The 41,286-nt window shown below is 64.8% G+C and carries 41 protein-coding genes (1 of these 41 running past the window's edge); 34 read left to right on the top strand and 7 right to left on the bottom strand.

From position 1 onward, the window contains the following. Nucleotides 1-57: 57 nt before the first annotated feature. The 4 genes from HMPREF1155_RS01620 to HMPREF1155_RS01605 form a co-directional block, all read right to left on the bottom strand. The gene (locus tag HMPREF1155_RS01620; protein WP_009075960.1) at nucleotides 58-2,223 is read right to left on the bottom strand and encodes a DEAD/DEAH box helicase; all 2,166 of its coding nucleotides are present in this window, start codon (nucleotides 2,221-2,223) and stop codon (nucleotides 58-60) included. Nucleotides 2,224-2,484: 261 nt separating this feature from the next. Further along, nucleotides 2,485-3,786 (bottom strand): DNA repair protein, encoded by a 1,302-nt coding sequence (locus tag HMPREF1155_RS01615; RefSeq protein WP_009076100.1) that lies wholly within the window; start codon nucleotides 3,784-3,786, stop codon nucleotides 2,485-2,487. Between the two features lie 284 nt (nucleotides 3,787-4,070). Next, nucleotides 4,071-4,865 carry a dimethylarginine dimethylaminohydrolase family protein gene (locus HMPREF1155_RS01610; RefSeq protein ID WP_009076467.1) on the bottom strand — a complete coding sequence of 265 codons (795 nt, stop codon included), beginning with the start codon at nucleotides 4,863-4,865 and terminating at the stop codon, nucleotides 4,071-4,073. 312 nt (nucleotides 4,866-5,177) lie between these two features. Then, nucleotides 5,178-5,549 (bottom strand): phage holin family protein, encoded by a 372-nt coding sequence (locus tag HMPREF1155_RS01605; protein WP_006363141.1) that lies wholly within the window; start codon nucleotides 5,547-5,549, stop codon nucleotides 5,178-5,180. Nucleotides 5,550-5,715: 166 nt separating this feature from the next. Here HMPREF1155_RS01605 and rlmD point away from each other — a divergent pair, with 166 nt between their 5' ends. The 3 genes from rlmD to recQ all read left to right on the top strand — a co-directional run bounded on the left by rlmD (nucleotide 5,716) and on the right by recQ (nucleotide 10,162). Continuing rightward, nucleotides 5,716-6,912, top strand: coding sequence for a 23S rRNA (uracil(1939)-C(5))-methyltransferase RlmD (gene rlmD / locus HMPREF1155_RS01600; protein ID WP_009076148.1), 1,197 nt, complete (start codon nucleotides 5,716-5,718; stop codon nucleotides 6,910-6,912). Nucleotides 6,913-7,156: 244 nt separating this feature from the next. Beyond that, a complete protein-coding gene (gene ychF / locus HMPREF1155_RS01595; protein WP_009076091.1) occupies nucleotides 7,157-8,221 on the top strand; it encodes a redox-regulated ATPase YchF in 1,065 nt (354 codons plus the stop codon). 3 nt (nucleotides 8,222-8,224) lie between these two features. Continuing rightward, complete coding sequence (gene recQ, locus HMPREF1155_RS01590) at nucleotides 8,225-10,162, top strand: DNA helicase RecQ (RefSeq protein WP_009075966.1); 1,938 nt, start codon at nucleotides 8,225-8,227, stop codon at nucleotides 10,160-10,162. Between the two features lie 33 nt (nucleotides 10,163-10,195). Here the strand turns inward: recQ and HMPREF1155_RS01585 are convergent, their stop codons facing one another. Beyond that, nucleotides 10,196-11,320 (bottom strand): hypothetical protein, encoded by a 1,125-nt coding sequence (locus HMPREF1155_RS01585; RefSeq protein WP_009076539.1) that lies wholly within the window; start codon nucleotides 11,318-11,320, stop codon nucleotides 10,196-10,198. Between the two features lie 119 nt (nucleotides 11,321-11,439). Here HMPREF1155_RS01585 and gatC point away from each other — a divergent pair, with 119 nt between their 5' ends. From gatC to rho, 6 genes are all read left to right on the top strand, one after another. Then, a complete protein-coding gene (gene gatC, locus HMPREF1155_RS01580; protein WP_009076079.1) occupies nucleotides 11,440-11,751 on the top strand; it encodes an Asp-tRNA(Asn)/Glu-tRNA(Gln) amidotransferase subunit GatC in 312 nt (103 codons plus the stop codon). Next, nucleotides 11,751-13,232 carry an Asp-tRNA(Asn)/Glu-tRNA(Gln) amidotransferase subunit GatA gene (gene gatA / locus HMPREF1155_RS01575; RefSeq protein WP_009076258.1) on the top strand — a complete coding sequence of 494 codons (1,482 nt, stop codon included), beginning with the start codon at nucleotides 11,751-11,753 and terminating at the stop codon, nucleotides 13,230-13,232. The genes gatC and gatA overlap by 1 nt, the downstream gene beginning before the upstream one ends. Before the next feature lies 1 nt (nucleotide 13,233). Continuing rightward, nucleotides 13,234-14,802 carry an Asp-tRNA(Asn)/Glu-tRNA(Gln) amidotransferase subunit GatB gene (gatB, locus tag HMPREF1155_RS01570; protein WP_009076158.1) on the top strand — a complete coding sequence of 523 codons (1,569 nt, stop codon included), beginning with the start codon at nucleotides 13,234-13,236 and terminating at the stop codon, nucleotides 14,800-14,802. Nucleotides 14,803-14,894: 92 nt separating this feature from the next. Then, nucleotides 14,895-15,320, top strand: a complete 426-nt coding sequence (locus HMPREF1155_RS01565) for a peptidylprolyl isomerase (protein WP_009076172.1) — start codon at nucleotides 14,895-14,897, stop codon at nucleotides 15,318-15,320. Between the two features lie 391 nt (nucleotides 15,321-15,711). Then, nucleotides 15,712-16,392 carry a fructose-6-phosphate aldolase gene (gene fsa / locus HMPREF1155_RS01560; protein ID WP_039993148.1) on the top strand — a complete coding sequence of 227 codons (681 nt, stop codon included), beginning with the start codon at nucleotides 15,712-15,714 and terminating at the stop codon, nucleotides 16,390-16,392. Then, complete coding sequence (rho, locus tag HMPREF1155_RS01555) at nucleotides 16,389-18,566, top strand: transcription termination factor Rho (RefSeq protein WP_081501506.1); 2,178 nt, start codon at nucleotides 16,389-16,391, stop codon at nucleotides 18,564-18,566. The genes fsa and rho overlap by 4 nt, the downstream gene beginning before the upstream one ends. Before the next feature lie 216 nt (nucleotides 18,567-18,782). On the opposite strand, the gene HMPREF1155_RS01550 is transcribed toward rho, so the two are convergent. Together HMPREF1155_RS01550 and HMPREF1155_RS01545 are read right to left on the bottom strand one after the other, a co-directional pair. Next, nucleotides 18,783-19,955: an NADP-dependent malic enzyme gene (locus HMPREF1155_RS01550; RefSeq protein WP_009076580.1), complete on the bottom strand. Its 1,173-nt coding sequence runs from the start codon at nucleotides 19,953-19,955 to the stop codon at nucleotides 18,783-18,785. Between the two features lie 36 nt (nucleotides 19,956-19,991). Then, the gene (locus HMPREF1155_RS01545) at nucleotides 19,992-20,213 is read right to left on the bottom strand and encodes an acyl carrier protein (RefSeq protein ID WP_006363127.1); all 222 of its coding nucleotides are present in this window, start codon (nucleotides 20,211-20,213) and stop codon (nucleotides 19,992-19,994) included. A 229-nt stretch (nucleotides 20,214-20,442) separates the two neighbouring features. Here HMPREF1155_RS01545 and HMPREF1155_RS01540 point away from each other — a divergent pair, with 229 nt between their 5' ends. The 25 genes from HMPREF1155_RS01540 to rplF form a co-directional block, all read left to right on the top strand. Next, entirely contained in the window at nucleotides 20,443-22,017 is a 1,575-nt protein-coding gene (locus HMPREF1155_RS01540; protein ID WP_009076366.1) for a S1C family serine protease, read from the top strand. A 120-nt stretch (nucleotides 22,018-22,137) separates the two neighbouring features. Next, complete coding sequence (gene pyrH / locus HMPREF1155_RS01535; protein WP_006363125.1) at nucleotides 22,138-22,854, top strand: UMP kinase; 717 nt, start codon at nucleotides 22,138-22,140, stop codon at nucleotides 22,852-22,854. An 11-nt stretch (nucleotides 22,855-22,865) separates the two neighbouring features. Next, nucleotides 22,866-23,426: a ribosome recycling factor gene (gene frr / locus HMPREF1155_RS01530; RefSeq protein WP_006363124.1), complete on the top strand. Its 561-nt coding sequence runs from the start codon at nucleotides 22,866-22,868 to the stop codon at nucleotides 23,424-23,426. Between the two features lie 43 nt (nucleotides 23,427-23,469). Further along, nucleotides 23,470-24,249: an isoprenyl transferase gene (locus tag HMPREF1155_RS01525; RefSeq protein ID WP_009076220.1), complete on the top strand. Its 780-nt coding sequence runs from the start codon at nucleotides 23,470-23,472 to the stop codon at nucleotides 24,247-24,249. Further along, the gene (locus HMPREF1155_RS01520; protein WP_006363122.1) at nucleotides 24,246-25,112 is read left to right on the top strand and encodes a phosphatidate cytidylyltransferase; all 867 of its coding nucleotides are present in this window, start codon (nucleotides 24,246-24,248) and stop codon (nucleotides 25,110-25,112) included. The genes HMPREF1155_RS01525 and HMPREF1155_RS01520 overlap by 4 nt, the downstream gene beginning before the upstream one ends. Next, nucleotides 25,102-26,295 (top strand): 1-deoxy-D-xylulose-5-phosphate reductoisomerase, encoded by a 1,194-nt coding sequence (dxr, locus tag HMPREF1155_RS01515; protein WP_009076617.1) that lies wholly within the window; start codon nucleotides 25,102-25,104, stop codon nucleotides 26,293-26,295. Before HMPREF1155_RS01520 ends, dxr begins: the two co-directional genes overlap by 11 nt. 18 nt (nucleotides 26,296-26,313) lie before the next feature. Then, nucleotides 26,314-27,384, top strand: a complete 1,071-nt coding sequence (locus HMPREF1155_RS01510; protein WP_009076536.1) for a site-2 protease family protein — start codon at nucleotides 26,314-26,316, stop codon at nucleotides 27,382-27,384. 61 nt (nucleotides 27,385-27,445) lie between these two features. Continuing rightward, a complete protein-coding gene (gene ispG, locus HMPREF1155_RS01505; protein ID WP_009076368.1) occupies nucleotides 27,446-28,522 on the top strand; it encodes a flavodoxin-dependent (E)-4-hydroxy-3-methylbut-2-enyl-diphosphate synthase in 1,077 nt (358 codons plus the stop codon). Nucleotides 28,523-28,658: 136 nt separating this feature from the next. Then, nucleotides 28,659-30,401: a proline--tRNA ligase gene (locus tag HMPREF1155_RS01500; RefSeq protein ID WP_009076089.1), complete on the top strand. Its 1,743-nt coding sequence runs from the start codon at nucleotides 28,659-28,661 to the stop codon at nucleotides 30,399-30,401. Between the two features lie 145 nt (nucleotides 30,402-30,546). Further along, complete coding sequence (locus HMPREF1155_RS01495) at nucleotides 30,547-31,962, top strand: U32 family peptidase (RefSeq protein ID WP_009076476.1); 1,416 nt, start codon at nucleotides 30,547-30,549, stop codon at nucleotides 31,960-31,962. Between the two features lie 126 nt (nucleotides 31,963-32,088). Further along, the gene (locus HMPREF1155_RS01490) at nucleotides 32,089-32,382 is read left to right on the top strand and encodes a hypothetical protein (RefSeq protein ID WP_006363116.1); all 294 of its coding nucleotides are present in this window, start codon (nucleotides 32,089-32,091) and stop codon (nucleotides 32,380-32,382) included. A gap of 221 nt (nucleotides 32,383-32,603) precedes the next feature. Further along, on the top strand, nucleotides 32,604-35,120 hold the full coding sequence (locus HMPREF1155_RS01485) for a DNA topoisomerase I (protein ID WP_039993093.1): 2,517 nt from the start codon (nucleotides 32,604-32,606) through the stop codon (nucleotides 35,118-35,120). Nucleotides 35,121-35,516: 396 nt separating this feature from the next. Beyond that, nucleotides 35,517-36,347, top strand: a complete 831-nt coding sequence (gene rplB / locus HMPREF1155_RS01480) for a 50S ribosomal protein L2 (protein ID WP_006363112.1) — start codon at nucleotides 35,517-35,519, stop codon at nucleotides 36,345-36,347. Between the two features lie 27 nt (nucleotides 36,348-36,374). Beyond that, the gene (gene rpsS, locus HMPREF1155_RS01475) at nucleotides 36,375-36,641 is read left to right on the top strand and encodes a 30S ribosomal protein S19 (protein ID WP_009076267.1); all 267 of its coding nucleotides are present in this window, start codon (nucleotides 36,375-36,377) and stop codon (nucleotides 36,639-36,641) included. A 15-nt stretch (nucleotides 36,642-36,656) separates the two neighbouring features. Next, nucleotides 36,657-36,998 carry a 50S ribosomal protein L22 gene (gene rplV / locus HMPREF1155_RS01470; RefSeq protein ID WP_006363110.1) on the top strand — a complete coding sequence of 114 codons (342 nt, stop codon included), beginning with the start codon at nucleotides 36,657-36,659 and terminating at the stop codon, nucleotides 36,996-36,998. Between the two features lie 4 nt (nucleotides 36,999-37,002). After that, nucleotides 37,003-37,716 carry a 30S ribosomal protein S3 gene (rpsC, locus tag HMPREF1155_RS01465; protein ID WP_006363109.1) on the top strand — a complete coding sequence of 238 codons (714 nt, stop codon included), beginning with the start codon at nucleotides 37,003-37,005 and terminating at the stop codon, nucleotides 37,714-37,716. Then, a complete protein-coding gene (rplP, locus tag HMPREF1155_RS01460) occupies nucleotides 37,716-38,138 on the top strand; it encodes a 50S ribosomal protein L16 (protein WP_006363108.1) in 423 nt (140 codons plus the stop codon). Before rpsC ends, rplP begins: the two co-directional genes overlap by 1 nt. Further along, nucleotides 38,138-38,347, top strand: a complete 210-nt coding sequence (rpmC, locus tag HMPREF1155_RS01455) for a 50S ribosomal protein L29 (RefSeq protein WP_006363107.1) — start codon at nucleotides 38,138-38,140, stop codon at nucleotides 38,345-38,347. Before rplP ends, rpmC begins: the two co-directional genes overlap by 1 nt. 15 nt (nucleotides 38,348-38,362) lie before the next feature. Further along, the gene (gene rpsQ, locus HMPREF1155_RS01450; RefSeq protein ID WP_006363106.1) at nucleotides 38,363-38,626 is read left to right on the top strand and encodes a 30S ribosomal protein S17; all 264 of its coding nucleotides are present in this window, start codon (nucleotides 38,363-38,365) and stop codon (nucleotides 38,624-38,626) included. A gap of 41 nt (nucleotides 38,627-38,667) precedes the next feature. Then, a complete protein-coding gene (gene rplN / locus HMPREF1155_RS01445; RefSeq protein WP_006363105.1) occupies nucleotides 38,668-39,036 on the top strand; it encodes a 50S ribosomal protein L14 in 369 nt (122 codons plus the stop codon). A gap of 25 nt (nucleotides 39,037-39,061) precedes the next feature. Beyond that, complete coding sequence (rplX, locus tag HMPREF1155_RS01440) at nucleotides 39,062-39,373, top strand: 50S ribosomal protein L24 (protein ID WP_174222067.1); 312 nt, start codon at nucleotides 39,062-39,064, stop codon at nucleotides 39,371-39,373. Between the two features lie 121 nt (nucleotides 39,374-39,494). Further along, nucleotides 39,495-40,040, top strand: a complete 546-nt coding sequence (gene rplE, locus HMPREF1155_RS01435; RefSeq protein WP_006363103.1) for a 50S ribosomal protein L5 — start codon at nucleotides 39,495-39,497, stop codon at nucleotides 40,038-40,040. A gap of 75 nt (nucleotides 40,041-40,115) precedes the next feature. Continuing rightward, complete coding sequence (locus HMPREF1155_RS01430; protein ID WP_006363102.1) at nucleotides 40,116-40,301, top strand: type Z 30S ribosomal protein S14; 186 nt, start codon at nucleotides 40,116-40,118, stop codon at nucleotides 40,299-40,301. Nucleotides 40,302-40,405: 104 nt separating this feature from the next. After that, nucleotides 40,406-40,804: a 30S ribosomal protein S8 gene (gene rpsH / locus HMPREF1155_RS01425; protein WP_009076490.1), complete on the top strand. Its 399-nt coding sequence runs from the start codon at nucleotides 40,406-40,408 to the stop codon at nucleotides 40,802-40,804. 20 nt (nucleotides 40,805-40,824) lie between these two features. Beyond that, on the top strand, nucleotides 40,825-41,286 hold the 5' portion of the coding sequence (gene rplF, locus HMPREF1155_RS01420; protein WP_009076110.1) for a 50S ribosomal protein L6. It continues 84 nt past the right edge of the window; only the first 462 of its 546 coding nucleotides appear in the window; it begins with the start codon at nucleotides 40,825-40,827; its stop codon lies beyond the right edge, outside the window.

Below are 41,286 nucleotides of genomic sequence, written 5' to 3'. Positions count from 1 at the left end.
GGCCGCCGTCCGTATCGTATGCATCGGGCATGCAGCTACAGGGATGCCCGATGGGAGCTACCGCGCGTTGGAACCTCGGCCTCGAGGGCCGCCGGCCGATCCGCCGCGCTTGGGACGTCCCGGCCTGCCGCCGTTCGGGCGGCTTCCCATCGAAGGCCTGCCGCTGCGCTTCCAAGCGCCTTGGCTATCGCGGTCCCGGCGGCCGAAGGAGCGGCCTTCGCCTTCGGAGCGGCGGGTGGAACCGAACCCGCGTCCTACCTTGCTTTCGAAGGGCTTGCGGTCGCGCGCATCGCCTCCGCGTTTCGCATCCCTGCCGAAACCGTTCGAACGTTTCGAATCCTTGCGGCCGAAGCGGTCGTCGGAGCGGTAGCGGTCGTTCTTGCCGCGATCGCTCGATGCGCCCTTGCCGAAGCCTTTGCGCCCGTCATGCTTTTTGAAGGAGGGACGCTCGTCGTCGAACCTGCTCGAGTCGCCGAATCGTTCCCCCTTGGGCGCCTTGGGCCTCTTCGGTTTGGAAAATGCCGCGTAATCGTAGGTATGATCGCCCTTGGGGCGGGGCGAACGTCCGCCGCCGAAGGAGTCGGCCGCCGCGTTCAGGGCTGCGCGATCGCGCTCGGATGCGCCTGCGCGCTTCTTTTTCTTGCCGTCTTTCCCGAACCCTTTGCCGTGGTGCTTCTTGTCGTCGTTCTTGCGGGAGCGCTTCTCATCGCGCCCTTCGGCGAATGCCGCATTCGACTTCTTGTTGAACTTGGCGTCGAAATCCGCGTCGAAGCGCTCGTCGCGATGCACGTCCACGTGCTCGAATCCTTCGGAACGACCATCCGCCTTCGATGCTTTGCGGCGGTCCTTCTTCGCCTTCTTGCCGCGGGCATCGTCGTCGTGCTTCCCGCGCTTGCCGTTGCGACCCCTCTTGCGGTCCTTGTCGCGACCGCGGTCGTCCTTGCCGCGTTTCTTGCCGCGTCCGCCGCGCGCGCCCTTTTCATCGTCCACGACGCCGGCGAGCGCATGGTCTTCGCCGACAGGCTCCATCGCATCGTCGCTCACGGCGAAATCGAGGACCTCGATGGTCTGATCGATGAATTTCTGGATGCTCTTCAGCAGATTGCGGGTATCGGGCGTGACGAAGGACACGGCGTATCCGCGCGCGCCGGCGCGGCCCGTGCGTCCGATGCGATGGACGTAGTCCTCGGGCATCATGGGCAGGTCGTAGTTGATGACGTAGTCGACTTCGGGCACGTCGATGCCGCGCGAAAGCACGTCGGTGGCGACGAGCACGTGCGTCTTGCCCTCGCGGAAGTTGTCGAGGGCGCGGGCCCGCTGGGCCTGCGAACGGTCCGCATGGATGGCCTCGGTGGCGATGCCGATCTTGCGCAGGCGTTTCGTGCAGTTGTCGGCGCCGCCCTTCGTGCGCGTGAACACGATGACGCGGAATCCGCCGCGTTCCCGGACGAACGAGTTGAGCAGGGCAGGCTTCAAACGGCGATCGGTCTTGATGACGTACTGGTCGATCAGGTCGGCCACATCGCCGCGATGGGCGATCTCGATGATCTCGGGATCCTTGAGCAGCGAGAACATAACCTTGTCCTGCGAACGGTCGATGGTGGCCGAGAACAGCAGCGTCTGGCGTTCGGCGGGGATGGCATCGACGATTTCGCTGACCTGAGGCCAAAAGCCCATGTCGAGCATGCGGTCGGCCTCGTCGAGGACGAGCTTCTCAACGTTGCCGAGCCTCGCCGCGCCCTGACGCATGAGGTCGAGCAGGCGCCCCGGCGTCGCGATGATGATGTCGGCGCCGGCCCTGAGCTTCTTGATCTGAGGGCCGTATCCGACGCCGCCGAGCAGCACGACGGTGCTGTGGTTCGTGCGGCGGGCGATGGGCGCGCAGGTATCGGCGATCTGCTGCGCAAGCTCGCGCGTCGGCGTCACGATGACCATGAGCGGACCTTCGTCGTCGGCTCGATACCTCAGCTGGTCCAGGGTGGGAAGGGAAAATGCGGCCGTCTTGCCGGTGCCGGTCTTGGCGGCTGCGATGAGGTCGCGCCCTTCGAGCACGACGGGGATGGCCTTCTCCTGAACCGGGGTCGGCTCGGAATACCCGAGGTCGACGACGGCAGAGAGAGCCTTCTCGGAAAGTCCGAGGTCATTGAAAGTAGCTATGATGTTCTCCTTGTTGCGAGTGCGTTCGGGTCGATTCCGCCCGATTGGATAGGGAGCGTGGGGCATCCCGTGAGACAGCACATTATGCCTGTCGCAGGCCGTGTGCGGGGCGTGTACACGCTATAAACATGAAATACCAGATAGGATGTATGAACCTACGCATCGTCCCACGGCGTTCCGCTCTCGGCCTTCCGGTAGGCCGCTTCCGTCTCGCGCTCCTTTTCGCGCAGGGCTTCCTGGAATCCCTTGAGGGGATCGAAGGGCATGAATATCTTCGCGCGCCGGGCCCTGTCCATGCGGGGGCGCGATGCGGCTCTTCGTTTCGGATCATGCACCGCTCCTATGGCCTCCTATCTGTCCGTTCCGCTCGCGTTGCGTTGCGCATTCCAGCAGGTCGATGCCTTTGAACAGGGAATTCTTCCCGTATTTCCGCTGGATGCCGACGACGGCTTCCTGACGTCGCCGCTCTTCTTGGACGTTGGCCGCGTGGAAGAGGCCGGGCTGCGTCCGGTCTTCGTCGGCTATGCCGTTGAACGTGATCATGAGGTAGCGGATCGAGCGCCTTGGGTCCACGCGGTGGCCGAAGACGTCCATGGCGGCATCTATCAAGGCCCGTCGCGAATTCGTGGGGAAGGAAAGCTTCGACGTTCCTCCGTCGTCGAGCATGAGGCCCCGCTCGTTTCTGTCGTACCGCACGCCGAGCGTCAGGGAATCCGCCGTAAGCCCCTGCGCCACCATGTCCGTCGCGCTCGCGTCGCACATCTCCTTGACGACGGTTCGGGCATCCTCGTACGCATAGGGGCGGCTGAGGACCTGGGCGTTCGTGAACGATTTCGAATGCGGCCGATAGGCCTTGATGTCGTCCATCGTGACCGGCTCGATGCCCCAGGCATGGTCGATGAGGATTTCCGCATCCACGCCGAAGATGTCGTAGAGCCTGTCCCGATCGGGGTAGAGCGCGAGCTGGCCCATAGTGTCTATCCCCAGGTCGTGCAGGCGTCGCGCGGTTCCGGCGCCCACGCGCCAGAAGTCGGTGATGGGGGTGTGGTTCCAGAGCGTCGCGCGATAGCGCCCTTCGTCGAGGACGCCGAAGAAATTGGGGCTGCGTTTCGCCGATATGTCGAGCGCGACCTTGGCGAGGAAGAGGTTGGGGCCGACGCCGCAGGTAGCCGGAATGCCTGTCTGCGCCACGATGTCTTCGCGGATGCGTTCTCCCAGCTCGATCGCATCGGTATGGTAATAGGGGAGATAGCTCGTCACGTCTATGAACGATTCGTCGATCGAGTAGACGTGGATGTCCTCCTTCGCGATGTAGCGCAGCAGGATGGCGTAGATGTTCGCGGAGTACTCGATGTAGAGCGCCATGCGCGGAGGCGCCATGAGGTAATCGAAGGCTTCGGGAATCTCGAATACCCGGCAACGGTTGCGCACGCCTTTCGCCTTGAGGGAGGGCGAGACGGCCAGGCATATGGTCTTGTCCGTTCGCTCGGGGTCGGCGACCACCAGATCGGTCGTCATGGGATCGAGACCGCGTTCGACGCATTCCACCGAGGCGTAGAACGATTTCAAGTCTATGCAGAGATACGAGCGTCCTTCGTCATGCGCGCCGCCTTCCCGGACACCGTCCATTCCCGCCCCCTTATACGTACAAATGTTCTATATGCATGATACCATGCTTCAGGAGGGAGAGAGGGAAAAAGAGGGAGCGCGGCATCGCCGGGCGCATCGCCTGCATCGTGCGCGAATCGGGCATCGCGAAATCCGCCCGTTTCGTCCGCCGCGGCCCTCGGTGAAACGAGGACCGCATGCGACGAAGGGCCGCGCGATCGCACAGCCCTTCGTCCGAGCTCAGGAATCCCCGGTGGTCGCCGGACGCGCCTGAGCATGCGCGCCCGCGGGTGGAGCATCGGCGGCTACTCGTCGACCAGATTCGGATTGAAGCGCAGGCTCAGGCAGGAAAGGCCCCCGTCGATCTTGCGGTACTCGGAGGTGTCCACCACGATCGTCTTATAGCCGAGGTCCTGGACCGCCTTGAGCACGGTCGGATAGCCCTCGGGTACGATGACGGTGCCGTTCATCCAGATGCAGTTCGCGCCGTAGGCTTCCTCTTCGGGCACGACAATGCGGTTGTATTGGGCGAATTCAGGCTTGTCGATGAATTCGCCGGAAACCAGCATGTTGTTGTCTTCAAGGTAGTTGACGCCGGTCTTCAGATGCAGCACGAGCTCCAGCGGCACCTCGACGCACGCAAGGCCCCAGCCTTCGAGGATCTCGGCGAATTGACGGATGCCCTCTTCGTTGGTACGGGCGGAGCGGCCCACATAGAACGTGTCGCCGACCATCATGACGTCGCCGCCTTCGAGCGTGCCGGGCGACACGATGCGCTTGATATGGTCGTCGTCGAAGAACTGGCGGATGGTGGGTTCCATCTCCTTGGCTTCGCCGTTGCGGCTGCCGGCGCCCGGATTGTCGATGATCGCGCCCTTGCGGGTGATGACCGCGGTGTCTTCGACGAAACAGGAATCGGGATATTCCTCCATCGCGGGAAGGATGGTGACTTCGACGCCGCACTGCTTCAGGGCTTCGATGTAGGCGTCGTGCTGGACGAGCGCCTTTTCATAGATGGGTTGGCCGAGCTCGGGCGCGCTGGTGATGCCGTCGCACAGCGATGCGCCGGGGCGGCGCACGATGACGTTGGTGAAGTTCATGTCCTATCCTCTCTCAATGGATGCGCTTGCAGCCTTCGGCACGTCTTCGCAAGCGCTTTGCACGCCCATGATTGTATACCCTCTAGATGAATAAAATACGGAATAATTCACGTAATTTTGCATAAAAAGACCGTTAAACCCAGGTTAAACCCGAATAAATATGCATGATGGCATACGAAAACCGCCATGGGCCGCGGGTTATGGCACCGCGTCGGCGCCATGGATGCGACGAAGCCGTGCGAACGGATTCGCGTTCGCTGCCGGCAATCCGTTCTTTACATCGCAGCCATCCTTCGCGTTGAGGGAGAGCCCCTACGATTCCGAGCCGGTGATGCCGTTCACGATGGAGCTCACGATGCTGATGATGATGCTCGCGAAGAACGCCGACCCGAAATTCGTGATCACGAAACCCACGTCGAACAGCCCGTTGGCGATGCCGGATGCAAGGTAGAGGACGACGGTGTTGATGACGAGGTAGAAGATGCCGAGCGTGAGGACGGAGAAGGGTAGGCTCACGATCTGCAGGATGGGCTTGACCGAGACGTTGAGCAGCGCGAGCATGAGCCCTACGATAGCGACGGCCACCCAGGTGCTCGTGGTGTTGTCCAGGCCGATGCCGGGGACGATCCACAGCGCCGCGGCGACGGCGATCGCGGTGGCGATCCAACGTCCGATGAAACCCATGGTTCTGCTCCTTCAGCGTGTTTCGGGGTCGAGCGCGCTCGACGTGCGTTTCCGGGATTATCGCACGTGCGCGGAAGCACGGGGCTGCTTTGGTCCAAGCGTTGCGCGACCGTGAACGAGCGCCGCGTCGCGGTCGGGTCACGTGCGCTGCGCTACAATGCACCGCATGACCGAAGCCCCTGCATATTCCTGTCCTATAGACCGCCGCTGCGGAGGATGCACCGAATTGCGGGTGCCCTACGCCCGGCAGCTCGCGCGCAAACGCGAAGCCGTCGCATGCCTGTTCGCCGAATTCGATGGGCTCGAGGTGGCGCCCGTGCTCGGCATGGATGTGCCGCTGCACTATCGGAACAAGGTCGTCTCGCCCTTCGTGGGCGTCTACGATCGCAAGGCGCGTCGCCGGCGCATCCTCTGCGGCATGTACGAGCGCGGCACGCATCGCGTCATCGATTCGAGCGAATGCCTGATAGAGAACCAGGTCGCCAAGGCGATCATCCAGTCCGTCCGCCAGCTTATGCCGAAGCTGCGCATCGAGCCGTACGACGAAGATGCCGATGCGGGCTTCCTGCGCCATGCCCAGGTGCGCGTCGGCCATGCGTCGGGCGAGGTCATGGTCACGCTTGTGACGCGGGACGAGGCATTTCCCGCAGGAAAGCGCCTCGCACGGGAACTCGTGCGCCGGCATCCGCAGATCACGACGGTGGTTCAGAACGTGAATACGCGGCGCACCAACGTCATCATGGGCGACAAGGAACGCACGATCTACGGTCCCGGCTTCATTCTGGACGAGCTGTGCGGGCTGAGCTTCCGCATTTCGTCGCGGTCGTTCTACCAGGTGAATTCAGAGCAGACCGAGGTGCTGTACCGAACCGCCGTCGAGATGGCGGGCCTGACGGGCGAGGAGACCATCCTTGATGCGTACTGCGGCACGGGCACGATCGGGCTTGTGGCGGCGAAAGGAATCGACGGGAAGCCCGGTGCCAAGCACTTGATCGGCGTCGAGGAACGAATGGATGCCGTGGCCGATGCGCGCGCTAACGCGCGGCACAACGGCATCGGGTCGGCCGAATTCTTCGCCGACGACGCGGGCGCGTTCATGCGACGGCTTGCTGCGGAAGGCGGGTCGGTCGACGCGGTGTTCATGGATCCTCCGCGCGCAGGGGCGACGCCCGATTTCCTGAAGGCGGCGTGCCTGCTCGCGCCGCGGCGCATCGTGTACGTATCCTGCAATCCTGCGACGCAGCTGCGCGATGCCCGATACCTATGCGATCACGGATATCGTCTGGATACGCTGCAGCCGGTCGATATGTTTCCCCATACCGAGCACGTGGAGACGATCGCCCGCTTCGTGCTCGAGGGCTGATGGTCGCCGTAGTGCGATCTGCAGGAGATTTGCCACCGGATGTAGTCGCTCCAAGCGTCGGGTGACCAGACTTTATTCATCGTCGATCAATACAGATATAGATTCTCATCAGTACGCACGGCTTCCTTGCATCGATTCATGCAAATTCGGTTGCACGCAATTCATATCCGAATCCTTCCTGCGCGCCATCCGCGCAATGGTAAGATGGGGCGCACGCGACCGCGTTTCTCCAAGGAGTGATTCCATGTCCTTATCCATCGGCATCGTCGGATTGCCCAACGTGGGCAAGTCCTCGCTGTTCACGGCCCTGACCAAAAAGGGAGGCCTCGCGGCCAACTATCCCTTCGCCACGATCGACCCGAACGTCGGCATCGTGGCCGTGCCCGATGCACGCCTGGACGCGCTCGCTGCGATCGACCATCCGGCCAAGATCGTGCCGGCGACGGTCGAATTCGTGGACATCGCAGGTCTTGTGGCCGGCGCCAGCCAAGGGGAGGGCCTGGGCAACAAGTTCCTCGCGAATATCCGCGAAACCGATGCCATCTGCGAGGTCGTGCGGTTCTTCTCCGACCCCAATGTGGAGCACGTCGCGCACAAGGTCGATCCGCGCAGCGACGTCGACACCATCAAGACCGAACTTATCCTGGCCGATCTCGGCACGCTCGAACGCGCCATTCCGCGCCTGGAGAAGGAAGCGCGCCGCGACAAGGCCGGCGCCTTCAAGCTCGAAGTCGCGAAGAAGGTTGCCGAAGGCCTGAACGAAGGCCATCGTGCCCGCACGCTCGGCCTGTCCGTCGAGGAAACCGCGGCCGTGAAGGATCTATGCCTGCTCACGATGAAGCCGATGATGTACATCGCGAACGTGGACGAAGGTTCCGTCAATGTCGAGCTCCCGGAGATCGACGGGCAGCGCCCCGTTCCCATTTCCGCCAAGATCGAAGCCGATCTTTCCGAGCTTGATGCGGAAGACGCGCAGATGTTCATGGAAGAGCTCGGCATCGAGGAAGGCGGGCTCGCGCGCCTCATTCGTGCAGCATACGGCCTGCTCGGACTTCAGAGCTACTTCACGAGCGGGGAAACCGAGACGCGCGCGTGGACCATTCCCGTCGGCGCGAAGGCGCCGCAGGCCGCCGGCGTCATCCATTCCGACTTCGAGCGCGGCTTCATTAAGGCCGAGACGGCCTCGTTCGACGACTACGTGAGCCTCGGCGGCGAGGCCGGTTGCCGCGCGGCGGGCCGCCTGCGCCAAGAGGGCAAGGACTACGTCGTGCAGGACGGCGACGTCATGCACTTCAAGTTCAACGTCTAGGGCATGCCATCCGTCGATGCGCGCGGCGCATCCGCCTCGTCGTCCCATTCCCGTCGCGCCTCCATGGACGACGCGAAGGCAGCGCTGCGCAAGTACTATGGGTACGATAGTTTCAGGCCTGGCCAAGAGGCATTGATTCGCGCCGTGCTCGAAGGGCGCGACGCGCTCGGCGTCATGCCGACGGGCGCGGGCAAGTCGCTCACGTACCAGATCCCCGGCATCGTCATGCCGGGGCTGGCGCTCGTCATCTCGCCGTTGGTGTCTCTCATGCACGATCAGGTGCGCGGGCTGGTCGACGCCGGCGTGCGCGGGTCGTATATCAACTCGAGCTTCTCGCCGGCCGTGCAGGCCGAGATCATGCGCCGCGCCCGCGACGGCGCGTACGACCTCATGTACGTCGCACCCGAGCGCCTGTCCGACCCGGCGTTCCGCAGCTTCGTCATGGGCATGGAGGTTCCCCTCATTGCGATCGACGAAGCGCATTGCGTGTCGCAGTGGGGTCAGGATTTCCGACCTTCCTACCTGGAGATCCTCGAATTCATCGACGCATACGGCATCGCCCGCGGGGCCCGCCCGCCCGTCATCGCGCTCACGGCCACGGCCACCGAAGAGGTGCGCGACGACATCGCGCGCCTTGCAGGGTTGACGGATCCCGAGGTCGTGGTCACGGGGTTCGACCGTCCGAACCTGCGCTTCTCCGTCGAGCAGATGAACCCGAAGGCCAAACGAATGCGCATAGCGTCGTTCGTCGCTGCGCATCGGCGCGAAAGCGGCATCGTGTACTGCGCGACGCGCCGCGAGGTGGAGGAAACGGCGGCGTTCCTGCAGGAGCATGGCTTCTCGGCGGCAGCGTACCACGCGGGGCTCTCGCCGGCCGAGCGCACCGAGAACCAGAAGCGGTTCATCGACGATGACGCGCTCGTCATGGTGGCGACCAACGCCTTCGGCATGGGGATCGACAAGTCGAACGTGCGCTATGTGATCCACAACAACATGCCCAAGAGCCTGGAAGCGTATTACCAGGAGGCCGGCCGCGCCGGTCGCGACGGGGATCCGTCGGAATGCCTGCTGCTCTGGTGCGACAAGGACATCTCCACGTGCCGCTACTTCATCGACACACCGACCGAGAACGGCAGTCTGACCGAAGAGCAGGCGCGGGCGGTGCATGCGGCGCAGGTCAAGCTTCTGAATGCGATGATCGCCTACTGCCGCACGACGGGATGCCTGCGCAGGTGCATGCTCGCCTACTTCGGCGACGACGTGCCGGCCGATCCGTGCGGGAACTGCTCGAACTGCCAGGGGGATTTCGCCTCGATCGATATGACGCAGGTCGCCCGCGCCTGCGTCGCATGCGTGCGCGAATTGGGGTATCCGTACGGCAAGACCGTCATCGCCGACGTGGTGCGCGGATCGAAGAGCCAGAAAGTGACGGACGGCGGATTCGATGCGCTGCCGAGCTACGGGAGCGTGCGTGCGACGGCATCGGCGGTGAAGGACGTGATCGAGCTGCTGGCGACCGAGGGCGTGCTGGACATCTCCGCGGGCCAATATCCGACGGTCGGGCTGGGAGCGCGCGCCGGGGCCGTGGATGCGGAGGATTTCTCGCTTTCCGTGAAGGTACCGCGTCGCACGCCCGATGCGCAGGCCGACCATCTGCGGAAGCCGGGATCGACCGGGTCGTTCGCTGCCGTGGGCGCAGGTGCGGGCGTCGGCTCGGACGCGCTGTTCGAGCGCCTGCGCGCGTTGCGCAAGAGCATCGCCGCCGCACGCGGGCTTGCGCCGTACATGGTGTTCACCGACCGCACGCTGCACGGCATGTGCGACAGGATGCCTTCGACCGAGATGGAGATGCTCGAGGTCAACGGCGTGGGCGCGCGCAAGATGCGTACCTACGGCGATGCCTTCCTCGCCGAGATAGCCGCCTGGCGTCAAGAGAGGTAGGGCAAGCGAGGATCCGAAGGCTCGGCAGCATCCTCACAGGTCGTTCAGGAGCGCGTCCAAAGTCGGCCACAAGGACGATTCCTCCGGCGCGTCGACCGCGTCCTCGTAGAAGTACCACCAGAAGTATCCTCCGACGTAACGGGGGCCTACCTGTGCGGCGATATCGTCGTGGAGCCCGTAGTAGTAGGTTGCCAGACGCTCTTTCTCGGGCATCGAGGGGTCCGATGCAAGTCCGTCGTCGACGCCTTGGGCCCCGATCTCTCCTATGCCCAGGCAGGCGTCAGGGTATATATCGCCGAGGCCGTTCAGCGCAGAGGCCAGCTCTTCGGCGCTCGGGTGCTGGGCGGGCGAGCACGCCGTTTCGTAGACCGAGAGGAAGACGCAGTCCACGTCGGGAACGCTTGCCGCCGCCTGCCGCGCATAGGGGAGGGTCGCCTCCCAGGGCTGATCGTAGCAGTCGTGGGAGGACCAATAGTTGAAGGTGACGGCGGTTCTGCCGCCGGCTGCGCGAACCACGTCGTAGGCGGCGCGCGCTTTGGCGTTGATCTGCGATGGGGAGCTTCCGGCCCAGCTGCCGTTCAGTTCGTTGCCGATTTCCCAGAGCGTGATGTCGTCGCCGAAGGCGTCCATCGCGTCCTGGGTGCGCTTCGCGATCCATGAGGCCGAGCGATCGGGGAGATCGGTGGAATCGATCACCTGGATCATGATGTCGGCGTGCGGTTTCAAGGCCGCGACCGCTCGCACGCAGTCTTCGAGCGGACGTTCGGAATCCATGACGAGGCGTACGGTCAGACGGTTCGCGCTCGATGAAAGGACGGCTGCCGTTTCTTCGATGTCGTCCAGGGAGTCGACGGTGACGCCGCGCAAGATGCGGGACGGCATCTCGGTGCCGCCGCGCGTGTGCGATGCGCAGGCGCTCGTCGCGACGGCGGCTGCGCCGGCAAGCGTTGCAGCGGCGGAGATCGTGAGAAATCTGCGGCGGCTGAGATCGGGAATCGCGGGCACCTTCCCTCGACTGGCAGGAGCGGGCTGACGGGCGCCTCGATTGTACGTGCCGGCAGCCAGGAGCGCAAACATCGAAGGTTCCTGCGCATCGCGTTCTTCGCGAGGCTTGCGTACGGGCATGGAGGCGACGGCAGCGGAAAGCCCTTCGGTCACGTCGTTCTGCCTCCATTTGCTATCATGTCAGGTTGCAACACGTGCGCCCGGGCGTTTTCGCCCGAAGCGCGGCCGCGGCCGTCCGGCAGCACCTACGAGGCGGCACGGAAGGATTCCATATGCCGAACTATCTGACCGAGGAAGACGTGCGCTCCATCGCCACGTACGCGCGCGTCGGCCTGGACGACGCCGAAGCCGCCCAGATGACGGTCGACCTCAACAGCATCATCGACACGCTTCAGCCCATTCGCGGGTTCGACCTCGACGGCGTCGAACCCACATTCCACCCGATCGGATCGCTGTCCAACGTGATGCGCGAAGACGTCGAATCCGGCGCGTCCTTCACGCAGGAAGAGGCCCTTGCGAACGCGCCCAAGCAGCAGGACGGCAGCTTCCTCATCCCCGCGATCCTGGGCGGAGGCGATCAGTGATGGCGTACCTGACCGATATGACCGCGGCCTGCATCCACGAGGGGCTCGCCTTTAAGGAATTCTCTGCGCGCGAGGTCGCGCAGGCGCATCTCGACCATATGGATGCCGCCGAGCCCAAGATCCACGCCTTCCTCGAGCGCACCGATGCGCTTGCGCTCGATGCCGCCGACCGCATCGATGCCGCCATCGCCGCAGGCACGTTCGCCGATCTGGGCCCGCTTGCCGGCGTCCCCGTCGCGTTCAAAGACAATATGAACCAGAAGGGCACGCATACCACCTGCGCGTCCCGCATGCTCGAGAGCTACGTCGCGCCCTATACCGCCACCTGCGTGCAGCGCATGCTCGATGCGGGCTGCCTGCCGCTCGGCAAGCTCAACATGGACGAGTTCGCCTTCGGCTCCTCGACCGAGAACTCCGCGTTCGGCGTCACGCGCAATCCGTGGGACCTCGCCCGCGTGCCCGGCGGGTCGTCGGGCGGTTCGGCCGCCGCGGTCGCCGCGGGCATGGCTCCGGTCACGTTAGGCTCCGACACGGGCGGCTCCATCCGCCAGCCGGCCGCCTTCTGCGGCGTCGTGGGCGTGAAGCCCACCTACGGCATGGTGTCGCGCTACGGCGTGGTGGCCTTCGGCAGCTCTCTTGACCAGGTGGGTCCGTTCGCCCGCACGGTGGCCGACGCCGCGTCGGCGCTCGATGCGCTCGTGGGCCGCGATCCGCTGGATTCCACGTCCCAGGAGGCGCCGGCCGGCTTCGCGCAGGCGGCCGCCCAGGATGTGCGCGGCATGCGCGTGGGCATCGTCCGCGCCTTCATGGAAGCTTCCGGCCTCACGTCCGAAGTCGCATCCCGCACGGCCGAGGCGGCGCGTGCCCTCGAAGCCGCCGGCGCGACCCTCGTCGATGTCGAACTCCCGCATTCCGAAGCCGCCATCAGCGCTTACTATGTGCTCGGTCCCTGCGAGGCGTTTTCGAACCTCGCGCGTTTCGATTCCGTGCGCTACGGCGCCTGCGAGCCCGGCCATGCCGATCTGGGCGCTCAGCAGGAAGCGAGCCGTGCCGCCGGCTTCGGCCCCGAGGCCAAGCGCCGCATCCTTCTGGGAAGCTACCTGCTCTCCGCCGGCGTCTACGATCGGTACTACTATCCGGCGCAGCAGGTGCGCACGCTCATCACGCAGGATTTCGCCCGCGCGTACGAATCGTGCGACGTCATCCTGATGCCGGCCAGCCCGCATGCCGCGTTCGAATTCGGTGCGCTGTCCGACCCGGCGCAGATGTATCTGTCCGATATCTTCACCGTGCCCATCAACATCGTGGGCAACGGCGGCATGAGCGTGCCGGTCGGCCTAGGTGCCGACACGGGTATGCCCATCGGCGTGCAGCTCGTGTCTCCGCAGTTCGAAGATCGGAATATGTTCCGTGCGGCCGCGGCTCTGGAACGCGCGTACGGCGCGGCCGGCGTCGCCCCCGCGTTCAAGGCAGGTGAGTAGCGTGAAGGCGCTCGAAGAAGTCCTCAAAGACTGGGAGGCCGTGATCGGCCTGGAGATCCATGCCGAGCTCACGACGCTCGATACGAAGATGTTCTGCGGCTGCAAGCTCGAGCACGGCGCCGCGCCCAACACGCATACGTGCCCCGTGTGCCTGGGCCTTCCCGGCGCGCTTCCGGTGCCCAACAAGGCGGCCATCGAATCCATCGTGCTCGCCGGCCTGGCGACGAACTGCGATATCGAGAAGCACTCGATGTTCTACCGTAAGAATTACATGTATCCCGACATGGCCAAGAACTTCCAGACGACGCAGGGCCCCATCGCCTTCTGCATGCGGGGGAGCCTGGATCTCGAGGTCGACGGCGCAGGCGTGGCCGAACGCATCGATGTGGACGGCCTTGGGCCGGGCGAGAGCCGCGGCAACGTCACGATGACCGACGACGGCTACGTCGCGCACGTGGGCATCACGCGCATCCATATGGAAGAGGATGCCGGCAAGATGGTGCATATCGGCGGCGACGAAGGACGTATCGCCGGGGCGACGCACAGTCTGGTCGACTACAACCGTGCAGGCATGCCGCTCATAGAACTCGTGACCGAACCCGACTTGCGCACGCCCGAGGAAGCACGCCTGTTCATGGAGAAGCTGCGCCAGATCTATCTGGCCATCGGCATCTCCGACTGCTCGATGGAGGAAGGATCCATGCGCTGCGACGGCAACGTGTCGCTTCGTCGGCGCGGAACGGCGCAGCTGGGCACGAAGACCGAGCTCAAGAACATGAACTCCTTCAAGAACCTGCACGACGGCCTGGCCTTTGAGATCCGCCGCCAGGCGGAGGTGCTCGAAGAGGGCGGCATCATCTACCAGGAGACCCGCCATTGGGATCCCACGGCCAAGCGCACGATCGTCATGCGCGTGAAGGAAACGGCCGACGATTACCGCCTGTTCCCCGAACCCGACCTGGCTCCCTTCGACCTGTCCGACGAATTCATCGAAGGCGTGCGCACGCGCCTGCCCGAGCTGCCCGACCAGAAGAAGCGCCGCTACCGGGACGCCTTCGGGCTGTCCGCCTACGATGCGCGCCACCTGATCGAGCATCGCGCGACCGCGGATTTCTTCGAGGCCGCGATGGCCTGCGCGAACGACGTCTCGCTCGCCAAGCCGCTCGCGAACCTGGTCATCAACGACGTGACCGCGCGCATGAACGCGGATGCCGATTTCGACCTGGCCTCGTCTCCGCTCACGCCGCAGCGCGCATGCGATCTGGTGAAGCTTCTGGCTGCCGACGACATCTCGTCGAAGCAAGGCAAGGAGGTCTTCGCCGCCATCATCGACGAAGATGCCGACCCGGCCGCCATCGTCGAAGCGCGCGGCATGAGGCAGGTGAGCGACACCGCTGCTATCGAAGCCGTGATCGACCAGGTCATCGCCGAGAATGCCGATGCCGTCGAACGGTATCGCGCGGGTAATGCGAAGCTGATCGGTTTTTTCGTCGGCCAGTGCATGAAGGCCATGCGCGGCCAAGGGAATCCCAAGGTCATCAACCGGATTCTTGCTCAGAAGCTGAAGTAAGGCCCCTTCGGGAATCGTCGATCCGCACCCGGACGCATGCCCGTCATCGAGTATGATGGCGGGCATTACGTTCACGTATCGATTGGAGATCCATGAGCAATTCAGGCAAGAAGGTCAAGACGCATTATCGCGGCACCCTCGACGACGGCACGCAGTTCGATTCGAGCTACGATCGCGGCGAGCCTATCGAATTCACCTGCGGCGCCGGCCAGATGATCCCCGGCTTCGATGCGGCGGTCGTCGATATGGCGCTCGGCGAGAAGAAGTCGGTCCATATCCCGGCCAAGGATGCCTACGGCGAATATAACGAGCAGGCCGTTCAGAAGATTCCCGCGAACCAGGTCCCCAACGCCGATCAGCTTCCCGTCGGGCAGACCGTGTACTTCAACAGCCCGTACGGCCCCATGCCCGCCAAGGTCGTGTCCGTCACGATCGACGAGGTCGTGCTCGATATGAACCACGAGCTCGCCGGCAAGGACCTCAACTTCGACATCGAGCTCGTCGAGGTCGTCGACTAGCCGAAGGAGGGTTCGAGGCCGACCGCGGCTCTTCGCACCATGCGTCCGCACGTCGGAATCGATGCGGGTTTCGGACGCAGACGGGGCTGCGGGCGGAAATCTCCCGCGATTTTTCTCCGACGCGGCTTGTTATGCGGAGGATGAATGCTATCATCAGGGCGTTCGACATCAAGGTCGGATGCCCTGACGTGTTCATGGGCGCATTCTTGCAAGATTCGCCGTACAATCCATCGCATATACCCCCGAAACGACGCTCGCATTGCGGCCGACTGCGGTTGGAATCTTCGCCCCATCTGGAACGGGCTTTCGCATCTTAGGCGAAGGCATGCAGGTCGGATACGCGTTCTCTCGTCTTAGGCATTCGACGTCACATCCTTCGAAGGAGGAAGACGTGAAGTTCTTTTTGGATACGGCCGATCTTGACGAGATCGAAGAGGCCGCCAGCTGGGGTGCGCTCGCGGGCGTGACCACCAACCCGACGCTCTACTCCCGCATCGGCGGCAAGATCGACGGATTCCATGACCATATCGCCCGCATCTGCGACGTGGTGGACGGGCCGGTCAGCGCGGAAAGCGTCGCCATGACGCGCGACGACATCGTCCGCGACGGCCGCATCCTCGCATCCATCGCCCCGAACGTCGTCGTCAAGATCCCGACCATGGTCGAAGGCCTGGCCGCATGCCGCACTCTCGCCGACGAGGGCATCCGCGTGAACATGACGCTGTGCTTCTCGGTCCCGCAGGCCATCCTCGCCGCCCGTGCCGGCGCGCGTTACATCTCGCCGTTCGTCGGCCGCTTCGACGATATCTCCGAAGACGGGCTGGCCCAGCTCGAAGATGTCGTTACCGCCATCGGCAATTACGATTATTCCGACAACACGGTCAACGGCGAACAGGTCGAGGTCATCGCCGCATCCATCCGCAGCGCCAACCACGTGACCCAGGCCGCCCTCATGGGCGCCGACATCGCTACGGTGCCGTTCGGCGTGCTCAAGAAGATGGTCCAGCATCCTCTGACCGATCGCGGCCTCGAATCGTTCATGAAGGATTGGGAGAAGGTCGTGAACGCATGAGCCAAGAAGAGCTGACTTCGCCTGAAGCCGCCATTTCGGTTTCGACGGGCGAAGAGCCCGGAAAACGCGTTCGTCGCACGAAGAAGGCCGAGGATTCCGCCGCAAGCGTCGTGGCTGCTCCGCAGGCGCCCGCCGACGAGGCGCCGAAGCGCCGCCGCGGCCGTCCGCGCAAGGTAGCGGTCGATGCGGCCGCAGCCGCGGACGCCGCTCCTACGACCGAGGCGGAGCCGGCGCGCGCTCGGCGTGCCAGGGCTAAGGCTCCGGTCGTCGCCGATGCCGAGGCCGCTTCGGCTGCGGAAACGCCCGCCGACGAAGCACCGAAGCGCCGTCGCGGCCGTCCGCGCAAGGTCAGGCCCGAGGAAGCTGCTCCTGCGCCCGCCGTATCCGCGCAGGCCGCGTCCGAACCCGCACGCAAGGAGATCCCCACGCCGCCCGCAGCGGCGGAGCCTCTGCCTGCATCGGCTGTGGCCGCCGTATCCGACGAGGATATCCAGCCCCGCGAGATGCGTTCGCGCCGTCGCACCCGCGCGCCGCGCGTGATCGAAAGCGGAGATGCCGCGATCGCTCCCGCCAAGGACGCGTCCGAAGCGCCGTCGGCGCCGGCGAACGGCGAAGGCGCCGAGCGCGTAGGCGATTCTCGCGACCAGCGTCGCTCCCCGCGCAAGGAGCGCAATCGCGAAGGCCGCGACTCCTCGTTCGACCGCTCCGACAACCGTCCCGGCCGCAATGACCGCTTCGCCAACGATCGGGCCGGCAACGGCAGGCAGCGTTCGAGCAAGAACGGCCATCAGTTCGACCGCTCCGACAACCGTCTCGGCCGCAACGACCGCTTCGCCAACGACCGTCACCAACGTCGCGGCCGCAACGGCCAGAACCAGCCGATGCAGCCGACCTTCTCCCGCGAAGACCTCGCCGCCATGAAGGTGGCCGAGCTGCGCGAGAAGGCCGCCGAGCTCGAGGTCGCGTACCTGGGCCTGAAGAAGGCCGAGCTCGTCGAAGTCGTGTTCGAGGCTTCCAAGAAGGCCGACGGCATCATCGAAGCCACGGGCATCCTCGACGTGATGCAGGACGGCTACGGCTTTTTGCGCGTGAACGGCTATCTGCCGGGCGAGCACGACGTCTACGTCGGCGCGGCGCTCATCCGCCGCACTGGGCTGCGCAAGGGCGACCTGGTCAAAGGCCAGACGCGCCCGACGCGCCCGAACGATAAGTACGCGGCGCTCCAAAACGTCGAGACCGTCAACGGCACGCCCGTCGACGCGCTCGGCCAACGTCCGCGCTTCGGCGACCTGACGCCCATCTTCCCGAACGAATGCCTGCGCATGGAACACGGACGTTCCACCACCACGGCGCGCGTGATCGATCTGGTGTCCCCGATCGGCAAGGGCCAGCGCGGTCTGATCGTGTCGCCCCCGAAGGCCGGCAAGACCACCATCCTGAAGGATATTGCGGCTGCCATCAGCGCGAACAATCCTGAAGTGCATCTTATGTGCCTGCTCGTGGACGAACGTCCCGAAGAAGTCACCGACATGCAGCGCTCCATCAAGGGCGAGGTCATCGCATCGACCTTCGACATGCCGACCGAAAACCACATCGTCGTCTCCGAGCTCGTCATCGAACGCGCGAAGCGTCTGGTCGAAAACGGCGAGGACGTCGTGGTCCTGCTCGACAGCTTGACGCGCCTCGCCCGCGCGTACAATCTGGCGCAGCCGGCCTCGGGCCGCATCCTGTCCGGCGGCGTCGATTCCGCCGCGCTCTATCCGCCGAAGAAGTTTCTGGGCGCCGCGCGCAACATCGAGGGCGGCGGAAGCCTGACTATCCTCGCATCCGCCCTGGTGGACACCGGATCGAAGATGGACGAGGTCATCTTCGAGGAATTCAAGGGCACCGGCAACATGGAGCTCAAGCTCGACCGCAGCCTGGCCGACCGTCGCATCTTCCCGGCCATCGACCCGGTCACGTCGGGCACGCGCAAGGAGGACCTGCTGCTCAATCCTCAGGAGGCTCCGCTCATCTGGGCGGTGCGCCGCATCCTTGCGAACATGAACAACACCGAGCGCGCGATGGACATGCTCATCAAATCGCTTCGCCAGACCAGCAACAACCAGGAATTCCTGATCCGCACCGCGAAGAAGGCCCAGACCTCGCGCGAAACGGAGAACTTCGAATTCTGACGCCGGCTCCGGATCTTTCGTTCGGAAGGCGGCTTCATCGCGAAGGCGTATCGCCGAGGGAGACGGTGCGCCTTCGCTCCTGCATCCCCTGAAGCGAAATCGAAACACCATGGTACGGAAGAAGGCCAGGAAGCCCGCATCGGGTCTCCTGGCCTTCTTGAATCCCTGTCGATTGCCTTCGTCGGAACGAATGCGGCGTTCCGCATTCGTTCGGCCTTAGAGCCGTGCGACTCCGGACTCGCGCGCGGCTTGCGCGACCGCGCGCGCCACGGCCGGCGCCACGCGTTCGTCGAACGCGCCGGGGATCACATAGTCCGCCGAGCGTGCCGCGTCATCGACCAGATCGGCGATCGCGTAGGTCGCCGCTACCATCATGTCGTCGTTGATATCGCTCGCACGTACGTCGAGCGCCCCGCGGAAGATGCCGGGGAAGGCAAGCACGTTGTTGATCTGATTCGGGAAGTCGCTGCGTCCCGTCGCGGCGACGGCTGCGCCGGCGGCGCGGGCGTCGGCGGGCAGGATCTCGGGGATGGGGTTGGCCATCGCGAAGACGATCGGGTCGTCGTTCATCGAGCGCACCATGTCCTGCGTGACCACGCCCGGTGCGGACACGCCGATGAAGGCATCGGCGCCTTCGAGCATGTCGGCGAGGGATCCGGCGCGTTTCGAGAGGTTCGTGACTTCGGCGATCGCTTCCTTCTCGGAATTCAGGCCTGAACGTCCGGCGTGGATGGCGCCCTTGCGGTCGCAGATCACGATATCCTCGACGCCTAGGCGCAGCATGAGCTTCGCGATGGAGATGCCCGCCGCGCCGGCGCCGTTGAACACCACGCGGATGCCGTCCAGGTCGCGGCCGGTCAGCGCGCAGGCGTTGATGAGCGCCGCGCAGGTGACCACGGCGGTGCCGTGCTGGTCGTCGTGGAAGACGGGGACGTCGCAGATCTCTTTGAGCTTCGATTCGATTTCGAAGCAGCGCGGCGCCGCGATGTCCTCGAGGTTGATGCCGCCGAAGCTGCCGGCGATGAGGTGCACGGTGTCGACGATCTCGTCCACATCGTTGCTGCGTATGCAGAGAGGGAAGGCATCCACGTCGGCAAACGTTTTGAACAGGGCGCATTTGCCTTCCATGACGGGCATGCCCGCCTCAGGCCCGATATCGCCCAGTCCGAGCACGGCACTGCCGTCGGTGACGACGGCCACGAGGTTGGCGCGGCGCGTGTAGACGTACGAGAGGTCGACGTCGTCGGCGATGGCGAGGCACGGCTCGGCGACGCCCGGCGTGTAGGCGACGGCCAGATCATCCGGCGTCTTGACCTCGGCGCGGCTTATGACCTCGATCTTGCCGGCCCATTTTTCGTGCCGGTCCAACGCGAATTGCTTCGTATCCATGCGGGTGCCTCTATCTCTTCGAGTCCGTTCGGCCGATTACCTGAGGCCGTCGACGTATGCGACGAGCTGCGCCATGTCATCGATGCCTTCGGGTTCGCCGAAATCGATGCCGAGCTGATCCTCGAGCTCGCAGACGAGCTCGACCATGTCGAGCGAGTCGATGCCGAGAGAGGCGAAGGTCGATGTCTCGGTGACGCTTTCCGGGTCGATGTCGAGACGGTCGTTGAGAATCGCTTTGATGGTTGCGAGGGTGTCCATGGACGTCCTTTCCCGAGGTGATGATGAAGCCATTCTAACGCAAGCTTTCAGGTCGGTTTCAGGCTGCGCGAGTTCAGCGCGATATTTGCCGAAAATGTGGTGCAATTGCCTTCGTTCGATGCGCCTTGCTTTACGGCGGCGTGTCAAAAGCGCCCTGCCGCCCCCGTGCCCCGCACGCCTTCGCTATCTTCGCAGTAAGATCGAATTCCAAGAGAAGAGAGTGATCGATATGGCAGGCGAAACCAATCCGATGGGCCAAGGCAACGGTCCCGTGCCTCCTTCGGCCCCCGCGTTCCAGACTCAGAATCCTTCCGCATATTCCGCATCCGGCCGTCCTGCGCCCGCGCAGGGATCGTACGCCCAAGGGCAGTGCGCCGGGCAGCAGCCGTTCGGCTCGGCCGATCCCGCGCAGACCGCCGGTTGGCGGAATCCGGACATGACGGACCGTCCGGGCGCTTCTGCTGCTTCTGCGCATGCGGCTCCCGCACGCACGCCGGGCCTCGGCCGCACCTTCGCCGCAGGATTCGCGGGCGCCGCGCTCGCCGTCGCCCTCGGGGCCGGCGGATTCGCCACCTACCAGGCCTTCATGCCCCACGAACCGCTGGAAGGCTCCTTGACGGCGCCGGCGGCTCCCTCCGCGTCTTCCTCCAAGGGCGCGACCACCATCAACGTCAACGGGAAAGACGCGACGCTCGCATCGGCCGTCGCCTCCAAGGCGCTGCCCTCCATCGTGAGCATCGACGTCTACACCTCCGGCTCCGGGTCGCATCAAGGCCTGGAGGCCCCCCATTCGGGTTCCGACTCCTCGTCGTCCCAGCTTTCGTCCCTCGGCTCCGGCGTCGTGCTGACCGAGGACGGATACATCGTCACGAACTATCACGTCGTGGAGGGATCCGAAAGCCTCAAGGCCACGATCAACGGGACGGAGTACGATGCCAAGCTCGTCGGCAGCGACCCGTCTTCCGACATCGCCGTCATCAAGGCCGACGCCACGGGCCTCACGCCTATAGAGATCGGGTCGTCCTCCGACCTCCAGGTGGGCGACTGGGTCATGTCGCTCGGCAACCCCTTCGGCCTTGAGAATTCCGTGTCCGAGGGCATCGTGTCGGCGCTCCAGCGCTCCACCACCATGACCGACCAGTCCACCGGCAGGCCCATCGTCTATCCGAACATGATCCAGACCGACGCCACCATCAATCCGGGCAATTCCGGCGGCGCGCTCGTGGATTCCGAAGGCAGGCTCGTCGGCATCAACTCGATGATCACCTCCGAGTCCGGATCGAGCTCGGGCGTCGGATTCGCCATCCCCGTCGATTACGCGATGAACATCGCCCGGCAGATCATGAACGGCGAAACCCCCACGCATGCCCAGCTCGGCGTTTCCATGTCCGCGATCGACAGCTCGATGGCCGGCCGTTACGGCATCAAGGAGGATTCCGGCGTCTACGTGGCCTCGGTCTACGAAGGCACTTCCGCCGCCGAAGCGGGCATCAAGGAGGGCGACGTCATCACCTCGTTCGAAGGGAAGCCCGTCTCTTCGCCCGAAGAGCTCATGATCGCGGTGCGTTCGATGTATCCCGGCGATACCGCCGAGGTGGGGTTGAACCGCGACGGCAAGGACATAACCGTCTCGGTGACGCTCGGCTCCGACGAGATGGATCTTTCCGCCGGCGAATCGTCCCGCGGCCAGAACGGCCGGGGCAACCAGAACGGCCACGGCGGCAACGGCTACGGGCCGAACGACGGGTACGGCCAGAACGGCCGGAGGGACCAGGGCGGCCTGCTCGATCAGCTGCTCCGATAGCTCCGTACCTTCTTTCCCGCGCCACGCCTGCGGAAAAAACGCGCGAAGGGGGCTCGCGGCCTGCGGGCTCCCTTCCTTTTATCGTAAGATAGCGGCAATCGCGTGAAAGGAGTCCCATACATGCCAGACGGGTATAGATACGGTCGCGTGCTTCTGAAGCTTTCCGGCGAAGCCCTCATGGGAGACGCCGGCTACGGCATCGACCCCAAAGTCATCGATTCCCTTGCCGTCGAGATCAAGGAAGTCGTCGACGACGGGGTGCAGGTGGCCATCGTCGTCGGCGGAGGCAACATCTTCCGCGGCGTTGCGGGCAGCGCGAACGGCATGGACCGCGCGCAGGCCGACTATATCGGCATGCTGGCGACCGTCATGAACGCCCTTGCGCTGCAGGACGGCTTGGAACGCGCCGGCGTCGTGAGCCGCGTCCAGTCGGCCATCGAGATGCATCAGGTCGCGGAAACCTACATCCGTCTGCGCGCCATCCGCCATATGGAGAAGGGCCGCGTCGTGATCTTCGCCGCCGGCACGGGCAACCCCTACTTCACCACCGACACCACGGCTGCGCTGCGCGCCTGCGAAATCGATGCCGACTGCATGATGAAGGCCACGAAGGTCGACGGCATCTACGATTCCGATCCGGCGAAGAACCCCGATGCCGCGCGCTACGAGAAGATCAGCTACCTCGACGTCCTGACCAAGGAGCTCAACGTCATGGACGCCGCTGCCATATCGCTGTGCAAGGACAACGATATGCCCCTGCTCGTCTTCAACCTGACCGCGCCGGGCAACATCCGTCGCGCGCTCAAGGGCGACAACGTCGGTACCCTGGTCTATTAGGAGGAATCAGGATGAACGAAGAGGAAATCATGCTCGAGGCCGAGGAGGGCATGGAAAAGGCGCTCTCCAACCTCAAGGAAGCCTTCGCCGGCGTCCGCACCGGGCGCGCGAACGCGATGGTGCTCGACAAGGTCAAGGTGGACTACTATGGCGTTCCCACGCCGGTCAACCAGATGGCCGCCGTGAAGGTTCCCGACGCCCATATGCTCACGATCGAGCCGTGGGACAAATCCATGGTGCGCGCGATCGAGGCCGCCATCCTGGCGAGCGACCTCGGCATCACGCCGTCGAACGACGGCAGCGTCATCCGTCTGCCGTTCCCTCAGCTCACCGAGGAGCGTCGTCGCGACCTCGCCAAGCAGTGCAAGACGTTTTCCGAGGAAGGCCGCGTCGCGGTGCGCAAGGCCCGCGGCGCCGCCAACGCCGCCGTCGAAAAGCTCAAGAAGGCGTCCGAGATATCCGAGGACGACGCGCGCCGCGACGAAGAAAGCATCCAGAAGCTGACCGACTCCTACATCAAGAAGGTCGACGAGATGTTCAAGAAGAAGGAAGCCGAGCTGATGGCCATCTAGGCTTGGCAGCTCTCGATCGGAGCCCCATCGTACGGAGGACGTCGTGTTCCATAAGGCCTTAACCGACATATTCCCCGATCCGCCGGCGGATCTCGATCCCGAGGCGCTCGACGAGGCGCGCGTGCCCGAGCACATCGCCGTCATCATGGACGGCAACGGCCGCTGGGCCAAGAAGCGTGCGCTCAATCGGCTGCGCGGGCACAAGGCCGGCATCGAAGCCGTGCGCGAGACCATACGCTGCGCCTCGGACGCGGGCGTCCGGTATCTCACCGTCTACGCGTTCTCGACCGAGAACTGGAAGCGGCCCGACGACGAGGTCGTCGGGCTCATGAACCTCTTCGCGAAGACCATGCTCGCAGAGGTCGACGGCTTGGATGAAGAGAACGTGCGCGTGCGCACGATCGGCGACCTGTCGCTCCTTCCGGAGGACACGCGCGCCGCGTTCGGGCGCGCGTGGGATCAGACCTGCGGCAATACGGGCATGACCCTGAACGTCGCGGTGAACTACGGCTCGCGCGAGGAAATCATGCGCGCGGTGCGCACCGTCGCCGATGCGGCGATCGCGGCGGCGGGCCGGGGCGAGGCGCTCGACATCACCCCCGAGCTTTTCGAACGCGGCCTCTACACCGCCGGCATTCCCGATCCCGACCTGGTCATCCGCACGTCGGGAGAGCATCGCATATCGAACTTCCTGCTGTGGCAGGTCGCGTACGCCGAGTTCTACGTGACCGATGTGCTCTGGCCCGATTTCGATCGCTACGAGCTGCTGCGCGCCCTGCTTGACTTCCAGCATCGCGACCGCCGCTTCGGAGGCGTTCGATGACCGAAGGCCCGAAAGGAACCGGCGAGAGACGCAGACCGGCGAAGAAGAGCGATCTCGGCGTGCGCTTCGCGTCGGGGACCGTCTACTTCGTCCTCACCGTCGGTCTGATACTTGCCGGCACGGTCACGACCCTCGTGTACTTCTGCATCGTGGCGGGGCTCGTCTCGTACGAGTTCTTCGGGCTGCTGCGTCATGACGCCAAGCGCCCCAACGATCTGCTCGGCATCGTCGCGGCGGTGCTGTATCCGCCTGTGATGTGGCTGTACGGCTTCGTGGGCGTGGGCGTGCTGTCCACGTCCCTCATTCTGGCGCTGCTCATCTGGTACGTGTTCTATTCCCGTTCGCGCGTCGTCGACGTGGGCGCGTCCATCTTCGTCGCGCTCTACGCGGGGTTCCTGCCGTGCGGCTTCCTGCTCGTGCGCGAAGCGGTCCCCGGGTTCTGGGGCGGCATCCTGGTGCTCGGGATCATGTGCGGCGTCTGGCTCAACGACGTCTTCGCCTATCTGATCGGCCGCAGGTTCGGAAAGCACAAGCTCGCGCCGCGCGTCTCGCCCAAGAAGACCTGGGAAGGCTTCATCGCCGGCATGGTCGCGTCGGTGGGGGTGTGGTGCGCCATAGCGCTCATCCCGCCGGTGGACATGGGGTTCGTGGAGGCTTCCGCGTTCGGCGTCCTCTGCGGCCTCGCCGGCATTCTGGGCGATCTTGCGGAAAGCCGGTTCAAGCGCAATTCCGGCGTCAAGGATTCAGGCACCATCATGCCCGGGCACGGCGGCATGATGGACCGCGTCGATTCCATGATCGCGGTTTCGTTCGTCTCCGCGTTCCTGCTGTTCGGAGGAGGGTGCATCCCCTATGTCCTGTAAGAAGCGCATCGCGATCCTGGGGTCCACGGGCTCCATCGGAACTCAGACGGCCGATATCGTCCGACGCCATCCCGACAAGCTCGAGATCGTCGCGCTCGCGGCGAATCGCAGCGTCGATGCCGTCACGGCGCAGGCCGCGGAATTCGGCGTGCGCCGCATCGCGTTCGGGGACGAGGCGCTCGCGGGCTCGCCGACCCTCGACGCCCTGCCTGAAGGGGCCGAGGTATCGTTCGGGCCGGATGCCCTCGTCGACCTCGTCGCGCTCGACGAGGTCGATTGCGTCGTGAACGCGCTCGTCGGCGCGGCCGGCATGCGCGCTTCGTACGAGACGCTGCGCCACGGCACGCAGCTCGCGCTTGCGAACAAGGAAAGCCTCGTCGTCGCCGGCGACCTCATCATGCCGCTCGCCCGCGCGCTGGACGAGGAGGCCGGGCATCCGGGCGCCCTCATGCCCATCGATTCCGAGCACGGCGCCATCTACCAGTGCCTTCTGGGCGAACGTCCCGAAGAGGTCTGCGCGCTGTGGGTCACGGCATCGGGCGGCCCGTTCCGCGGCAAGACGGCCGGCGAGCTCGCCGACGTCACGTTCAAGGAGGCCCTCGCGCATCCGACCTGGCACATGGGTCCGAAGATCACGGTCGATTCCTCCACGCTCATGAACAAGGGCCTCGAGGTCATCGAAGCCCACCACCTGTTCGACATGCCCTACGACCGCATCCGCGTCGTGGTGCAGCCCCAGAGCGCCATCCATTCGATGGTCGAATATTCCGACGGCAGTGTGAAGGCGCACCTCGGCACGACCGACATGCGCATCCCGATCCAGTTCGCCCTGAGCTATCCCGATCGCTGGGACGCCCCGGTCGAGCCGCTCGATTTCACGCGTCTGGGCTCCCTCGAGTTCTATCCCGTCGACGAGGAGACGTTCCGCTGCTTCGCGCTCGCGCGCCGCGCGGGCTCCACGGGTGGGACGCTGCCCTGCGCCATGAACGCCGCCAACGAGGTCGCGGTCGCGCGCTTCCTGGCGGGAGGCTGCGGCTGGCTCGACATCGCCTCCTGCGTCGAGCACGTCATGGACGCCCATGTGGTCGAAGCGGTGGAAAGCCTCGACCAGCTCTCGCGCGTGGATGCGTGGGCGCGCGCGCGGGCAGGCGCGTTCCTCGACGATGCGCGCACGCACGCGTAAACGAAAGGCCGCATCCGCATGAACGTCATTCTCATGGTCTTCTACCTGGCGGTCGCGCTCGGAGCGCTCGTCTTCATCCACGAAGGCGGCCACTTCCTCGCGGCGCGCGCGTTCGGTGTGCGCGTGACCGAGTTCATGCTCGGCCTGCCCGGTCCGAGCATCGGATTCACCTGGCGCGGCACACGCTTCGGCGTGACGGCCGTGCCTCTCGGCGGATACGCGAAGGTTTGCGGCATGGAGCCGGGTCCTGAGAATCCGCATATGGAGCGCGCGCTGGCCTTCATATCCGCGCGCGGCACCGTCTACGCCGACGATTTCGCCGCGGAAGCCGGCATCACGACCGAGGAGGCCGTCGAGACCTTCTACGCGCTCGAGGAATGGGGCTGCGTCGTCGGGCCGAAGCGCGCCGATGCGCACAACGTCTTCCGCACCCGTGCCGCGCGCGACGCCGCGAGCGGACGAGCCCTCGCCGAGGGCGCTCCGCGCGCCTTCGACGACGCGCACGAGCTGTATCTGCGCGAGCGGGCCCAGACCTATCGTTCGCTGCCGTTCTGGAAGCGCAGCGTCATCCTGCTCGCAGGTATCGCGATGAACCTGCTGTTCGTCGTCGTCGCCTTCGTCGCGGTCTATTCCGTCTTCGGCGTCGACATGGCGGATGCGCAGGGCGCTCTCAACCACGTCACGATTCCGGTCTGGCAGGCGGTGCTCGGCAGCTTCGCGTACATGGGCCAGGTCGTGATCGCCGTGGCGGGGCTTTTCAACCCCGCCACCGTTTCCGACACCATGTCGAATTCCGTGAGCGTCATCGGCATGGCGGTCGTGTCCAAGCAGTACGCCGATGCCGGTCCGCTCGCGTTCCTGTTCTTCATGGCGATGATCTCGGTGTCGCTCGGCATCATGAACCTGCTGCCCATCCCTCCGCTCGACGGAGGGCGCTTCGTCATCGAGGTTTTCCAGAAGATCACCGGCCGCGTGGTGGGGTATCGGGCCATGAACGTCATGACCTTCGCAGGTCTTGCCCTTATGCTGGTCTTTTTCGTCGTCATGTTGAATCAGGACATCCATCGGTTCATATTCGGTGAGATGTAGCGGCGCACCGCGCGCCTGTTTCACGTCCGTCCTGCGCGATGCAGGCGGGAAGGGGAGTCTTATGGAACCAACGGCCACGGCGCCCAAGCCGAACCAGCGCACGCGGCGCTTGTCCGTCGGCGGCGTGCCTCTCGGCGGCGGCGCCCCGTGCGTCGTGCAGTCGATGCTCAACGCTCCTGCGACCGACGTCGAGGCCAACCTCCGTCAGATCGCCGGCCTCCAGGCCGTCGGCTGCGAGGTCGTGCGCATGGCGATCCCGCGGCGTTCCTGTCTGGACGCCTTCGAGGAGGTATGCCGCAAAAGCCCTCTTCCCATCGTCGCCGACGTCCATTTCGATGCGGGGATCGCCATCGAGGCCGCCCGTCGCGGCGCGGCCAAGCTGCGCATCAATCCAGGTAACATCGGATCGTGGGAAAAGACCGACGCCGTCATCGATGCGGCTCGCGCGGCCCGCATCCCCATCCGCATCGGCGTGAACGCGGGGTCGCTCGACGACGCCCTGAAGGCGCGGACCGACCTGACGCTTCCCGAGAAGATGGCCGCGTCTGTCAAGGAATACGTGCGTCATTTCGAGGACCGCGGCTTCGGCGACATCGTCGTGTCCGCCAAGGCGCACGACGTCATGACCACGGTGCGCGCCTATCGCGTGCTCGCGCGGGAAATTCCCGAGATCCCCCTGCATATCGGCATCACCGAGGCCGGGACGCTGCTTCAGGGCGTGGTCAAGTCCGCCAGCGGCCTGGGCATCCTGCTCGAAGAAGGCATCGGCGACACGATGCGCATCTCGCTGACCGACGAGCCGACGGCCGAGGTCCGCGCCTGCTGGATGCTGCTTTCGGCTCTTGATCTGCGCCGTCGCGGCCCCGAGATCATCAGCTGCCCCACCTGCGGGCGCTGCCAGGTCGATATGATCCCTATCGCCAAGGCGATCGAGGAGCGCCTGGCCACGTCGGCGAAGCCTCTCAAGGTCGCCGTCATGGGCTGCGTGGTGAACGGCCCGGGCGAGGCCGAGGGCGCCGATATCGGCGTGGCTTCCGGCGCGGGCGCGGGCGTCATCTTCAAGGGCGGCTCCACCTTGCGCAAGGTCGATGAAGGCGATATCGTCGAGACCCTCATGGAAGAGATCGACAAGCTCTGACGGGCGTCGCGGCCCGGCGCGCAGGCCTCCTCGTGCGTGCACGCGGCCCGGACCGTGCGCACGGCGCGGCGTCCATTCCGAACGAACGGGGCCCGACGGCCCCGAATCCGACCGACGAGACGAGAAAGACCGGACGATGAATTCATTTCGCACACGCACCCTGCTTCGCATGAGCGAGCTGTATATGCCTACGATCAAGGAGGATCCGGCGGATGCCGACGTCACGTCGGCGAAGCTGCTCTATCGCGCGGGCATGCTGCGCAAGGAGGCATCGGGGCTGTATTCGTTTCTGCCCCTGGGGATGCGCGTGCTCAACAAGCTCGAGGCCATCATCCGCGAGGAGATGGATTCCCACGGCGCCCAGGAGATCCTGATGCCGTTCGTGCAGTCGTCCGATCTCTGGCGCGAAAGCGGCCGCTGGGGGGCGTACGGCGAAGAGATGCTGCGCATGGCCGACCGCCACGGCAACGAGTTCTGCCTCGGGCCGACGCATGAGGAGGTCGTGACCGACCTGGTCAAAAACGAGCTGCGCAGCTACAAGGACCTTCCGCGCAACCTCTATCAGATCCAGCTCAAGTTCCGCGACGAGCGCAGGCCCCGCTTCGGGCTTCTGCGCAGCCGCGAATTCATCATGAAGGACGCCTACAGCTTCGATGCCGACCGCGAGGGGCTCGACGCGAGCTACGAACGCATGCGCGAGGCCTACGAGAACGTCTGCGACCGCATGGGGCTCGAATACCGCATCGTCGTGGCCGATGCGGGCCAGATCGGCGGAGACGGCGGCACCGAGGAGTTCATGGTGCTCGCCGACAACGGCGAGGCCGAGCTCGTCTATTGCGACTGCGGCTATGCGGCCGACGTCGAGGCCGCCGCCTGCACGCCTGCTCCCGTGCCGTACGTGCGCGCGAAGGAGGGCATGCCCGCAGGCGATGTGCGGGAAAAGGTCGCTACGCCGGGCGTCCATACGATCGACGAGCTGGCGGCGTTTCTGGGCATTCCCGCCGCCGCCTGCATGAAGGCGTTTTCGGGCAAGGACGGCGAAGGCGCCGTCTGGGTGCTCTTCGTTCCCGGCGACTACGAGGTCAACGAAGATAAGGCGTCGAACCTCCTCGGAGGCTTCGCGCCCCTCGCCGACGACGAGATGAAGGACGCGGGACTCGTCAAGGGGTCCATGGGACCGGTCGGCCTGCCGGCAGGCGTGAAGGTCGCGGCCGATGCGAGCCTTAAGGGCATCGAGCGTTGGGTCGTCGGCGCGAACGAGGACGGGTTCCACTTCGTCGGCGCCGCCCAAGGCGACGACTTCAAGGTCGATGCCTGGGGCGATCTGTGCACCGTGCGCGAAGGGGACGCGTGCCCGCAGTGCGGTTCGCCCCTGCGCAGCGCACGCGGCATCGAGGTCGGCCAGATCTTCAAGCTCGGCGACAAATATTCCCGCGCCATGGGCGCCACGTTCATGGATGCCGACGGCTCGGAGAAGCCGTTCATCATGGGATGCTACGGCATCGGCGTGTCTCGCGCGATGGCTGCGGCCGTCGAGCAGCGCAACGACGAGCACGGCATCATCTGGCCCGCCGCCATCGCGCCGGCCCATGTCGCCGTCATTCCCCTGTCGCCGAAACCCGACGAGGTCACGGCCGCGGCCGAGGAGCTTGCGGGCGCGCTGGCCGATGCGGGCCTCGAGGTGGTCATCGACGACCGCGACGAACGCGCGGGCGTGAAGTTCAACGACAACGACCTGATCGGCTGGCCGGTTCAGGTGGTCGTCGGCAAGCGCGGGCTGAAGGAGGGCGTGGTCGAGGTCAAGGACCGCGCGACGGGCGAGAAGGAATCGGTGGCTCTCGATCAGGTCCTTTCCGCCGTCGAGCGGGTCCTTTCCTAGGGGCGCGGGCCCGCGTCGAGCGCGCGTTCGCACGGACGGACGCCCGACGCGGGCGAACGCATGCGTTTCGAGCCTTCCGTGCGCAGCGCTTCGGCACGGCGCTCGGGAATACGATGTCGACGAATCTCGAACGGGGATGCCGAGGATGGAATTGCTTGCGCCGGCAGGCGGCTGGGAACAGCTTGAATGCGCGGTCGCGTTCGGCGCCGACGCGGTGTATCTGGCCACGCCGCGCTACAGCATGCGCCATCGCGCCGACAACTTCGCCGAAGCGGACATTCCGCGCGCCGTCGCCTTCGCTCATGCGCATGGCGCGGCGGTGCACGTCACGGTCAACACCATCATGTCCGACGCGGATACCGACGATCTGCCTCGCTATTTCGCGATGCTGGCCGACGCGGGCGTCGATGCGTTCATCGTCGCCGATGCGGGAGCCATCGCCATCGCCCGCGAAGCGGCTCCGCGCGTCGCCATCCATCTGTCCACGCAGGCCTCCGTCATGAACGCCGCCGCGGCGCGCCTGTACGCCTCGCTCGGCGTGACGCGCATCGTCGTCGCGCGCGAGATGGGCCTTTCGGCCATCGCCGAGATGCGTCGGCGCCTGCCCCAGGGCATGCAGATCGAGGCGTTCGCGCACGGATCGATGTGCATGGCCTATTCGGGACGTTGTCTGATCAGCGATTATCTTGTCGGCGACGGACGCGGCGCCAACAAGGGCAACTGCGCGCAGCCATGCCGATGGGGATATACGCTCGTGGAGCGCACGCGTCCCGGGCAGTCGTTCGACATCGAGGAGGAACTGCCGGCAGCGGGCGGCGTCGACGCGTCCGCCCCTGCCGAGTCGTTCATCATGAGCTCGAACGACATGTGCATGCTCGAGCACCTCGACGACCTTGCGGCCGCCGGCGTCGACAGCATCAAGATCGAGGGCCGCGCCAAGGGCGCCTATTACGTCGCCGCGGTCGTGAACGCCTACCGTCATGTGCTCGACGGCGAACCTGCGTCCGTGTGGGCTTCCGAGCTCGAGACCGTGAGCCACAGGCCCTATTCCACGGGGTTCTACTACGGCGATCCGGGTCAGAACGCCGTATCGGACCAGTACGTGCGGGCCTACCGCATGGTGGCGCGCGTCGCGGGGATCGATGCGGCCGCATTCGGGACCGGTCGGATTCCGTCTGCCGATGCATCCGGCGGCCCGGGCGCCGGATGCATCGGTTCCGAGCGCGCGTCCGCCGCAGCGCGAGGCGATACGCGCGCGTCCGGCACGCGAGCCTCTCTCGTCTGCCGCAACCGGTTTGCCGAAGGCGACGTCGTCGAAGCCCTGCGTCCGACAGCTCCGATCGAATCGTTCGAGGTGAAAGACCTCGTATGGCATGCCCCTCCCGATTTCGACCTGACCGACGTGCGCCGCGATGCGCCCGATTCCATCCTCGGCCCCGACCCTGCGCGTCCGGGCGGGCATCTCGTCAAGGTCGATGTGGCGAACCGCACGATGGAGCGCTATTCGTGCTCCGCGTCCGTGCGCCTTTCGCCGGGCGATATCCTCCGTACGAAGGCGTAGGCGAAACGACCCCGAAACGCATGTCATTCAGGGCCAACGGATTCTCTGCATATAGTAAGATTGGGGCCGCAAGGTATGACGGCGGCATCGAAGGCCGCCGTCTCTGACGAAAGATAGGAGCCAGCCATGGGTCAGAAGGCCGAGGAGACGCTCGACATCTCATTCGACGAGTTCTCCAATTACCTGCGCGCCCACACGCGCATCTTCATGGACGTCGAGGGCGGGTCGTACTACCTGACCCATACCGACGGGTATTGGCGAGCTCAGGATTGCGCGGTCATGAACGACAAAGGCCATTTCACCGACTGTTCGGACCTCGTTCCCACGTTGAGCGAATTCCTAGGTCTCACCTGGCTTGACGGAAAGAAGATAGAAGACGTCTTCGACGAATCGACGTTCTATAAGAGCATCCAGGATTAACCGTCGCGCCCGTTTCGGCGCTTCGCAGAGGATCGAGACGCGGAAGGCGGGCCCGAGGGTCCGCCTTCCCGGTTTCTGCCGACGCCCACGTGCGTGCAATGTTCGACACGCAGGGAAAATCGTGTATCCTGACAATCCTTCAAACTTCGTCGCGGCCTGCGTTCGCCCTGCCCGCCGCACGATGTGCACGCACGCGCATGGCATGAATCGGAGGGTTCATCGTGAAATTGGTCGTAACCGAGAAGAACGACGCGGCCCAGCAAATATCGTTGCTGCTCGGAGGCACGCGCCCGAAAGCCGACAAGGTCTATAGCACGCCGGTCTACCGTCTGACGGTGGACGGCGAGGAATGGGTCTGCATCGGCCTGCGCGGCCATATCCTCGAACCCGATTTCGTCCCTTCGATCGTCTACAAGAAGTCCAAAGGCTGGCAGGCCGTCACGGCCGACGGCGAGGTCTTCCCGACCACGCTGCCCGCGCATCTTCCGAAGCCTCCGTTCAAGACCAAGCGCAAGCCCTTCACGGCCGACGGCGTGGCGCTCAACACCTGGAAGATGGACACGCTCCCGTATCTCACCTACGCGCCCATCGAGAAGCTTCCCAAGGAAAAGGACATCATCCGCAGCCTGAAGAACCTCGCCAAGAAGGCCGACGAGATCATCATCGCCACCGACTTCGACCGCGAAGGCGAGCTCATCGGATCCGACGCCTTGAGCTGCATCCAAGAGGTCAACCCCGACGCCCCCGTCGCGCGCGCCCGCTATTCCGCGTTCACGAAGCCCGAGATCGAGCATGCCTTCTCGCACCTCGTCCCGCTCGACGTGAACCTCGCGCAAGCGGGAGAGAGCCGTCAGGACATCGATCTGATCTGGGGCGCCGTGCTCACGCGCTTTCTGACCATCGTGAAGTTCGCGGGGTATGGCAACGTGCGCTCGTCCGGTCGCGTCCAGACGCCGACCCTCGCGCTCATCGTCGCCCGGGAACGCGAGCGCATGGCATTCGTGCCCGAGGATTACTGGGTGGTGAAAGGCCTGTTCGCCGATGGGGCGGATGAGTTCGAAGCCACGTACGCGCAGAAGCGCATCTCGGACAAGGCCCAAGCCGATGCCGTCATGGCGCATGTCGAGGGCGTCGATTCCGCCCGGGTGTCGGCGATCGAGAAACGTCGGCGCACCATCGCCCCGCCGGCCCCGTTCAACACGACGAGCCTGATGGCCGCCGCCGCCAACGAGGGCTTGTCGCCCGCGCGCACGATGCGCCTCGCCGAGAGCCTCTACATGGCCGGCATCATCAGCTATCCGCGCGTCGACAACACGGTCTATCCCGATTCGCTCGACCTGGCCGATGTCGTCCGCGTCCTCTCGAAGGTCCCGGCATACGCCCCGTACTGCCAGAAGCTCCTGTCCAAGGGCGCGCTTTCCGCCACGCGCGGCAAGCAGGAGACCACCGACCATCCGCCCATCTACCCGACGGCGCCGGCCGATCCCGACTCGCTCGATCCTGCCCAGTGGAAGCTCTACAACCTGATCGCCCGCCGTTTCCTCGCCACGCTCTCCGAGTCCGCCATCACCGAGAACACGAAGGTCACGTTCGACGTGAACTCCGAGCCGTTCGACACGAGCGGCGTCATCACGCAGAAGCCGGGCTTCAGGGCCATCTATCCGTACGGCCGCAAGAAGGATGTCCAGCTCCCGCCTCTCGAGCAGGGGCAGACGGTCGATTTCAAAGGCGCGGCCTGCGAGAAGAAACAGACCCAGCCGCCGGCGCGCTATTCCCAGGGCGTGCTCATCCAGGAGATGGAGAAGCTCGGGCTCGGCACCAAGGCCACGCGCGCGTCCATGATCGAGCGCCTGTACCAGGTGAAGTACATCCAGAACGATCCGATCGAGCCGAGCCAGCTCGGCATCGCGGTCTGCGACGCGTTGGGCAAGTTCGCGCCTCAGATCACGAGCCCCGACATGACGGCCACGCTCGAAGAGGACATGAACAGGATCGCCGAGGGCGAAAAGACCCGGCAGGATGTCGTCGACCTCTCGCGCGATATCCTGAACGACGTCCTCCGCGAGCTTCTGCCGCACCAGGAAGAAGTCAAGGACGCGCTCGCCGACGCGGTCGCTGCGGACGCATACGTGGGCCCGTGCCCCAAGTGCGGACGCGACCTGCAGATCCGCGCATCCAACAAGACGCATTCCATGTTCATCGGCTGCGCGGGATGGCCGGAATGCGACGTCACGTATCCGCTGCCCAAGGGCAAGATCGAATCGATGGAGGAGCGCTGCCCGACCTGCGGCATGCCCCAGATCAAGGTCACGGCCTTCCGCTCCAAGCCGCGCGTCCAGTGCATCGACCCGAGCTGCCCGACCAACGTCGAGCCCGATCTCGTGGTCGGGACGTGCCCGGCCTGCGCCGCGAAGGGCCTGGACAAGAAGCTCGTCGCCACGAAGAACCCTCGCACGCTCAAGCGCTTCATCCGCTGCGAGAACTACGAGGAATGCGAGACGAGCTATCCGCTCCCCGCGACGGGCAAGCTGACGGCGACCGACGAGGCCTGCCCGGATTGCGGGGCCCCTCTGGTCGTCGTCACTACGGCGCGCGGCCCCTGGAAGCTCTGCCCCAACTTCGGCTGCCCCGGCAAGGAGGAGAAGGCGAAGGCATCGGGCGCGCGCAAGGGCGCGGCCAAGGGCGGGGCCAAGGCCAAGGGCCGCGCACGCGCGCGATCGGCGTCGAAGGCGAAGTAGCCTTCGGCCCTCGCGACGGCGAAACGCATTTGGCCAACGCGAAGGCGAGGGCGGCTATGGCGCTTCGGTCCGCGCGGCAGCGAAACGCATCCATTCCCGATGCGACGATGCCCAAGGTCTCGGCTTCGGTCCGCGCAGCGGCGAAACGCATGGCGACCAGGTGGAGCAGGTTGTGTGGAGACGCGCTCGTCCCTTGCACGACCTGCTTTTCGCATCTATAATGCTCGGTTGCGTCTGGTTCTGTATGGATACACCCGGGCGCGTGGGCAACTCGGAGCCGTAGATCTGCACCTCCCATATGCAGGTCAAGCGACAATCGGGTCCCACGAACGCGAAGATGGCTTTCGGTGTGCGTCGGGTTCCGGCGTGCGATGGGAAGCCGAAGAAAGGAAAGACATGGGAGTCAAGCAGTACAAGCCGACCAGCCCCGGCCGTCGCTTCCAGATGGTCTCTGACTTCGCAGAGATCACGACCAGCACGCCGGAGAAGTCGCTGCTTGCGCCTCTGCCCAAGAAGGCAGGGCGCAACAACTACGGCCGCATCACCACCCGCCATCAGGGCGGCGGCAACAAGCGCCGTTACCGCATCATCGACTTCAAGCGCAGGAAGGACGGCGTGCCCGCCAAGGTCGCCACGATCGAATACGATCCGAACCGTTCCGCCCGCATCGCCCTTCTGCACTACGCGGACGGCGAGAAGCGCTACATCCTTCACCCGAAGGGCCTGAAGGTCGGCGATACCATCACCTCCGGAACCGGTTCCGACATCAAGCCCGGCAACGCGCTCGCGCTCGCCGACATCCCCGTCGGCACGCTCATCCACGCCGTCGAGCTCCAGCCCGGCCGCGGCGCCGCGCTCGCCCGTTCCGCAGGCACTTCCATTCAGCTCATGGGCAAGGAAGGCAACTACGCCATCCTCCGCATGCCCTCTTCCGAGATGCGTCGCGTTCTCCTTACCTGCCGCGCCACCATCGGAGAGGTCGGCAACGCCGAGCACTCCAACATCAAGATCGGCAAGGCCGGCCGCAACCGCTGGAAGGGCATCCGCCCGACCGTCCGCGGCACCGTCATGAATCCTGTCGACCACCCGCACGGCGGTGGCGAAGGCAAGAACAAGACCGCAGGCCGCCATCCTGTCAGCCCGTGGGGCGTGCCTACCAAGGGCCATCGCACCCGCAACGCCAAGAAGGCTTCGAGCCGCCTGATCATCCGTCGCCGCAAGAAGTAGCGCGCGACGTTACGTTAAGGAGAGAACGTGAGCAGAAGTTTGAAGAAGGGTCCTTTCGTCGAACCGCGTCTCCTTGGCCGCATCCAGGCCATGAACGCCTCCGGCGAGAAAAACGTCATCAAAACGTGGTCCCGCGCCTCCACCATCTTCCCCGAGATGGTCGGGCATACGATCGCCGTCCACGACGGCCGCAAGCATGTCCCCGTATACATCACCGAATCCATGGTCGGTCACAAGCTGGGCGAATTCGCCCCGACCCGCACCTTCCGTGGCCATGTCAAGAAGACGAAATAAAGGAGGTAAGCACTCATGGAAGCAAGAGCCACTGCTAAGTACGTGCGTGTGAGCCCCCGCAAGGCCCGCATCGTCGTCGACCAGGTCCGCGGCAAGGATATCCCGCGTGCGCGCGAAATCGTCGCGTTTTCCGAGCGCGCCATCGCCGAGACCGTCGGCAAGGTCATCGACTCCGCCGTCGCCAACGCCGTGAACAACCACGGCATGAGCGACAAGAATCTCTTCATCAAGGCCGCCTTCGTCGACGAAGGCCCCACGATGAAGCGCTTCCGCCCCCGCGCGAAGGGCTCCGCGTCGCCGATCCGCAAGCGGACCAGCCACATCACCGTCATCGTCGCACCCCGAGAGGAGGCATAATCGCATGGGCCAGAAAGTAATGCCCACCGGCTTCCGCCTCGGTATCACCGAAGACTGGCGCAGCCGCTGGTACGCCGATAAGGATTACGCCAAGACCCTCGAGAACGACCTCGCCATCCGTCGTTTCCTCGAGAAGAAGCTCGCCCGCGCCGCCGTCTCCAAGATCGAGATCGAGCGCGCCGGCGACAAGACCAAGATCATCGTCACGACCGCCCGCCCCGGCGTCGTGATCGGCAAGAAGGGCGCCGAGATCGACGCGCTCCGCAAGGAGGTCGCGAAGGTCGCCACCGGCCAGGTCAACATCGAAGTCATCGAGGTCAAGCGCCCCGAGCTCGATGCCACGCTGGTCGCCCGCTCCATCGCCGAGCAGCTCGAAGGCCGCGTCGCCTTCCGCCGCGCGATGCGCAAGGCCGTCCAGTCCGCCCGCAAGAGCGGCGCGCTCGGCATCCGCATCCAGTGCTCCGGCCGTCTGGGCGGCGCCGAGATGAGCCGTCGCGAGTGGTACCGCGAAGGCCGCGTGCCTCTGCACACCCTGCGCGCCAAGATCGACTACGGCTTCACCACCGCCTCCACGACGATGGGCTCCATCGGCGTGAAGGTCTGGATCTACCATGGCGAAATGCTGCCGGGCGGCAAGGTTCCCCAGCCGGCCCTCGAGGGCAGCTCGCGCCCGAGCCGCGGCCGCCGTGGCGACCGCAACGAAAGGGGTGCTAAATAATGCTAGCTCCTAAACGCGTGAAGCACCGCAAGGTGCAGCGCGGCTCCATGAAGGGCAAGGCCAAGGGCGGCACCAGGCTCAACCACGGCGAATACGGCATCCAGGCGCTCGAAGCCCACTGGATCACCAACCGCCAGATCGAAGCCGCGCGTATCGCCATGACCCGAGAGATGAAGCGTGGCGGCAAGGTCTGGATCACCATCTTCCCGGACAAGCCGATCACCCAGAAGCCCGCCGAGACCCGCATGGGTTCCGGCAAAGGCAACCCCGAGGGTTGGGTCGCCGTCGTGAAGCCCGGCCGCATCATGTTCGAGATCGGCGGCGTCGAGGACGAGGTCGCGCGCGAAGCGCTCCGCCTCGCCATCAACAAGCTGCCCATCAAGTGCAAGATCGTGACCAAGGAAACGGAGGCTGCTGAATAATGAAGGCTGCAGAAGTTCGTGAGCTTTCCTCCGACGACCTGACGTCGAAGCTCAAGGAGGCCCGCGCCGAGCTGTTCAACCTGCGTTTCCAGATGGCAACCAGCCAGTTGGACAATACGGCTCGCGTGAAGCAGGTCAAGAAGGACATCGCGCGCATTCAGACCGAAATGCGCGCTCGTGAGATCGCCGCTGCCGGCGCGTCGAAATAAGGATGAGTGGGATCGATGAGTGAAGAAACCCGTAACTCCCGCAAGGTCCGTCAGGGCGTTGTGGTAAGCGCGGTCAATGACAAGACCATCGTCGTGAAGGTCGAGTCGCGCAAGCCGCACCCCGTGTACGGCAAGATGATGACGACCACCAAGAAGTTCCATGCCCATGACGAGCGGAACGAATGCGGCGTCGGCGATACCGTCGAGATCATGGAGACGCGTCCTCTGTCCAAGATGAAGCGCTGGCGTCTCGTCCGCATCATCGAGAAGGCCAAATAGTTCGCGCCCTCTGCGTGATCTAGTATCGGAAGGATTTCACAATGATTCAGATGCAAACCATGCTGAACGTTGCGGACAACTCCGGCGCTCGCAAGGTGCAGTGCATCAAGGTCCTCGGCGGCTCCAAGCGCCGCTACGCTGGCCTGGGTGACGTCATCATCTGCAGCGTCAAGGAAGCTTCTCCCAACGGCTCGGTCAAGAAGGGCGAAGTCGTCCGCTGCGTCGTCGTGCGCGTCAAGAAGCAGATCCGCCGCAAGGACGGCAGCTACATCCGCTTCGACGAGAACGCCGCCGTGCTCATCGGCCAGGACGGCGCCCCTCGCGGCACCCGTATCTTCGGGCCCGTCGCACGCGAACTGCGCGACAAGAAGTACATGAAGATCGTGTCTCTGGCACCTGAGACGCTGTAGGGGAGGTGCACAGGATATGAACAGCATGCGTATTCGCAAGGGCGACAAGGTCGTCGTCATAGCGGGCAAGGACAAGGGCAAGGAAGGCGTCGTTCTCCGTGCCATCCCGACCAGGCAGCGCGTCGTGGTCGAAGGCTGCGGCATGGTCAAGAAGGCCGTCCGCCCCACCCAGCAGAACCCCCAGGGCGGCATCACGCGCGTCGAGGCCCCCATCCACGTGTCCAACGTGATGCTCGTCTGCCCGAAGACCGGCAAGCCGACCCGCATCGGCATCCGCCGCGATGAAAACGGCAAGCGCATCCGCGTCAGCAAGGCAGGCAACTGCGATATCGACTAGTTCGATCGCGTAATCGTCGGGGCCGAACCGTTCGGCCCCGTTCCATGGCCCCTGCCGGCATCCGGCATGGGACGCAGGGTCGGCAATCCTGCGTTTAATTCATCGAAAAGGAGAATGTGCGATGACTGCACCTCGTCTGAAGGAAAAGTACCGGTCCGAGATCGTTCCTCAGCTTGAGAAGGAACTCTCGATCGACAACATCAACGAAGTCCCGCGCCTCGACAAGATCGTCATCAACATGGGCGTCGGCGAAGCCGCTTCCGATTCCAAGCAGCTCGATGCCGCGATGAACGATCTGCGCGTCATCAGCGGCCAGCAGCCCTGCGTGACCCGCGCCAAGAAGTCCATCGCGAGCTTCCATATCCGCCAGGGCATGGCCATCGGCTGCAAGGTCACGCTCCGCGGCGACCGCATGTGGGAATTCCTCGATCGCCTGCTGGCCCTCGCCCTTCCTCGCGTCCGCGACTTCCGCGGCGTTTCTCCGAAGAGCTTCGACGGCCGCGGCAACTACAGCCTCGGCATCACCGACCAGATGATCTTCCCTGAGATCGAGTACGACAAGGTCGATCGTACCCGCGGCATGGACATCGCGTTCGTGACCACCGCGGAAACCGATGAAGAAGCCAAGGCGCTTCTCAGCGCGCTCGGATTCCCTTTCAAGAAGTAGTACACTTCCCACTCAACATGCTTCGAACGGCGGCTTCGCACGAAGCCGCCCGACAAGTAAGGAAAGAAGGAGAGAATGGCAAAAAAGTCGATGATCGCCAAAGCGAAGCGCGAGCCTAAGTTCTCGACGCGCGCGTATACGCGCTGCACCCGCTGCGGACGCCCCCATTCGGTGTACCGCAAGTTCGGACTGTGCCGCGTCTGCCTGCGCGAGCTCGCTCTCAAAGGCGAACTCCCCGGCGTGACCAAGGCTTCCTGGTAGAAGGCAAACGTCACGGTCGGTGTGCCTGCCGGTAAGGCGTATGCGTCACGGGCGCCCTTGCGTACCTCCGGCTTGCTCATCACGAGTCAAAGGAGAAACCCCACATGACTATGAACGATCCCATCGCAGATATGCTTACGCGCGTGCGCAACGCGAACGCTGTCTGCAAGCCGACGGTTTCCATGCCGTCTTCCAAGAAGCTCGTCGAAATCGCCCGCATCATGACCGAGGAAGGCTATGTGCAGGGCTTCGACATCATCGAAAGCCAGCCGCGCGACATCCTCGAGATCACGATGAAGTACGGCGAGAAGAAGGCCAAGGTCATCCGCGGCATCAAGCGCATCTCCAAGCCCGGCCTGCGCATCTATGCCGGCAAGGACGAGCTGCCCCGCGTTCTCGGCGGTCTGGGCACGGCCATCGTATCCACCTCCAAGGGCGTCATGACCGACCGCGATGCGCGCAAGGCGGGCGTCGGCGGCGAAGTCATCGCGTACATCTGGTAAGGAAAGGAAAGGAGCTAGATATGTCCCGTATCGGTAAGCAGCCCATTCCGGTTCCTGCCGGAGTCGAGGTCACCATCAAGAATCGCACGGTCGCCGTCAAAGGCCCCCTCGGCGAGCTCTCCTATGTGCATCCCGAGGCCATCACCGTCGTTCAGGAAGGCGACGAGATCATCGTCACCCGTCCGGACGACGAGCGTCAGAACCGTGCGTACCACGGTCTGGTGCGCGCGCTCATCGCGAACATGGTCGAAGGCGTGACCAAGGGCTTCGAAAAGAGGCTCGAGCTGGTCGGCGTCGGCTATCGCGCCTCCCTCAAGGGCGGCAAGCTCGATCTTCAGCTCGGTTTTTCCCATCCCGTCGTGGTCGAGGCTCCCGAAGGCATCACCTTCGAAGTGCCCGATCAGACGCACATCGTCGTGCGCGGCATCGACAAGCAGAGGGTCGGCGAGACCGCGGCCATCGTCCGCAAGTGGCGCAAGCCC

It is taken from the genome of Slackia sp. CM382 (assembly GCF_000293015.1).
Taxonomy (GTDB): Bacteria; Actinomycetota; Coriobacteriia; order Coriobacteriales; family Eggerthellaceae; genus Slackia; species Slackia exigua.
Note: the sequence above shows the minus strand (reverse complement) of the source record. Positions and strands in the feature narration are given on the sequence as shown.

Excerpts from the sequence above, each read along its gene's own strand:
- HMPREF1155_RS01620 (WP_009075960.1), bottom strand. The coding sequence starts at position 2,223 with ATGCCCCACGCTCCCTATCCAATCGGGCGGAATCGACCCGAACGCACT.
- HMPREF1155_RS01615 (WP_009076100.1), bottom strand. The coding sequence starts at position 3,786 with ATGGACGGTGTCCGGGAAGGCGGCGCGCATGACGAAGGACGCTCGTAT.
- HMPREF1155_RS01610 (WP_009076467.1), bottom strand. The coding sequence starts at position 4,865 with ATGAACTTCACCAACGTCATCGTGCGCCGCCCCGGCGCATCGCTGTGC.
- HMPREF1155_RS01605 (WP_006363141.1), bottom strand. The coding sequence starts at position 5,549 with ATGGGTTTCATCGGACGTTGGATCGCCACCGCGATCGCCGTCGCCGCG.
- rlmD (WP_009076148.1), top strand. The coding sequence starts at position 5,716 with ATGACCGAAGCCCCTGCATATTCCTGTCCTATAGACCGCCGCTGCGGA.
- ychF (WP_009076091.1), top strand. The coding sequence starts at position 7,157 with ATGTCCTTATCCATCGGCATCGTCGGATTGCCCAACGTGGGCAAGTCC.
- recQ (WP_009075966.1), top strand. The coding sequence starts at position 8,225 with ATGCCATCCGTCGATGCGCGCGGCGCATCCGCCTCGTCGTCCCATTCC.
- gatC (WP_009076079.1), top strand. The coding sequence starts at position 11,440 with ATGCCGAACTATCTGACCGAGGAAGACGTGCGCTCCATCGCCACGTAC.
- gatA (WP_009076258.1), top strand. The coding sequence starts at position 11,751 with ATGGCGTACCTGACCGATATGACCGCGGCCTGCATCCACGAGGGGCTC.
- HMPREF1155_RS01565 (WP_009076172.1), top strand. The coding sequence starts at position 14,895 with ATGAGCAATTCAGGCAAGAAGGTCAAGACGCATTATCGCGGCACCCTC.
- rho (WP_081501506.1), top strand. The coding sequence starts at position 16,389 with ATGAGCCAAGAAGAGCTGACTTCGCCTGAAGCCGCCATTTCGGTTTCG.
- HMPREF1155_RS01550 (WP_009076580.1), bottom strand. The coding sequence starts at position 19,955 with ATGGATACGAAGCAATTCGCGTTGGACCGGCACGAAAAATGGGCCGGC.
- HMPREF1155_RS01545 (WP_006363127.1), bottom strand. The coding sequence starts at position 20,213 with ATGGACACCCTCGCAACCATCAAAGCGATTCTCAACGACCGTCTCGAC.
- HMPREF1155_RS01540 (WP_009076366.1), top strand. The coding sequence starts at position 20,443 with ATGGCAGGCGAAACCAATCCGATGGGCCAAGGCAACGGTCCCGTGCCT.
- pyrH (WP_006363125.1), top strand. The coding sequence starts at position 22,138 with ATGCCAGACGGGTATAGATACGGTCGCGTGCTTCTGAAGCTTTCCGGC.
- frr (WP_006363124.1), top strand. The coding sequence starts at position 22,866 with ATGAACGAAGAGGAAATCATGCTCGAGGCCGAGGAGGGCATGGAAAAG.
- HMPREF1155_RS01520 (WP_006363122.1), top strand. The coding sequence starts at position 24,246 with ATGACCGAAGGCCCGAAAGGAACCGGCGAGAGACGCAGACCGGCGAAG.
- dxr (WP_009076617.1), top strand. The coding sequence starts at position 25,102 with ATGTCCTGTAAGAAGCGCATCGCGATCCTGGGGTCCACGGGCTCCATC.
- HMPREF1155_RS01510 (WP_009076536.1), top strand. The coding sequence starts at position 26,314 with ATGAACGTCATTCTCATGGTCTTCTACCTGGCGGTCGCGCTCGGAGCG.
- ispG (WP_009076368.1), top strand. The coding sequence starts at position 27,446 with ATGGAACCAACGGCCACGGCGCCCAAGCCGAACCAGCGCACGCGGCGC.
- HMPREF1155_RS01500 (WP_009076089.1), top strand. The coding sequence starts at position 28,659 with ATGAATTCATTTCGCACACGCACCCTGCTTCGCATGAGCGAGCTGTAT.
- HMPREF1155_RS01495 (WP_009076476.1), top strand. The coding sequence starts at position 30,547 with ATGGAATTGCTTGCGCCGGCAGGCGGCTGGGAACAGCTTGAATGCGCG.
- HMPREF1155_RS01490 (WP_006363116.1), top strand. The coding sequence starts at position 32,089 with ATGGGTCAGAAGGCCGAGGAGACGCTCGACATCTCATTCGACGAGTTC.
- rplB (WP_006363112.1), top strand. The coding sequence starts at position 35,517 with ATGGGAGTCAAGCAGTACAAGCCGACCAGCCCCGGCCGTCGCTTCCAG.
- rplV (WP_006363110.1), top strand. The coding sequence starts at position 36,657 with ATGGAAGCAAGAGCCACTGCTAAGTACGTGCGTGTGAGCCCCCGCAAG.
- rpsC (WP_006363109.1), top strand. The coding sequence starts at position 37,003 with ATGGGCCAGAAAGTAATGCCCACCGGCTTCCGCCTCGGTATCACCGAA.
- rplP (WP_006363108.1), top strand. The coding sequence starts at position 37,716 with ATGCTAGCTCCTAAACGCGTGAAGCACCGCAAGGTGCAGCGCGGCTCC.
- rpmC (WP_006363107.1), top strand. The coding sequence starts at position 38,138 with ATGAAGGCTGCAGAAGTTCGTGAGCTTTCCTCCGACGACCTGACGTCG.
- rpsQ (WP_006363106.1), top strand. The coding sequence starts at position 38,363 with ATGAGTGAAGAAACCCGTAACTCCCGCAAGGTCCGTCAGGGCGTTGTG.
- rplN (WP_006363105.1), top strand. The coding sequence starts at position 38,668 with ATGATTCAGATGCAAACCATGCTGAACGTTGCGGACAACTCCGGCGCT.
- rplX (WP_174222067.1), top strand. The coding sequence starts at position 39,062 with ATGCGTATTCGCAAGGGCGACAAGGTCGTCGTCATAGCGGGCAAGGAC.
- rplE (WP_006363103.1), top strand. The coding sequence starts at position 39,495 with ATGACTGCACCTCGTCTGAAGGAAAAGTACCGGTCCGAGATCGTTCCT.
- HMPREF1155_RS01430 (WP_006363102.1), top strand. The coding sequence starts at position 40,116 with ATGGCAAAAAAGTCGATGATCGCCAAAGCGAAGCGCGAGCCTAAGTTC.
- rpsH (WP_009076490.1), top strand. The coding sequence starts at position 40,406 with ATGACTATGAACGATCCCATCGCAGATATGCTTACGCGCGTGCGCAAC.